Genomic DNA, 57671 nt, shown 5'->3' on the forward strand with positions numbered 1-57671 from the left:
GTCCAGCAGACCCGGGTGGAGCCCGAAGTCACTCGCCGCGGTGCCCTCGGGCAGCGCCACCTCGGCGAACACCTCACCCTCGCGCAGCCAGACCGCGCGCAGGTTGCGGAACACCGGGCCGTAGCCGAAGCCGAGGCCCGCCAGGTCGTCGTACAGCCCGGTGAGGTCGACGGCTTCGGCGCCCTCGGGCGGCCACGCCGTCAGGTCGAACTCCGCCGGCTGGGCACCCGTGGCGAGCGTGCCGGCCGCGTGCTGCGTCCACCCGCTCTCGATACGGGAATGCACCGACAGGTCGCGACGGCCGTCCGCACCGGGAGCGCCGACGACGACGCGGAGGTCGACGCCACCCTCCTCGGGCAGCAGCAGTGGCGCCTGCTGGGTCAGCTCCTCCAGGAGGTCGCAGTCGACCTGGTCCCCGGCGTGCAGGGCCAGCTCGACGTACGCCGTGCCCGGCAGCATCGTCCGGCCCAGCACCACGTGGTCGGCCAGCCAGGTCTGCTTGTCGACCGCGAGCCGGCCGGTGAGGACCGCGCCGCCGTCGGGCAGCTCCACCAGCGCGCCCAGCAACGGGTGCGCGGCCGACTTGGCGCCGAGCGAGCCGACGTCGCCCGCGGGCTTCGTCGCGTTGAGCCAATACTCCTTGTTCTGGAACGCGTAGGTCGGCAGGTCCACAGTGGACGCACCGCGACCGGCGAACAGGGCCCGCCAGTCGATCTTGGCGCCTCGCGAGTAGACCGTGCCCAATGCGGTGAACAGCGTCTGCACCTCGTCGCGGCCCCGGCGCAGGGCGGGCACGCCCACGACGCGGTCGGGCCGGTCGGCGACGGAGGTGTCGCACTCGCGGGCCATGCCGGTCAGGACGGCGTCCGGGCCCAGCTCGACGAACCGGGTGACGCCGGCCGAGAGCAGCGTGCCGACGCCGTCGGCGAAGCGCACGGCCTCCCGGACGTGGTTCACCCAGTACTCCGGCGAGCAGAGCTGCTCGGCGGTGGCGATCCGGCCGGTCACGTTGGAGACGACCGGGATGCCCGGGGCGTGGTAGGTCAGCTTCTCCGCCACCACGGCGAAGTCGGCCAGCATCGGCTCCATCAGCGCGGAGTGGAAGGCGTGCGAGACGACCAGCTGCTTCACGCGCCGGCCGGCCTCCTTGAAGACCGCCATCGCGGCCTTCACCGCGTCCTCGGGACCGGAGATGACCACCGACCGCGGGCCGTTGACCGCCGCGACGTCGACCCCGGCCGGGAGCGCGGCGCGCACCTCGTCCTCGGTGGCCGCGATCGCCGCCATCGCTCCCCCGGCGGGAAGCGCCTGCATCAGCCGGCCGCGAGCCGCGACCAGGGCGCAGGCGTCGGCCAGCGAGAGGACTCCGGCGACATGCGCCGCGGCCAGCTCGCCGATCGAGTGCCCGGCGACGTAGTCGGGCGTGAGGCCCCACGACTCGACCAGGCGGTAGAGCGCGACCTCGATCGCGAACAGCGCGCACTGCGTGTACGCCGTCTGGTTCAGCAGTTCGTTGCCTTCCCAGATGACGTCCTTGAGCGGGACCTCGGTGTCGAAGAGGCCGCAGGCCTCGTCGAACGCGCCGGCGAAGACCGGGAAGGCCTCGTACAGCTCGCGGCCCATGCCCGGCTGCTGGGCGCCCTGGCCGGTGAAGAGGAACGCGGTCAGGTCGGCCGCGCTGGTCGTGCCGGTCACCGTGCCCGCCGGGGTCCCGCCGGTGGCGAGCCCGTCGAGGGCCTTCAACGCGGCGTCGCGGTTGCCCGCCAAGACCACCGAACGGTGGTCGAGCGCGGCCCGGCCGGTCGCCAGTGAGTAGCCGACGTCGGTCAGGTCCAGCTCCGGGTTCGACCGGATCCACGCCGCCAGTCGGGCCGCCTGGTCGGCGAGCGCCGCGGCCGTGGTCCCGGCGATCGGCAGCGGCACCGTCGGCAGCGCCGGCGCGGTCCGCCGCGGACGTTCCACAGTGGACGGCGGAGCCTCTTCGATGATGATGTGCGCGTTCGTCCCGCTGATGCCGAAGGACGAGACACCCGCGCGGCGCGGGCGGCCGTTCGGCAGCCACGGCCGGGCCTCGCTCAGCAGCTCGATGTCGCCGGTGGTCCAGTCGACGACCGGGGACGGCGCGTCGATGTGCAGCGACTTCGGCAGCATGTTGTGCCGCAGGGCCTGGACGACCTTGATCACGCCCGCCGCGCCGCCGGAAGCCTGCGCGTGGCCGATGTTGGACTTCACCGAGCCCAGGTACAGCGGCCGCCCGTCCGGCCGGTCCTGGCCGTAGGTGGCCAGCAGCGCCTGCGCCTCGATCGGGTCACCCAGCTTGGTGCCCGAACCGTGCGCCTCGACGGCGTCCACTTCGGACGGAGTCAGGCCGCCCGCCGCGAGGGCCGCGTGGATGACGCGTTCCTGCGACGGCCCGTTCGGCGCGGTGAGGCCGTTCGACGCGCCGTCCTGGTTGACGGCGCTGGAGCGGACCACCGCGAGGACCTCGTGCCCGTTGCGCTGGGCGTCGGACAGCCGCTCCAGCAGGAGCAGGCCCGCGCCTTCGGCCCAGCCGACGCCGTCGGAGGCCGCGGAGAACGACTTCGACCGGCCGTTGGGCGAGAGCACGCCCTGACGGCTGGAGTCGACGAACAGGTCCGGCTGCGAAAGCAGCGTGACGCCGCCCGCGAGCGCCAGCCCGCACTCCCCCGCCCGCAGCGCCTGCACCGCGAGGTGCAGCGTGACCAGCGAAGACGAGCACGCGGTGTCGACCGTCATGCACGGGCCTTCCAGCCCCAGCAGGTAGGAGATGCGGCCGGAGACGACCGCGCCCGAGCTGCCGTTGGGGATGTAGGCGGCGACGTCGAGCGGTGCGCCGGGGACGCGGCTGCCGTAGTCGTCGTACATGGCGCCGGTGAAGACGCCGGTCATGCTGCCGCGCAGCGCGGTCGGGTCGATGCCGGCCCGCTCGATGGCCTCCCACGCCGTCTCCAGCAGAAGCCGCTGCTGCGGGTCCATGGCCAGCGCCTCGCGCGGGCCGATGCCGAAGAACGCCGGGTCGAACAAGGTGCCTTCGTGGAGGAAGCCGCCTTCGCGGGCGTAGGTCTTGCCCCGCTTGCCGCGCTCGGGGTCGTAGATGCTGTCGATGTCCCAGCCGCGGTTGGCCGGGAACTCCGACACGGCGTCGACCTCGTCGACGAGCAGCTGCCAGAGGTCCTCCGGCGACCGGACGCCACCGGGGTACCGGCAGGCCATGCCGACGATCGCGATCGGTTCCTGCATCGACGCGTTCGTCCGGGTCGTCGTGGCCGGGACCTTCGCGACCGCGCCGAGGAGCTTGCCCTTGACGAAGTCCGCCACCGCCTTGGCGGTCGGGTGGTCGAAGATCAGCGTCGCCGGCAGGGTCAGGCCGGTCGCGGTGCCGAGCAGGTTGCGCAGCTCGACCGCGGCGAGCGAGTCGAAGCCGAGCTCCTTGAACGCCCGTGCGCCGTCCACTTCGGACTTGTCGGCGTAGCCGAGCACGGTGGCCACCTGCGTGCGGACGATGTCCAGCAGCACGCGGTCGCGCTCGTTGTCGGCCAGCGCGGCCAGTTCCGCGGCCAGTGCGTTGTCGGCCGCCTTCGCCGCCTTGGCGGTCCGGCGAGCCTTCGGCGGGACGAACCCGCGCAGCAACGCGGGCAGGTCGTCGGTGCGGGCCCGCAGGGCCGCGACGTCGACCCGCAGCGGGGCGATCACGGCGTCGGCGGTGGCGGTCGCCGCGTCGAACAGCGCGAGCCCCTGCTCCGCGGTGACCGCGGGCAGGCCGAGCCGCGCCATCCGGGCGAGGTCCGCCTCGGCCAGCTCGCCGCCGAGGCCGGTGTTCTCGGCCCACAGCCCCCACGCGAGCGCCGTCGCCGGCTGACCGGCGGCCTGGCGGTGCGCGGCGAGGCCGTCGAGGAACGCGTTGGCGGCGGCGTAGTTCGCCTGGCCCGCGGGCAGCACCTGGCCGCCGGCGGAGGAGAACATCACGAACGCGGCCAGGTCGTGGGTCAGTTCGTGCAGGTGCCAGGCGGCGTCGACCTTGGCCCGCAGGACCGCGTCGAGCCGGTCGGCGGTCAGCGAGTCGAAGACGCCGCTGTCGGCGGTACCGGCCGCGTGCACCACGGCGGTGAGGTCGTCGATCGCGCCGAGGACGTTCTCGACCTGGGCGCGCTCGGTGACGTCGCACGCGGCGACCCGCACCCGGGCCCCGAGGTCGGTGAGGTCCTCGACGAGCTGCTCGGCGCCCGGCGCGCCGAGCCCGCGGCGGCTGGTGAGCACCAGGGAGGTGACGCCGTGCTCGGCCACCAGGTAGCGGGCCAGCAGGCTGCCCAGCCCGCCGGTGCCGCCGGTGATCAGCACGGTGCCAGTACCCCACGGGGAAGCGTCGCCGGCCTCGGTCTTGACGTACCGCGGCACGACGACCACGCCGTCGCGAATCGCGGCCTCCGGCTCCCCGGAGGCGACGACCGCCGCGATGGTCCCCGCTGTCGCATCGGCATCGGCGTCGACCACGAACACCCGGCCCGGGTGCTCCGCCTGCGCCCCGCGCGCCAGGCCCCACAACAGGCCCTGCGTGACGTCCACAGCAGACTCCCCGGCCGGGACCGCGTCCTGCGTCACGACCGCCAGCTTCGTGGCGGCGAACCGCGAGTCGGCCAGCCAGGCCTGGAGTTCGGCGAGCAGCCAGGCGGCGTTCGCCCGGGCCGTCTCCGGGACGTCGCCGGTGCGCTCGGGCACGCTCAGCGTGAGCACGCCCGGCACCGGCTCGCCGCGGTCGACGGCGCCGAGCAGGTCGGCGAAGTCGGCGTAGGTGGCGGCCACCCCGACCCGGCCGCGGCCCACGGCCACGACCTCCGCGTCGGACTGCGGCACGGACACCGGCTGCCAGGCGATCTTCAGCAGCGATCCGTCCACTTCGGACGAGGCGGTCAGCTCTCGGCGGACCGGACGGGAGACCAGCGAGTCGATGGTCGCGACCGGACGCCCTTCGCTGTCGGCCACCTCGATGGCCGACACCTCGTCGCCGTTCAGCCGCTCGATCCGCACCCGCAGCACCGAAGCGCCGGCGGCGTGCAGCGTGACGCCGTTCCAGACGAAGGGCAGCAGCGTCGCGCCGCCCGGGTCGCCCAGGAGGTCGGCGTGCATCGCGATGTCGAGCAACGCCGGGTGCAGGCCGTACCGGCTCGCCGTCGACGCCGCCGGTTCCGGCAGCGCGACCTCGGCGAACACCTCGGTGCCCCGCTTCCAGGCGGCCTTGAGGCCCTGGAACGACGGGCCGTAGCCGTACCCGCGCTCTTCGAGCAGGTCGTAGGCACCCTCGACCACGATGGGGGTCGCCCCGGCGGGCGGCCATTCGGTGAGCCCGGCGGGCTCGGGCCGCGGTGCCGCGGACAGCGTGCCGATCGCGTGCTGCGTCCACTCGTCGCCGTCGACCGGCCGGGAGAAGACCGTGATCGGGCGGCGGTCGCCGTCGGCGGGGCCGACCACGACCTGCAGCGCGACAGCGCCGTCCGGCGGCAGGACGAGCGGCGCCTGCAGCGTCAGCTCTTCGACCGTCGAGTGCGCGACCTGGTCGCCCGCCGCGATGGCGAGCTCGACGAACCCGGTGCCGGGCACCAGGATCGCGCCCTTGACGACGTGGTCGGCCACCCACGGCACCGACCCGGCCGACAGCCGGCCGGTGAGCACCGTGGTGTCCGAACCGGACAGCGGCACGACCGCGCCGAGCATCGGGTGCGGCAGCGGCTGCTGGCCGACGGCCGTCACGTCCCCGGACGGGGTCGCGTCGAGCCAGTAGCGCTTGTGCTGGAAGGCGTACGTCGGCAGGTCGAGCCGGATCGGGCCGTCGCCGAGCACCTTGCCCAGGCCGGCGGCACCACGGGCGTGGAGCCGGCCGAGCGCGGCCAGCGCGGTGCGGACCTCGTCGCGGTCGCGACGGCCGAACGGGACGAACGCGGCGTCCGGGTCGATCTGGCGGCCGAGCGCGGTCAGCACGCTGTCCGGCCCCAGCTCGAGGAACGTCCGCACGCCGTCGGCGGCCAGCGCGGCCACCGCGTCCCCGAAGCGGACGGCTTCGCGGACGTGCGTGACCCAGTACTCGGGCGAGGTCAGGTCCGCGTCCGGCGAGACCGTGGAGAAGATCGGGATCTTCGGCTCGTGGAACGTCAGCCCGGCGGCGATCTCGCGGAACTCGTCGAGCATCGGCGTCATCAGCGGCGAGTGGAACGCGTGGCTGACGCGCAGCCGCCGCGTCCGGACGTCGGTGGCGCGCTCGATGCGGGACACGACGTCGGCGGTGCCGGAGATGACGACCGACGCGGGGCCGTTGACGGCGGCGATGCTGACGTCGTCCTCGTGCCCGCGGATCAGCTCCCGCGCGGCCTCTTCGGTGGTGACCAGGGAGACCATCGCGCCCGGCGGCGTGCTCAGCGCCCCCATCAGGCGGCCGCGGGCCGCGACCAGTTTCGCCGCGTCGGCAAGGGAAAGCACCCCGGCGACGTGCGCCGCGGCCAGCTCGCCGATCGAGTGGCCGGCGAGGGCGTCGGGGACGATCCCCCACGACTCGGCGAGCCGGAAGAGCGCGACCTCGACCGCGAACAACGCGGTCTGCGTGTACTGCGTCTGGTCCAGGAGGCCGCGGTCGGCGAGCGCGGTCGTGCCGAAGACGACGTCGCGCAGCGGGATGTCCAGCAGCGGGTCGATCGCGGCGCAGACGGCGTCGAAGGCGTCGGCGAAGACCGGGTAGGCCGCCGACAGCTCGGCGCCCATCCCCACCCGCTGCGCACCCTGCCCGGAGAACAGGAACGCCAGCTTGCCTTCGGTGACGGCCTCGCTGCCCTGCTCGCCGGCGGCCACTGCGTCGAGGCCGGCGGCCAGCTCGGCCGTGGTCTCGGCGACGACCACCGCGCGGTGCTCCAGCGCGGCGCGGGTCGAAACGAGTGACCGCGCCAGCTCGGCGACGCGCACGTCGTCGTGGTCGGCGAGGTACTCGCGCAGGCGGGCGGCCTGGCCGCGCACGGCGGCCGCGGACCGGCCGGACAGCGCGACCGGCACGACGGCCTCGGGCTGCGGTTCGGCGGGCTGCTCGGTGCCAACCGGGGCCTGCTCGATGATCACGTGGGCGTTGGTGCCGCTGATGCCGAACGACGAGACCGCCGCGCGGCGCGGGTGCCCGTTGGGCGACCAGTCCTGCGCCTCGGTGAGCAGGCGTACCGCACCGGTGTCCCAATCGACCACAGTGGACGGACGGTCGACGTGCAGGGTCCGCGGCAGCTGCTCGTTGCGCAGCGCCATGACCATCTTGATGATGCCGGCGACGCCGGCCGCGGCCTGGGTGTGGCCGATGTTGGACTTGATCGAGCCCAGCCACAGGGGCTGGTCCTCGGCCCGGTCCTGCCCGTAGGTCGCCAGCAGCGCCTGCGCCTCGATCGGGTCGCCCAGCGTGGTGCCGGTGCCGTGGCCCTCGACGGCGTCCACTTCGGACGGCTGGAGACCCGCGTCGGCCAGTGCCTTCGCGATCACGCGCTGCTGCGACGGGCCGTTCGGGGCGGTGAGGCCGTTGGACGCGCCGTCGTGGTTGACCGCGGAACCCTTGAGCAGCGCGAGGACCGGGTGGCCGTTGCGCTGGGCGTCCGAGAGCCGCTCGACGAGCAGCATGCCCGCGCCCTCGCCCCAGCCGGTGCCGTCGGCCGCGTCGGCGAACGAGCGGCAGCGGCCGTCGGCGGACAGGCCGCGCTGGCGGCTGAAGTCGACGAACGTGTCCGGAGTGGACATCACGGTGACACCACCGGCCAGGGCCAGCGTGCACTCGCCGCGGCGCAGCGCCTGGACCGCCCAGTGCAGGGCGACCAGCGAAGACGAGCAAGCCGTGTCGACGGTGACCGTCGGGCCCTCCAGGCCGAGCGCGTAGGACACGCGACCGGAGACGACGCTGGCGAGGCTGCCATTGCCGAGGTAGCCCGCGATGTCGTCGGACACCGTGCCGAGGCGGGTGCCCCAGTCGTGGTACATGACACCGGCGAACACGCCGGTCGCGCTGCCGCGCAGCGAAACCGGGTCGATGCCGGCCCGTTCGAACGCCTCCCAGGACACTTCCAGCAGCAGCCGCTGCTGCGGGTCCATCGCGGCCGCCTCGCGCGGGCTGATCTCGAAGAAGTCGGCGTCGAACTCGGCGGCGTCGTGCAGGAACGCGCCGTGCTTGACGTAGGAGTGGCCGGGCTTGCCGGGCTCGGGGTCGTAGAGCGAGTCGACGTTCCAGCCGCGGTCGGCCGGGAACGGCGTGAGCGCCTCCTGCCCGCCCGCGACGAGCCGCCACAGGTCTTCCGGTGTCGCGACGCCGCCGGGGTAGCGGCAGGCGATGCCGACGATGGCGATCGGCTCCTCCGGGTCGGCCGTGGTCACCGGCGCGACCGGCTTGACCGGGGCCAGGCCGCCGAGCCGCGTGACGAGGTACTCGGCCAGCGCGCGCGGGGTCGGGTGGTCGAAGACGAGCGTGGCGGGCAGCCGCATGCCGGTGACGGAGTCGAGGATGTTGCGCAGCTCGACCGCGGCGAGCGAGTCGAAGCCGATCTCGCCGAACGGGCGGGCCGGGCTGATCGCGCTCGGGCCGTCGTGGCCGAGCACCGCCGCGACGTGCGTGCGGACCAGGTCGAGCATCGCGCGGTCGCGGTCGGCCTCCGACAGCGAGGCGAACCGCTCGGCGAACTGCCGCTCCGGCGTCAGCTCGCCCGCGGCCGCGGCGATGCGGCGCCGGTTCGCCGGGACGAGGCCGCGCAGCAGCGCCGGGACGTCGTCGCGGTTGCCCAGGGCGGCGCGGTCGACGCGGGTCGGCACGACATTGGCCGTCCCCGAAGCGATCGCGGCGTCCAGCGCGGCCAGGCTTTCGGCCGCGGTCAGCGGGGCGAGGCCCAGCCGGCCGATCCGGCTCAGGTCCTTTTCGGACAGTCCGGCGCTCATGCCGAGCGCGGCGCCGTCGTCGGTCCACAGCCCCCAGGCGAGCGACGTCGCCGGCAGGCCCTGCTCACGCCGGTGCTCGGCGAGCGCGTCGAGGAAGGTGTTGCCCGCGGCGTAGTTCGCCTGGCCCGCACCGTCGACCAGGCCGGCCGAGGAGGAGAACAGGACGAACGCGGCCAGGTCCGACGTCAGCTCGTGCAGGGCCCAGGCGGCGTCGACCTTCGGCGCGAGGACGGTGTCGAGCCGCTCTTCGGTGAGCGAGGCGAGCAAGGCGTCGTCGAGGACACCGGCGGTGTGGACGACGGCGGTGAGCGGCCGCTCGATCTTCTTCAGCGCGGCCGACAGCGACCGCTTCTTCGTGACGTCGCAGGCGATGACCTGCACCGTCGCGTTCGCCTCCAGTTCAGCGACCAGCTCGGCCGCGCCCGGGGCGTCGCTTCCGCGGCGGCTGAGCAGCACCAGGTGCCGGACGTCGTGTGTGGTGACGAGGTGGCGCGCGACCTGCGCGCCGAGGCCACCGGTGCCGCCGGTGACCAGCACGGTGCCGCCTGCCTGCCAGGCCGGTGCGTCGGTGTGCAGGCGGACGAGCCGCGACGCCAGCACCCGGTCGCCGTCGACGCGCAGCTCCGGCTCGCCGGACGCGAGCGCGGTGGCCAGCGTCGCGGCGGTGGTCTCGCCTTCGACGAGGACGATCCGGCCCGGCTGCTCGGCCTGCGCCGAGCGCACCAGCCCGCGCACGACGGAGTCGGCGAGCGAGCCGGGCGTCCGGAGCACGAGCTTGGCCGAAGCGAAGCGCTCGTCGGCGACGAACTCCTGGAGGATGGCGAGCACGCGGTGGGCGACCTGCTTGGCCGCCGCCGGAACGCTCCGGCCCTTCGCGGCGACCGGCACGACGATCGTGTCCGGCACCTCGGTCAGCTCGGCCAGGTCGGTGACCTCGGCGATCGAGAGCTTCGCGTCCGAAGCGGCGACCGGCGTCCACTCGACGGTGTGCAGCAGGTCCTGGGCGCGGGGGCCCAGGTCGGCGCCGCTGACCGGGCGACTGCGGAACGACTCCACCGACAGCACCGGCGCACCCGCCGTGTCGGTGACGTCGATGGAGACACCGCCGGTGGCGGGCGAGGTGATCCGCACCCGCGCCTCGGCCGCGCCGGAGGCGTGCAGCCGCACGCCGGTCCACGCGAACGGCAGGCGGATCTCGCCGGGTTCCCGGGCCTCGCCCGGGGCGAAGTCGGTGGCGTGCAGGACGGCGTCGAGCAGCGCCGGGTGGATGCCGAAGGAGTCGTCCCGCTCGGGCAGAGCCACCTCGGCGTACACGACGTCATCGCGCTTCCACGCCGTGCGCAGGCCCCGGAACAGCGGGCCGTAGCCGTAACCCTGCGCGGCCAGCTCGTCGTACAGCTCGCTCGTCGCGACGACCTCGGCGCCGGACGGCGGCCACGCGGTCAGCGAAGCGGGCTCGCCGGCGGCGGCCTCGGCCAGCACGCCGGTGGCGTGCCGGGTCCAGGCGACGTCCTGCTCGGCGCGCGAGTAGAACTCGATGGTGCGGCGGCCGTCCTCGACCGGGCCGACCACGGCCTGCACCTCGACGCCGCGGCCTTCCGGGACGGCCAAGGGAGCCTGCAGGGTCAGCTCGTCGACGACGTCGCAGCCCGCGCGCTCGGCGGCGTGCAGGGCCATCTCGACGAACGCGGTGCCGGGCAGCAGGGCCGTGCCGGCGATCGCGTGGTCCGCGAGCCACGGGTGCGAGCGCAGGCCGACGCGGCCGGTCAGCACCAGGCCGTCATGGTCGGCCAGGCCGATCTCGGCGGCGAGCAGCGGGTGGCCGGAGGCGAGCTGGCCGAAGTCGGCCGCGTCGCCGCGGCCGGGCGCGGTGAGCCAGAAGTGCTTGCGCTGGAAGGCGTACGTCGGCAGGTCGACCACGCGGGCCGGGCCGAAGACGGCCGTCCAGTCGACCGGGACGCCGCGGGTGTGCAGCCGCCCGAGCGCGCCGGCCAGGGCCGGGACCTCGGCGTGGCCGCGGCGCTGCGCGGGCAGGAACGCGATGTCCGAGCCGTGCGGGCCGGTGGCGGCGAGCGCCGCGAGGACGGCGTCCGGGCCGACCTCGACGGCGGTGGTGACGCCGGCCGCGACGAGCGCGGCCACGCCGTCGGCGAACCGGACCGCGCGCCGCACGTGGTAGAGCCAGTAGCCGGGCGAGCACAGCTCTTCGGGCGTCGCCTGACGGCCGGTGACGTTCGAGATCACCGGGACCGACGGCGGCGAGAACTCGACGACCTCCAGGACCTCCCGGAACTCGGCGAGCATCGGCTCCATCAGCGGCGAGTGGAACGCGTGCGACACGCGCAGCTCGCTCGTCTTGCGGCCCTGCAGGCGGAACACATCGGCGACGGCGTCGACCTCGGCGCGCTCACCGGACACGACGACCGCTGCGGGACCGTTGATCGCGGCGATGCTGACGCCGTCGGTGAGCAGCGGGCCGACTTCGTCCTCGGTCGCGGCGATCGCGACCATGGCTCCGCCCTCGGGCAGCGCCTGCATGAGCCGGCCGCGCGCGGCGACGACCAGGCAAGCGTCCTCAAGGGACCAGACGCCGGCGATGTGCGCGGCGGCCAGCTCGCCGATCGAGTGGCCGAGCAGGACGTCCGGCTTGACGCCCCACGACTCCAGCAGCCGCGCGAGCGCGACCTCGATCGCGAACAGCGCGCACTGCGCGTACTGGGTGCCGTTCAGGTCCTCGGCGTCGTCGCCGAAGAGGACGTCCCGCAGCGGGCGGTCCAGCTGGACGTCGAGGTGGTCGACGGCCTCGTCGAAGACCTCGGCGAACACCGGGTACGCGAGGTACAGCTCCTTGCCCATGGCGAGCCGCTGCGAACCCTGGCCGGTGAACAGCATCGCGAGCCTGCCCGGCGTGCGGGTGCCGGTCACGACGGCGGCGTCCGGCTCACCCGCGGCGAGCGCGCGCAGGCCGCGGACGGCGTCTTCGGTGCTCTCGGCGACGACGACCGCGCGGTGGTCGTGCGCGGCGCGCGTGCCGGCCAGGGAGAAACCGACCTCGGTCAGGTCGGCCGACTCCACAGTGGACACGAGCTTCTCCGCCTGCGCCCGCAGGGCTTCCGCACTGCGCGCGGAGACGACGAGCGGGACGACCGGCAGCGGCTCGGTGGTGCCGTCCTCGCCGGCGGTCGCGGGCGCCTGCTCGATGATGACGTGGGCGTTGGTGCCGCTGACCCCGAACGACGAGACACCGGCGCGGCGCGGACGCCCGACCTCCGGCCACTCGCGGGCCTCGGTGAGCAGCTCGACCGCACCCGCGGTCCAGTCGACGTGCGGGGTCGGCGCGTCGACGTGCAGGGTCTTGGGCAGCCGGCCGTGGCGGATCGCCTCGACCATCTTGATCACGCCGGCCACGCCGGCCGCGGCCTGGGTGTGGCCGATGTTGGACTTGATCGACCCGAGCAGCAGCGGCGTCTCGCGCTCCTGGCCGTAGGCGGCGAGCAGAGCCTGCGCCTCGATCGGGTCGCCGAGCCGGGTGCCGGTGCCGTGCGCCTCGACGGCGTCCACTTCGGACGCCGTGAGCCCGGCGTCGGCGAGCGCGCGGTGGATCACGCGCTGCTGCGACGGGCCGTTGGGCGCGGTGAGGCCGTTGGACGCGCCATCGGAGTTGATCGCGGTGCCGCGGACGACGGCGAGCACGGCGTGGCCGTTCGCGACCGCGTCGGACAGCCGCTCCAGGACCAGGACGCCGACACCTTCGGCGAAGCCGGTGCCGTCCGCGCCCGCGGCGAACGCCTTGCAGCGGCCGTCTTCGGCGAGGCCGCGCTGGCGGCTGAACGCGGTGAACGTGCCCGGGCCGCCCATGACGGCGACACCGCCGGCGAGCGCGAGCTGCGTCTCGCCGCGGCGCAGGGCCTGCACGGCGAGGTGCAGGGCGACGAGCGAGCCGGAGCACGCGGTGTCGACGGTCAGCGTCGGGCCTTCGAGGCCGAGCGCGTAGGCGACGCGGCCGGAGACGACGCTGGGCGCGTTGCCGGTGAGCAGGTAACCGTCGAGGCCGTCCGGGGCCTCGTGCAGGCGCGGGCCGTACTCCTGGGCCTCGGCGCCGATGAAGACGCCGGCGGGCGTGCCGCGCAGCGTCGTCGGGTCGATCTTGGCGCGCTCCAAGGCTTCCCACGCCGTCTCGAGGACCAGGCGCTGCTGCGGGTCCATCGCGGACGCCTCGCGCGGGGCGATGCCGAAGAAGTCCGCGTCGAACTCGCCGGCGTCGGGCAGGAAGCCGCCGGAGGTGACGTAGCTGCTGCCCGGGCGGTCGGGGTCCGGGTCGTAGAGACCGTCGAGGTCCCAGCCGCGGTCGGTCGGGAACCCGGTGATGGTGTGCACCTCTTGCTCGACCAGCCGCCAGAGGTCCTCGGGCGACGCGGTCCCGCCGGGGTACCGGCAGCCGATGCCGACGATCACGACCGGCTCGTCGGCTTCGGCCTTCGTGTATCCACTGTGGACGATTTCGGCCCCGAACACCGCGGCGTGCAGGAAGCGCGCGACGGCGGCCGGGGTCGGGTGGTCGAAGGCCAGGGTGACCGGCAGGTCGAGCCCGGTGGCCTCGGTGAGCCGCGCGTGCAGCTCCACCGCCGCCAGCGAGTCGAACCCGTGGTCGGAGAACGCCTTTTCCGGGTCGAGCACCGCCGGGACGTCCGGGCGCGCCGCCAGCAGCGCGGCCCGGGTGGCGTCGTGGACGACGTCGGCCAGGAATGCCGCGCGGTCACCGGCGGGCAGTTCGGTCAGCCGCTCCGCGAACCCGGACGCCCGATTCGATTCGGTCTCAAACTCACGCATTCCGCACTCCACCGCTGTAGCAAGCCAGCACTCATGGTCGTCTTGATCGATCGTAGGTCGGCGCGCACCGCGGCCGGATCCCCTGAAAAGCCTTCTAGGGGCGGCAAACGCAGCGGTCCATTCGCCGCGCCCGCCCGCCTGGTCTCACCAGGCGATGCGCAGGAGCGAAGGCCCGCGCACGATCACGCCGTACTCCCACTTCACGCCCTCGCGGCCGTCCGCGAACCGCAGGTCCGGGAACCGCTCCAGGATCGCCTTCAACGCTTCCTGCAACTCCAACCGCGCCAGCTGCGCGCCGATGCAGTGGTGCGGGCCGTGCCCGAAGGCCACGTGCGGGTTCGGCTTGCGCGTCAGGTCGATGCGGTCCGGGTCGGCGAAGACCTCCGGGTCGCGGTTGGCCGCGTGCAGCGCCGGCAGCACCGGGTCGCCCGCGCGCACCACGACGTCGCCGAAGCGGATGTCCTCGGTCGCGTAGCGGGCGAACATCGCCGCGGTGTTGATCGGGACGTACCGCAGCAGTTCCTCGATCGCCGTCGGCATCAGGTCCGGGTCCGCGCGCAGCTGCGCCAGGAGTTCCGGCTGCGTCAGCAAAGTGAAGACGAAGCTCGGCAACGCCGTCGACACCGTCTCGACGCCGCCGGTGAGCAGACCCGCGCCGGCGATCGAGATCAGCTCGTTCTCGGTCAGCTTGTCTCCCGCGTCACGCGCGTAGACGAGCGCGCCGAGCAGGTCGTCGGTCGGCTCCTCGCGGCGCTGGGCCACCAGCCCAGCGACGTAGTTGTCGAGCTGGTCGCCGTAGACGTCCAGCACGTCACCCTTGGCCGTTGCGTCGCTGACCAGCGCCTGGGTCCACTCGCGGAAGATCTTGTGGTCCTCCTGCGGCACGCCGAGCAGGTCGCAGATGACGGTGACCGGCAGCGGCCGCGCCAGCTCCTCGACGAGGTCCGCGCTGTCGCCGTGCGCCTGCATGTCGTCGAGCAGGCGGTTGACCAGGTCCTTGACGCCGTCGCGCATCTGCTCCAGCCGACGCGCGGTGAACGCCTTCGAAACCAGGCGGCGCAGGCGGGAGTGGTCCGGCGGGTCCATCCCCATGATGCCGTCGCCCATCTGCTGGCGGCGCATCCGCGGCTGGTCGAGGCCCTGCGCGAGCTCCCGGCTGAACCGCGGGTCGGTCGTCACCAGCTTGACGTCGGCGTACTTCGTCGCCAGCCAGGCCGGTTCGCCGAAGGGCATCTGCACCCGGCTCATCGGCTCCTCGCGCTGCAGGATGTGGTACTGCTCGGAAACGGAGATCTCGTGCATGTCGAACGGATACGCACGGACTGTCCGGCGTGAACTCGTCACGACTCGCCCCCAATCGCTCTCATCGGTTGTTCCAGCGCCTCGGCGTCGAAGGCGTTCTGGACGTGGGAAAGCGCCGACATCAGCGTCGACGACGTGATCCGGTCGGCGTGGCGGCGTTCCACCACGCGGTGCAGCGGCAGCGACCCGAGCTCCGACCAGCCGAGCCTGCCCGCCGGGTCGAGGAAGCTGCGCGCCTGCCCGGCGTTGTCCGGGTGCAGGCAGTACGGGACGTCGAGCAGGCCGCGCTTGAACGCGACCACGATCGCGCGGCCGAGGTCGGCGTGGCTGTTCAGCACGGCGTCGACGAGCGCGTACGCCTCGCGGTAGACCTGGTTGTCAGCATCCACTGTGGACTTCTCGGTGACGGCCCGCGCCGCCGCGCCCGCGTGCTCCAGCGCCGCGACGTTCTCCGCGACGGTCGGGATCCGGTGCGCCTCCGCGGTCGTCTTGACGATCAGCCGTTCCGACCCGGTCGTCACGGCCAGCTCGGCCGCCCGGCCCAGCAGGCTCCGCGCGCCGTCGGAGGTCCGCGGGAACAGGCCCATGTAGGCGTAGATCACGACGTGCCAGGTGGCGTCGGGCAGCAGCTCGGCGCACAGCCGGCGCAGCGCGGACACCGCTTCCTGGTCCTGCGCCATGTTCGTCTGCTGCGCGTAGCTCACCGAAATGCTGCGCACGCCCTTGCGGTAGAAGAACAACGCCTCCAGCACCGACAGCGCCACCAGCTCGCTCGGCGGGCACAGCTGGCCCATCATGCAGCCGCCGAACGTCTCCAGGTGCGGCCGGCCGGCCGGGTGCTCGGCGTCCAGGAGCAGGTCGCAGCAGTGCGCCCAGTTGCGCACGGACTCGTCGAGCGGTGTGCGGCTGTAGGGCAGGCAGTAGGACACCGGGCCACCCTCGGTGGCGTGCAGGCCGGCGGCGATCATGGCGCGGAAGATGTCCGCGGGCCGCGCCGAGCCGTGGCGCACCTGCACCGGGAAGCCCGGACCCTCGAGGCCGTCGAGCATGCCGCGCGTGACTTCGGGCGGGTGGTTGACGATCGGGTAACCGTTGAGCGCGATCCCGTTGCTCAGCGCGTGCGCCACCGAAGCGGTGTCGCAGACGCGGGTGTAGCTGTCGAGCGTGACGGTACCGACGGTCGCGGCGGCCGCGTTCTTGGTCGCGGCCAGCCCGGCGCGCATGACGGCCGGGTCCGCGAACCCCATCCGGGGCTGGACCACCAGTTCGCCCGCGGCGTGCCGTCGCGCGACGAACTCTTCGAAGCTCACGCCTCCACCTGGGTCACACCGGCCGACAGGGTGGCGGCGAACCGGCGGAAGGAACCCGCGCCCTGCTGGTCGTCGAACACCGCGTCGAACCCGGCGAGCAGCAGCTGCGCGGTTTCTTCCGCGGTGAGCGCCCCGCCGACGCCGAGCTTGCCGCCGATCACCACCGGCAGCCTGCGCAGCTCCGGGAGAGCGCGGATCCGCTGGATCACGCGCAGGCCGTCCTGGTGGCCGTGGCCGTTGACGCTGCTCAGCACGAGCATCGCCGGGCGGCGGCTCAGGCACTCCGACTCCAGCAGCTCGTCGGGCACGCACGCGCCGAGGTTGACGACGTCGAAGCCGAGCTCGCCGACGAGCAGCTCCAGGTAGACCAGGTTCCAGGTGTGGGAGTCCGACGCCATGCTGCTGACGATCACCGTCCGCCGCGGCGGCTCGGTGACGATCCCGGTTCCGTAGGCCCGCAGTTCTTCGGTCATGGCGAAACCTCGTACACACGCTGGTAGTCCAACCGCGACACCGACAGGACCTTGTCGCCGCGAACCACGACTTCCGCCGGCGTCGGCCGGCCGAGGAAGCTGATCAGGCTGGCGGTGACGCCGTAGGCGCCGACGTTCGGCACGGTGACGACGTCGCCGGAAGCCAGCTCGGGCAGCTTCGCCGCTTTGGCCAGCGAGTCGCCGGGAGTACACAGTGGACCGACGAGGCTGCCGACGACGTCGCCGGTCTCCTCGACGCCGACGGCCGCGGGCAGCAGCCGGCCGATCCCGGACAGGCCGCCGACGACGTTGATCCCGGCGTCCAGCACGACGAACCGGCTGCCGCGGCTGTCCTTGACGTTGACCACGCCGGCCAGCAGCGAACCGCAGCTGCCGGACAGGTAGCGGCCGGACTCGCAGGCCAGCTCGATCCCGCCGTCCCGCCACTCGGGCAGGTGCAGGTTGAGCAGCGTTTCCAGGCCGGCGCGCAGCTTCGGGTAGTCGGTGCGCGGGCCGGGCACCGCGTACGGCGAGGAGAAGCCGCCGCCGATGTCCAGGACCTCCAGCGGCAGGCCGACTTCGTCGCGCAGCCGCGCGGCCGAGGTGAGCACGAACTCGTACTCGCCGAGCAGGGCGTCCTCGTCCTGGGCGTTGCTCATGGTGAAGAAGTGCGCGCCGACGACCCGCGTGCCCGGCACCTTTTTGAGGACGGGCATGAGGTCGGGCAGTGTCTCGGCGTCGATGCCGAACTGCGACGGGCGGCCCATCATCCGGATGCCGGTGCCGCCGCTGCTCGCGGTGGTGTTGATGCGCAGCAGCGCGGACGCGGTGACGCCCTGGTTTTCGGCCGCCACGCCGACGTGCTGCAGGTCGGTCAGCGACTCGACGGAGAACAGCCGGACCCCGGCCGCGAGCGCGTGTTCCAGCTCCTCGTTCGTCTTGCCCGGTCCGGTGTAGAGGATGCCGGCCGGGTCGAACCCGGCTTCGAGGGCGTTCACCAGCTCACCGGTCGAGCTGATCTCCGCGCGGCAGCCGCCGCGGCGCAGCTCACGCCCGATTTCGGGGTGGGGATTGGACTTCAGCGCGTAGAACAGCTGGAATCCTTCGGGCAGCAGGCCGAAGAGCTGGTCCCGCGACTCAGCGACGACGTCGAGGTCGTACACGTAGGCGGGCGTGCCGTACTTCGCGGCGATGCCGTCGTACTTGCTCATGCGCGGGCCCCCTCAACCAGCTGCGCGAGTTCCTTGGTGGCGTTCTTGCCGTGCGCCGTGAGCGGGAACTCCTCGACGACGTGGCACAGCGACGGGACCTTCTGCGGTTCGAGGCGCTTGGCCAGCTCGCGCAGCACGGTCGTGGGCGGCAGGTCGGTCTCGACGCAGATGGCGAGGTCCCGCGTCCCGCTCGGCGGGATCGCGCCCGCCGCGCGGACACCGGGGATGTCCATCGCCGCGGCTTCGATCTCCAAAGTGGACATCCGGATGCCCTTGCGCTTGAACATGTCGTCGCGGCGGCCCTCGAAGTAGAGGTAGCCGTCGGCGTCGAGGCGGCCGTAGTCGCCGGTGTGCAGGCGCAGCTCGCCGGTGGTCTCGTCGCGGCGGAAGGCGCGCGCGGAGATCTCCGGGGCCCGCCAGTAGCCGGGCATGACGTGCGGGCCGGCGGCGACGATCTCGCCGATGTCCCCGGCGGGCAGCTCGGTCCCGTCGGCGGCGAGGATCAGCACGGACGTGCCGGGCAGAGGCAGCCCGGACGAACCGGGGCGCTCAGCGTCCTCGTCCGGGGGCATGATCGTGATCCGCTTGCACTCGGTCTGGCCGAACTGGCGGACGACCTTGACGCCGGGGAACGCTTCGCGTAGCTGCGCGATGGTGGCGTCGGGCAGGGCCGCGCCGGTGTTGGTGAACAGCCGCACGGGCGCCGGCGGTTCGGTGTCGCGTGCGGCGAGCGTGGCGATCATGGTGGCCAGCGACGGGACGATCGGCACGACGGTGGCGCCGACCTCGCGCATCCGCCGCAGCAGCCGCAGGTCCGACTCGGCGTCGGCGAGCACGATCTCGCTGCGGCCGAGCGTGCTCAGCAGCACCTTGTAGAGGCCGTAGTCCCAGGACATCGGGAACCGGCAGAAGACGACGTCGTCCCGGCGGTAGCCGAGGACCGCCTGGATGGCGCGGGAGGCGAAGGTGACCTGGCGGTGCGGGCCGATCACGCCCTTCGGCGCGGCGGTGCTGCCGGAGGTGTAGACGAGGACGGCGATGTCGTCTTCTTCTGTTGCCACGTCGTCGACGCGGTGCCCGTGTGCCGCCTCGACTTCCGTCCAAAAGGGACCGAAGTTCTCCGGCGTGAGCACGAGTACGGGTTCGGCGTTGGCCACGACGGAGTCGAAGTGGAACTTCTTCATGGCCGGGTTGATCGGCACGAAGACCGCCCCACGGCGCGAAGTCCCGTAGAAGAGCGCGACGAGTGCCCGATCGGTGGGCAGCTGCACGACGACGCGGTCGCCGTGCCCGACACCGCGCCGGGCGAGCACCACGGCGACGGCGTGGCTCCACGCCTCGAGCTCGCCGTAGGTCCAGGCACCGGCACGGTCCCGGACGGCCGACGCCCCGGCCGCATCGGCCGCCGCGGCGTCGAGCAGAGAATGGACCAGAGAATCGTTCACGACTGCCACTCCGTAGGACTCGAAGGATGACCGGGCCGGCGTGGAAGACACACCTGGAGACCTACGGAAAACTAGCCGCGCCGACCTGCGGATCCACACCCCTAACGGCCCCTAAGCCCCGGTCGGCCGGGGTCCGGGCGCGCCAAAGCGGGTGGTGCGGTCCTGGTTCGAGCGAACCCCGCACTCACCCCACCGGAGCCGGGGACAGGATCTCCGCCGCCCGGGCCGCCAAAGTCTTGCGGTCGATCTTGCGGTTCGAGTTCAGCGGGAACTCCGCCACGTGCCGGTAGTGCCGCGGAATGACCCCCTCCGGCAACACCGCCCGCAGCGCCCGCACCAGCTCCAGCACCGGCCGCTCCCCACCCGTGTAGAACACGAACAGCTCGGTCCCCACGTCCCCGGCCACGCCCAGCGCCACCGCGTCCTGGATGCCGCAGTCGCGCAGGGCGTGCTCGACCTCCGTCAGCTCGACGCGCCACCCCAGCACCTGCACCTGGGAATCCAGCCGGCCCAGGTACGCGAGACCGTCGGACAGCAGGCGCACCCGATCGCCCGTGCGGTAGAAGCGCTTTCCATCACGCTCCAGGAACCGGCCCTGCTCGTCGGCCGGGTCCAGGTAGCCCGGCGTCATCTGCGGGCCCGCGATGCACAGCTCGCCCTCGACGTCGTCCCCGTCCAGCAGGACGTAATCGTGCCCCGCGTGCACCGCACCGATCGGCACCACACCGTTGACCGCCACCCGCGGTGTCGTGACGTCGTCCCAGCGGTAGCCCGACACCGTGATCGTCAGCTCGGTGGGCCCGTACAGGTTCTCCACCAGAGACGACGACGCCGCGGCCCGCCAGTCCGCCGTGTCGCGGACCGTCAGCGCCTCGCCCGCGAAGAAGCTCCACCGCAGGCCCGGCAGCGCGCCCGGGGTCAGGCCGCCGGTGCGGCGGACCAGGTCGATCGCGCTCGGCGTGGAGAACCACACCGTCAGCCCGCGCTCGGCCGCGAACCGCGGCAGGTTGCGGTACGCCCCGCCCGGCAGCACCACCGCCGGCGCCCCCGCGCCCCACGCGCAGAACAGGTCGAACATCGCGCAGTCGAAGTTCAGGTCGAACGTCTGCGAGAACACGTCGTCCGGCGTGAAGTCGTACCGCTCGTCCAGCAGGCCGAAGTAGTGGTCGACCGCCGCGTGCCCGATCCGCACGCCCTTGGGGCGCCCGGTCGAGCCTGACGTGAACAGCACGTACGCGGTGTCCGACGTCGGCGCCAGCGGCGCCGACAAGGCCTGCGACGCCGGCGGCGAGCCGAGCACCGGAACCCCGGCCGGTGCCACCGCGCGCCCCCGCTCGTCGGCGATGAGCACGTCGACCCCGGCGGCCTCGACCATCGCGGCGGTCCGCGCGACCGGGAAGTCCGGACGCAGCGGGACGACCGTCGCGCCGGCGTACAGCCCGGCCAGAATCCCCGCGTACGCCGTGACTCCCTTGCCCGCCAGCACCCCTACGGTGCGGGCGCCGGCCTCGGCCAGCGCGCCGCCCCAAAGGAGGGCGAGGTCGTTCAGCCGCTCGTAGCTCAGGGCCTGGTCGCCCACGTGGACGGCCACGCCGCCACCGGAGCGTTCCAGGCCGCGCAGGAACCGCGTGTGCAGCCCGCTGGTGAGTCCGGTGTCCATCGTGTTCCTCCGCAATGAATAGGGGTGCCGATGCGTCGATCCGGGACGGCGACGCGCGGTAGAGTCCAAAACCGAACCGGGCGGTCGGTTTCCTCTCGGTAGATCCCAACCTAGCGATCCGGAGTAGCCATGTGGGACAGCACTTTCGACGAGACCCTTCGCACGTTCCTCCCCTTCCTGCCCGCCGAGGAGGCGCTGACCGAAGAGACCCCGCTCCGCGAGTACGGGCTGGACTCGCTCGCCACCGTGGAGCTGCTCTCCGTGCTGGAGCAGAGCTACAACGTGCGGTTCGAGGACGACGCCCTGAACCTGGAGACGTTCGAGAACCCCGGCCGGCTCTGGACCACGCTGTCCGCGCTGCAGCCCGCTAGCTGACCCGCGACGGTCCTGCGCCCCGGCGGCGGGGTTGCAGGGCCATGCGCGGGTTGACCGTGACGACCTCGAAGCGGCTAGTGGTCACGCGGACGCGCCCGAACAGCGTGTCCGGCCCCGCGACCCAGAGCTTGCGCACGCCGTTGTCCGCGAGCGTGTGCACGACGTCCGGCCAGCGCATCGGCTTGACGATGCTGTCGAGCAGCATCGTGCGCACCTGGTCACCGGTGCGCAGGATCTCTCCGTCCTGGTCCGCGACGATCGGCAGCAGCGGGTCGTGGAACTCCAGATCGCCGAGCACCTCGTCCTCCGCCTTGCGGCGCAGTGCCCCGAAGGCACGCGAATGCAGCGGCGGCCGCATCGTGTAGAGGGAGAGCCCGCCCATGCTCCGGACCGTCTGCTTGAGCCAGTCGAGGTTCTTCTCGCGCACGGAAACCATGTAGAAGTCGTGGTCGATGTAGCACGAGATGTCGAACCACTCGCCCTTGGCGTCCAATTGGGACAGGGCGTCCTTCAGCTTCTCTTCCGGGGTGCGGACGAACGAGTGCGTCACGACGTCGGTGTACTCGGTGTCGAAGAACTCGGTCAGGCAGCGCGCGAGCTCCGCCGTCATCCACACCGCGTCCGGGAAGGTCAGCGACCCGGCGTACACGCTGGCCGGCTTCTCGCCGAAGCTCGGGCCGGCGCAGAAGTCGGGGCTCATCCCCTGCTCCTGCTCGGCCCATTCGGCCAGCGCGACGCAGGTGAGCATGAACCCGACCTGCGCGTACGGCGAGTAGTCGCCCTCGGTTTCGCGGAAGCGGTCGACCAGCGAGTAGCCGAGCCGCTCGTTCGCCTCCCCGATCAACCGGCGGGCGAAGGGGTTGATCAGCAGGAACTTGCCGAAGTCGGCGAAGCGACACGGGCTCATCCCCGGGAAGACGACCGCCGATCCCGGCCGGGTGGCCTCATCCATGACTGGCGACCTCTCGTTCGACCCGGCTCGCGGGTGCGGTGGGGTGGACGTCCCGCAGGAACTCCAGCAGGACTTCGCGGAACCGCTCGGGCTCCTCGAGGTGCGGGACGTGGCTGGAGTCTTCGAAGATCTCCCAGCGCACGTCGTGGATCCGGTCGAAGTACGGCTGGATCGTGACGGGGGTGGCCTCGTCGTGGCGTCCCGAGACGAGCAGCGTCGGCACTTCGATGTCGTCGAGCAGGTCGATCACCGAGTAGTCCTTGAGCGTGCCGGTGACGGTGAACTCGCTCGGGCCGTTCATCGTGGCGTAGACGGTGTTGTCGTCGGCCATCTCCATGAACGACGCCAGGTAGTCGGCCGGCCACGGCAGCACGCGGCAGACGTGCCGGTCGTAGAACGCGCGCATCAGCTCGAAGTACTCCGGCGCGCCGGTGGTGCCGGCGGCTTCGTGCGCTCGCAGCTGGTCGTCGACGCCCGGCGGGAGCTGGGCGCGCAGCACGTCCATCTCCCGGCGCCACAGCGGGTAGGACGCCGGCGAGTCCGCGATCACCAGCCCGCGCAGGCCGTCCGGGCGCTGCGCGGCGTGCCGCGCGACGACCAGGCCGCCCCACGACTGTCCGAACAGGACGTAGTTGTCCTCGATGCCCAGGTGCTGCACCAGGTTGTCCAGCTCGTCGGCGAACAGCTCCGGCGTCCAGAAGTCCGCGCCCTTGCCCGGCAGCCGGGTCGAGCCGCCGCTGCCCAGCTGGTCGTAGTGCACCACCGGGAACCCGTGCCCGGCGAGCGAGCAGAGGTTCAGCAGGTAGTCGTGCGTGCTCCCCGGCCCGCCGTGCACCACGACGACGGCGGGCGCTTCGCCCCCGGTCTCCCCGGTGACGCGGTACCAGGTGCGGTACCCGCCGAAGGGCACCCAGCCCTTCGTGATCGGTGCCACGGCCATGCTCATCACCTCTGTTCGTATCCCTCGCCCCGGCACACGCGGCCGGACCCACGTTCATGTCTAGCCGTCGCGGGCCCGCCGGAACCAGCCCCTAAGGGGCGTCTAAAGCCGTTCCAAACCCACTCGAGATCCCTAGCGCACGGCGGCGTCCGGGCGGAAGGATTCCGTGTGAGAACAGGGGTTGCCGACCCCTACCGGCGCGTTGCCGGGTCGGCCTGGCGGTGCCTGCGCACTACTTTCTAGACAGCAGCAGCCGACTTCCGGGGAGTGCGTCCATGCGCGTCATGATGATGGTGTTCCCGACGAGGACGCACGTCTACAGCATGGCCCCGGTCGGCTGGGCGCTGGCCGCGGCCGGCCACGAGGTCCGGTTCGCGGGCCAGCGCAACCCGCGCGAGGTGGCGTCGTTCGCCGAGACGGGCCTCGACGCGATGTGGTTCGGCGACGAGCTCGACATCGCGCGCCACCGCCAGCTCCAGATGGACGGCGACAACGCCATGCAGGGCGGCTTCCGCATCTCCGAAAGCCGGCCGGAGCGCTACACCGAGGAGTACGTCCGGACCGTCTACGAGCACTGGGTCGAGGTCTTCCGCTGGACCACCCCGGACGCGCTGCTCGACGAGCTGGTGCGGTTCGCGAAGGGCTGGAAACCGGACCTGGTCGTCTGGGACCCGATGATCTACGCGGCCCCGATCGTCGCGCACGTCCTCGGCGTCCCGCACCTGCGGATGATGTACGCCGCCGACCAGACCGCGCGGATCGCCGCGCAGTACCGCGACCTGCGCGCGAACCACCCCGAAGACACCTCGCCGGACCCGTTCGTCGAGTGGATGTCCGCCGCCGTGGGACGATTCGGCGCGGAGTACGACGAGGCGCTGCGCCACGGCGTCAAGACGCTGGACTGCCACCCGTCCTACCTGCGTTACGAAGGCGTCGGCGTCGACTACGTGCCGGCGCGGTTCATCCCGCAGAACAAGCCGATGGCGATCCCCCGGTGGGTCCTCGAGACGCCGGAGCGGCCGCGCGTGATGCTGACGCTGGGCATCTCGAACCGGCAGGTGCTCGGCGTCGAGGAGACGTCGGTGGCCGACCTGCTCGACGGGCTCGCCGACCTCGACGTCGAGGTCATCGCGACGCTCAACGAATCCCAGCTCGCGTCGGTGAAGAAGATCCCGGACAACGTGCGCGCGGTCGACTTCGTGCCGATGTACGAGCTGCTCGCGAGCTGCTCGGCCATCGTGCACCAGGGCGGCGGCGCGACGATCGGCAACGCCGTCGTCAACGGCGTGCCGCAGCTGATCATCCCCGGTACCACGTGGAGCGAGCGGGTTTCCGCCGTCGCCCAGGAGAAGCGCGGCAACGGCCTGGTGCTCGACCTCGAGGACGTCACGCCGCAGTCCGTCCGAAGTGGACTGGAAAGACTGCTGACGGAACCGTCGTTCCGGGCCTGCGCGCTCGAGGTCCGGGACGAGATGCTGGCGACGCCGACGCTCGACGACCTCGTGCCGGAGCTGGAACGGATCGCGCGATGCCGGTGACCGGGCGGCCGAAGGTGGTGCGCACCATCGGCTTCCTGATCGCGAGCCTGCCGCTGCGAATCTTCGCCTTCGTGCTGGTGCTCGTCACGATGGTGCTCGGCATCGCCACCACCATGCTGTGGATCGGCATCCCGATCCTGATCGCCGCCACCTCGCTCGTCCGCGGGTTCGCGGACCTGGAACGGCGCTGGACCGGCGCCATGCTCGGCGTCGACATCCCGGCGCCGCGCCGTCGCCCGCACGGGCCCGGGCTGCTGCAGACGTGGCAGGCGCGGCTGGTCGACCCGGTCACCTGGCACGAGGTGAACTACGTGCTGCTCGCGTTCCCGCTGGGCATCGTGGAGTTCGTCGCCGGGATCGTCTCGGTCGCCGTGCCGCCGTTCGGGATCTTCGTCGCCCCGCGGATCGGCGCGACGCACGCCGCGCTGACGGCGTCGATGCTGGGGCCGAACCGGACGCAGCAGCTCGAAGCCCGCACACGGCAGCTGAGCGACTCCCGGGCCCGCGGTGTCGACGCGGTCGAGGCCGAACGCCGGCGCATCGAACGCGACCTGCACGACGGCGCGCAGCAGCGGCTGGTGGCCGTCGCCATGAGCCTGGGCCGGGCCCAGCTGAAGCTCGACAACGACGACTCGTCGGCCGTGCGCGAGCTGATCGGCGCGGCGCACGCGGACGCCAAGCTCGCGGTGTCCGAGCTGCGCGACCTCGCCCGCGGGATCTACCCGCCGGTGCTGCAGGACCGCGGCCTGGACGCGGCGCTGTCCTCGCTGACCGCGCGGCTGCCGATCCCGGTCGACGTCGAGGTGACCGTCGAGCCGCGCCCGCCGGCGCCGGTGGAGACGACGACGTACTTCATCGTCAGCGAGACGCTGACCAACATCACCAAGCACTCGGGCGCCGACCGCGCGACGGTGCGGGTGACCCGCGACGACGAGACCGTCGTCGTCGAGATCGTCGACAACGGCCACGGCGGCGCGTCCGTGCGTCCGGGTGGCGGGCTGGCCGGGCTCGCCGACCGGGCCGCCACCATCGACGGCGTGCTCACCGTGGTCAGCCCGGTGGGCGGGCCGACCGTGGTCCGCGCCGACCTGCCCGTCCGCTGGTGAACCCCTGGGAGTGGGAACAATGCGTGTCGTCATCGCCGAAGACTCCGTCCTGTTGCGGGCCGGCGTGCAGAGCCTGCTCGCCGACGTCGGCATCGAAACCGCGGCCGCGGTGTCCAACGGCGACGACCTGCTGGTCGCCGTCCGCGAGCACCGCCCGGACCTGGTCATCGCCGACGTCCGGATGCCCCCGACGTTCACCGACGAGGGCCTGCGCGCGGCGCTCGCGGCCCGCAAGGAGGTGCCGGGCCTGCCGGTGCTGGTGGTGTCGCAGTACGTGGAGGGCAGCTACGCGGTCGATCTGATCGCCGAGGGCACGTCCGGCGTCGGGTACCTGCTGAAGGAGCGCGTCGCCGACGTGCGCGAGTTCCTGGAGGCGGTCCGCCGGGTGGCGGGCGGCGGCTCGGCGATCGACCCGGACGTCGTCGCGCAGATGCTGTCCCGCAACCGCGACCCTCTGCACGCGCTGACGGCGCGCGAGACGGAGGTTTTGGGACTGATGGCCCAGGGGTTGTCGAACGCGGCGATCGCGAAGCAGCTGGTGGTCACGCAGGGCGCGGTGGAGAACCACATCAGCAACATCTTCGCGAAGCTGGGCCTGGAGGCGAGCCGCGACGAGAACCGCCGCATCCGCGCGGTGCTGACCTACCTGGACAGTACGAACGTCCGCGCCTGAGCGGGCTCAGCGGCGGGTGCGCCAGCTGGTCGCCGTCCGGAACGGCGGCCGGCGGCGCACCCGCGGGGCCGGCACCGCGGGTTCGGCCGGACGGGGGGGGGCGGCGGGCCCCAACACGCGGATGGGGGGGCGCTGGGGGCGGTCGGGCCCGCCGCCAGCGCCCGTCCGGCCGAACCCGCGGGGCCGGCCCCGCGGGTTCGGCCGGCCGGGGGGGGGGGGGGGCCCCCCCCCGCGGGGCCGGCACCGCGGGTTCGGCCGGACGGGCGCTGACGGCGGCCAAGACCGCCATCAGCGCCGCCAGTTCCGTTTCGTCGGGCGCGCCGCGCAGGACGCGGACCACCGGGTCGCCCATCAGACCGGCGGGTTCCCGTGCTTGCGCGCCGGGAGGTCGGCGTGCTTGGTGCGCAGCATCGCCAGCGACCGGATCAGCAGCGACCGCGTCTCCCCCGGCTCGATGACGTCGTCCACGAGGCCGCGCTCGGCCGCGTAGTACGGGTGCATCAGCTCCGCACGGTATTCCTTGATCTTCAACGCCCGCACGGTTTCCGGGTCGTCGGCCGCCTTGATCTCGCGGCGGAAGATCACGTTCGCCGCGCCCTCGGCGCCCATCACGGCGATCTCGTTCGTCGGCCACGCCAGCGAGACGTCGGTGCCGATCGAGCGCGAGTCCATCACGATGTACGCGCCGCCGTAGGCTTTGCGCAGGATCACCTGCACCCGCGGCACGGTGGCGTTGCAGTACGCGTAGAGCAGCTTCGCGCCGTGCCGGATGATGCCGCCGTGCTCCTGGTCGACGCCGGGCAGGAAGCCGGGGACGTCCACCAGCGTCACGAGCGGGATGTTGAACGCGTCGCACGTCTGCACGAACCGCGCGGCCTTCTCGCTCGCCTCGATGTCGAGCACTCCCGCCAGGACCGCGGGCTGGTTCGCGACGATGCCGACGACGTGCCCGTCCAGCCGGGCGAGCGCGCACACGACGTTGGTCGCCCAGCCGGCGTGCACCTGGAGGAACTCGCCGTCGTCGACGATCTCCGCGATGACGTCGCAGATGTCGTACGCGCGGGCCGGGTCGACCGGCACGACGTCGAGCAGCCGGTCGGTGCGTCGGTCGGCCGGGTCGGCGGCCGGCACGTGCGGCGGCGCCTCGTTGTTGTTGGCCGGCAGCAGGGACAGCAGGTACCGGACGTCGGCCAGGCAGGTCGCCTCGTCGTCGTAGGCGAACGCGGCGACGCCGGAGGTCTCGGCGTGGACGTCGGCGCCGCCGAGGCCGTTCTGCGTGATCTCCTCACCCGTCACCGCCTGCACGACGTCGGGGCCGGTGATGAACATCTGCGAGGTCTCGCGCACCATGAACACGAAGTCGGTCAACGCGGGCGAGTACGCCGCGCCGCCCGCGCACGGGCCGAGCATCACCGAGATCTGCGGGATGACCCCGGAGCAGCGGGTGTTGCGCCGGAAGATGCCACCGTACCCCGCGAGCGCCGTGACGCCCTCCTGGATCCGGGCGCCGGCGCCGTCGTTGAGCGACACCAGCGGCGCGCCCGCGGCCTCGGCGAGGTCCATCACCTTGTGGATCTTCTCCGCGTGCGCCTCGCCGAGCGCGCCGCCGAAGACCCGGAAGTCGTGGGCGTAGACGAAGACCGTCCGGCCGTCGACCGTGCCCCAGCCGCACACGACGCCGTCGGAGTGCGGCCGGCGCTGCTCCAGGCCGAACCCGGTCGCCCGGTGCCGGCGCAGGGCCTCGAGCTCGGTGAACGAGCCGGGGTCGAGGAGCAGTTCGATCCGCTCGTGCACGGTCAGCTTGCCGCGCTCGTGCTGCCGGCGCGTCGCGGCTTCGTCCGGCCCGCGGCGCGCCGCGTCCTTGGTCTCCCGCAGTTCGACGAGCCGGTTGGCGAACGCGACCGGTGCCTCAGACACGGACGCCGCCCAGCTCGTCGGCCAGCCGCCCGAGGATCACGTCCTGGTGGCGGGTGAGGAAGAAGTGGCCGCCGGACAGCTCCACCAGCTCGAACCCGCCGGAGGTGTGGTCCGCCCACGACTCGACCTCGTCGATGGTGGCCATCGGGTCGGCGTCGCCGGTGAAGGCGACGATCGGGGTCGCGAGGGGCTCGCCGGGGGTGTCCCGGTACGTCTCGACGGCGCGGTAGTCGTTGCGCACCACGGGCAGGATCATCCGGACGACGTCGTCGTCGCCGAGCAGGTCCATCTCGGTGCCGCTCAGCTTGCGCAGCTCGTCGATCACGCCGGCGTCGGTCCGCGTGTGCACGCTCTCGTCGCGCGCCCGCGAAGGCGCGCGCCGCCCGGAGACGAACAGCCCCGCGACGGGCACGCCGTCCCGTTCGAGGCGCCGCGCCGTCTCGTAGGCGACCATCGCGCCCATGCTGTGCCCGAAGAGGGCGAGCGGGCGGTCGGTCTTGTCCCGCAGCAGGTCCGCGACGCGGTCGGCCATGGCACCGATGCTGGTCAGGAACGGTTCGTGGCGCCGGTCCTGCCGGCCCGGGTACTGGACGGCGAGCACCTCGACGTCCGGGGCCAGTGCCTTCGCCACGGGGAAGTAGAAGGTGGCCGAGCCGCCGGCGTGCGGCAGGCAGACCAGCCGCGCCTTCGCCTCGGGTGACGCGGCGAACCGGCGGAACCAGTTCTCCTCGGCGTTGCCGTCGTGGGCGACCATGTCGTCCCACCGCCTTTCCGGGTCGGAGCCTCCGTCCGGTCAAGCTAGCCAGCGCGGAGGCGGCCCAACGACCCCTAACGGCCCCTAAGGTCTCCGCCGAGGGCAGGAGTAAACGCCGCCGGACCGGGTACGCCTTCCTGCGAACGTGCCGCGCTCGTGGGGAAGCGTGGCGTCAGGAGGAGTCGCACTGTGCGCGTGAGCTGGAACGGAGCCGATCAGCCGGGGTGGCACGTGCTGGACGTCGCCGGTGTCGACCGGCCCGGGCTGACGGCCGCCCGGCGGTGGGCCGAGGCCAGGCTGGGCACGCTGCGGGAAACGGACCTGATCGACGCGCTGATCGTCGTCGGGGAGCTGCTGGAGAACGCGTACGTCCACGGCGGCGGGCCGCGGCAGCTGCGGATCCACCACGCGCACGACCCGTGCGAGGTGACGGTGGCCGTGGCCGACGTCGGGACCGGCGAACCGAAGATGCGCGTCCCCGACCACGGCGGCGGCCGCGGCCTGCTGCTGGTGGACCAGCTCAGCCTCGACTGGGGCGTGAGCCACCACGACGACGGCAAGCTCGTCTGGGCCCGCGTCCAGTGCGAGGAGGGTTGACCTCCCAACCGGCACAGCGCTTCTTCGGTGCTCGAGTGCACCGGCAGCAGGTCCTCCAGGCCCAACGCGGCGATCGGCCGCAGCAGGGCCCGGCACCGCCCCGCGACAGCGAAGGGAACTCCGCTCAGGGCGGCTTCCGCGGCGGCGTCGATCAGGATCGTCAGGACGCGGGCGCCGCAGAAGGTCACGGCCGAGGCGTCGAAGACGAGAGCCGGCGGGGCAAGCCGGAGTTCCCGTCGCAGCAGCGTTTCGAGGTGTTCGGTAACGGCGAGGTCGAGCTCACCGGCGGCGGTGACCACGGCGGCGTGCGCGGTGGTGGTGACATCGAAGACGGCGGGCGGGGAGAGCTGGGGAGCGAGCATGCGCGGAAGGCCTCCTTGGCACAACGCCGTGAGGGTCGAGGCACGACGGCTGCAGGCTGAACCGCTGAGCACCACCTTACAATCGATGCGCAACCGATGCACACTGGTTCCCAAAGTCGCCGCCGAGCGACGTCCCGCGCGCAGCGCGACCACAAGACGAGCTGGGTGGTCATCCCGTCGCCTGAGGCCGTGAAATCACTTTGAGCCGGGCCCGCAACGGACTGCCCAAGGCGAGGGAGCATGCCAGGCTTGCGGGCCCGGCTCAAAGTGATAGGCCTCGTCCAGGCGACGGGATGACCACCCCGCGGCCCACGTCCCAAACGAGAGACCGCAGCGAAACGGGTGGCCATCCCAGAGCCTGCCCGTCCGGCGAGGACAGTCTTTTGCTTTTGAGCCGCGGCAGAAAACCCGGCTGTTCGGGTCCGACCTCCCCCGCCCTCCGTTCGGATTGTTCGTCGCGGACCGGGGACTAAAACGCGGCTGGGGAGGAGGGCGGGGGAGGTCTGGTGACGCCGTGCTCTCTTCGCGCTGCCGGCTTCCCGTTTGCAGCTTGCAGTCTAGGTAGCGCTCACAGCCGCCCGCCGGACGCCGTGTCGCCGCCAGCCTTTGGGCCAGGCGCACCGGGACCGTGCTCCCGCCGGAACCGGGCGGGCGTCGTGCCGAGCTCGGCTCGGAACGCGCGGGTGAACGCCGACTCCGATCGGTACCCCACCCGGTCGGCGATCGTCGCCACCGGTGCGTCCGAAGTGGTCAGCAGCTCGGCCGCGGCCATCATGCGGGCGCGGGCCAGGAACGCTCCCACCGTCATCCCCGTCTCGCGGACAAACCGTCGCAGGAACGTTGCGCGGGACATGGACACCTGACGGCTGAGCCGCTCGATCGGCCAGTCCTGCCCCGGGGCCGCCAGGATGCTCCCGACCGCGTCCGCGATGCCCGGGTCGGTCACCGCCGTCCACACGGCGTTCGCCGCGCCGCGGGCCGAGCGGAGCACCATCGCCAGCAGCACCGTGCACAACGCGGCGAGGATCGCCGCCGTTCCGGTGCCCTCGCGGCTCGCCTCCGCGCGCATCAGGGCGCTCAGCCCACGCAGGACCTCGTCGGTTTCGGCGGACTGCCCGAACGCCACGTGGATCGCGCCCGGCAGGCTGCGGAACAGCAGCGCGCCGGCGCCCGCGTTGACCGTGTAGTGCCCGCAGAACAGGTCGATCACCGGGTCGCCGCCGCGCTCGCTGCGCGTCGTGGTGAACGCGTCCCCGCCCGTCTCGACGATCCCCCGCGGCCGGCCCGGGCCCGGCGTGACCACCCGGTGCGGCGCGCCGCTCGGGATCAGGACGACGTCGCCCGCCCGCAGCTCGAACACCTCGTGCCCGACGTACAGCAGGCACTCGCCCTCCAGGAGCACGTGGAACGGCACTTCGAGCTCGCCGTACCGGGCGACGTCCATCCGCGTGCCCGCCCCGAGCAGGCAGTGCTTCTCGAGCGTCGCCCCGAGCTGGGCCATGCGCAGCAACCGGCTGATGGTGTCCACGGTGATACTTTGGAGCAGTTATCTGATACTGGCAAGCCTGGTCGGATCACCGCACTCGAAGCAGACTCGGGCGCATGGTAACCACCCAGCTCACCGCGGACGTCCTGGTCATCGGCTTCGGCAAGGGCGGGAAGACCGCCGCGCACGCGCTCGGCGACGCCGGCAAGCGCGTCGTCCTCGTCGAACGCTCCGAAAACATGTACGGCGGCACCTGCCCGAACGTCGGCTGCGTGCCGACCAAGATGCTCGTCCACTACTCGAACGGCCGCCGCCTCGAAGACGACGCGCAGGAGTTCTTCGCCCACTCGATCGCCGGCGTCCGCACCTTGACCAGTGCCTTCCGCGCGGGCAACTTCGCCTCGCTCGACGGGAAGGACACCGTCACCGTCATCACCGGCACCGCCCGGTTCGTCGACCCGCACACGGTCGCCGTCGGCGAAGGGGACGACCGGATCACCGTCACCGCGCCGACGATCATCCTCAGCACCGGCTCCGCGCCGGTCGTCCCGCCGATCCCAGGCCTCGCCACGAGCAAGCACCTGGTCAGCAGCACCGAGCTGACGCAGGCGTCGACGCTGCCCGAGCGGCTGGTGGTCGTCGGCGGCGGCTACCTCGGGCTCGAGTTCGCGTCGATCTACCAGCACTTCGGTACGCACGTCACCGTCCTCGAAGGAGCGGAGCGGCTGCTGCCGCGTGAGGACGAAGACATCGCCGAGGTCGCCCGCGAGATCCTCGAAGGCGACGGTATCCGGATCATCACCGGCGCGAAGATCACGAAAGTCGAGGACAGCGGCGCCGTCGCGAAGGTGATCTACGAAAAGGACGGCGAGACGCACGAGGTCGAGGCCAGCGCGCTGCTGCCGGCCACGGGCCGCCGTCCGGTCACCGACGGCCTGCGGCTCGACGCGGCCGGCGTCCGGACCACGCCGGCCGGCGCCGTCGAGGTCGACGAGCACCTGCGCACCAGCCGGCCGCACATCTTCGCCGTCGGCGACGTCAACGGCGGCCCGCAGTTCACCTACGTGGCCCTCGACGACGCCCGGATCGTGCTGGACCAGCTGCTCGGCGAGGGCAAGCGCACCACGGCCGACCGGCTCGCCGTGCCGCACACGCTCTTCACCACCCCGCCGCTGGCGACCGTCGGCCTGACCGAGCGCGAAGCCCGCGCGCAGGGCCGGAACATCAGGGTCGGCAAGAAGCGGGTCGCCGACATCGTCGCCATGCCCCGGGCCTACACCGTCGAAGAGACGCGCGGGATCATGAAGTTCATCGTGGACGCCGACACCGACCTCGTCCTCGGCGCGGCGCTGCTGAGCATCGACGCGCAGGAGGTCGTCAACACCGTCGCGCTGGCCATCCGCCACGACGTGACCGCGACCGAGCTGCGCAACGCCATCTACACGCATCCGAGCTCGACCGAGGCGTTCAACGAGGTGATACCTGTGCGGTGAGCACACTCGCGGATGCATCCGGTGGGTACTTTCCCCATGGCCAGACCGGCGCCGCCGCCCTAGCGTGGGAACCCGGTGACGAGGAGGTTTCCGCGGATGCTGATCGACGACCTGGCCGCCGTGCTGCCGGCGGACCGGCTGGTCCGTGACCCGGACGTCGTGGCGGGCTTCGCCCACGACGAGGCCGAGTGGGCGCCCTGCGGGCGGCCCGCGGTGGTCGTCCGGCCGCACACCGCCGAAGAGGTCCAGGCCGTGGTGAAGGTCTGCCTGCGGCACCGGACCCCGCTCGTCGCGCGCGGCGCCGGCACCGGGCTCTCCGGCGGGGCGAACGCCGTCGACGGCTGCGTCGTGCTGGTCACCGACCGGCTCACCGCGATCAAGGCGATCGACGAGCGGGAGCGGTACGCCGTCGTCGAGCCCGGCGTCGTCAACGACGACCTGCGGGCCGCCTGCGCCGAACGCGGGCTCTGGTACCCGCCGGATCCGGCCAGCTCGCCGTGGTCGACCATCGGCGGCAACGTCGCCACCAACGCCGGCGGCGTCTGCTGCGTCAAGTACGGCGTCACCCGCGACTACGTCCTGGGCCTGCAGGTCGTCACCGGCACCGGCGAGCTCGTCCGGCTCGGCCGCCGGACCGCCAAGGGCGTCGCCGGCTACGACCTGACCGGGCTCATGGTCGGGTCGGAAGGCACGCTCGGCGTGATCACCGAGGTCACCGTGCGGCTGCGGCCGGCCCGCGCCGCCGAGCGGACGGTCGCCGGGTACTTCGACACCACCGTCGCCGCCGGGCAGGCCGCCGCCGCGGTCGCCGCCCGGGGCGTGCTGCCCTCGGCGCTCGAGCTCGTCGACCGGCACTGCCTGGCCGCCGTCGACAAGTGGAAGAACATGGGCCTGAGCGCCGACGCGAACGTCGTGCTCCTCGCCCGCACCGACGCGCCCGGCGCTCTGGGCGAGCACGAAGCCGCGGAGATCCTCGACTGCTTCGAGCAGGCCGGCGCGACCTGGGCCGCGCAGTCGACCGACCAGGCCGAGGCCGACGCGCTGTTCTCCGCCCGCCGCCTCGCCTACCCCGCACTCGAACGGCTCGGCCCGGTGCTCACCGAGGACGTCTGCGTCCCGACGCAGGCCGTGCCCGAGATGCTCGCCCGCATCGACGCGGCGGGGCAACGCCACGGCGTCCACATCGCGAACGTCGCGCACATCGGCGACGGCAACCTGCACCCGCTGCTGGTCACCCCGGCCGGCGACGACACCGCGCGCGAGAACGCCCAAGCCGCGTTCGACGACATCATCGCCGACGCGCTCGACCTCGGCGGCACCGTCACCGGCGAGCACGGCGTCGGCCTGCTCAAGCAACCCGGCCTCGCGCGCGAACTCGGTCCCGCGGTGGTCGAAATGCACCGCGCGGTCAAGAAAGCCCTGGACCCGCGGAACATCCTCAACCCCGGCAAGGTCTTCCCCGAAGGGACACCCGCATGATCGTCCGCACCACCTCCGGCGACGTCCGCGGCGAGCCGATCGCCACCGGCGTCCGGTTCCGCGGCATCCCCTACGCCGCCGCGCCCGAAGGTGAGCTGCGGTTCGCCGCGCCGGTCCCGGCGCGAGCGTGGGACGGCGTGCGCGACACGCGCGAGGCCGGACCCACCGCGCCGCAACGGCAGCGGACGATCCCCGGCCTCGACCTGTCCGCCGTGGTCGGCGACGGCTGGCGAACCGGCGCGGAGTACCTGACGGTCGACGTCTGGACGCCGGACCCGGGCGCCTCGGGGCTTCCGGTGCTGGTGTTCGTGCACGGCGGCGCCTTCATCGGCGGCACCGGCTCGGCCCCGGTCTACGACGGCACCGCGTTCACCCGCGGCGGCGCGGTGCTGGTGACCGTGCAGTACCGGCTCGGCGTCGACGGCTTCGTCCCCTTGGCCGGCGGGGAGACCAACCTCGGCCTGCGCGACCAGCTCGCCGCGCTGCGCTGGGTGCGGGAGAACATCGCCGCGTTCGGCGGCGACCCCGGCACCGTGACGTTGTTCGGCGAATCGGCGGGCGCGATCAGCGTCGCGTGCCTGCTCGGTTCGCCGTTGTCGACCGGCCTCTTCCGCCGCGCGGTCGTCCAAAGTGGACATGCGAACATGGTGCGCGGACGCGCGGAGCTGGAGCGGCTCGCCGACGTGATCGCCGACGGGCTCGGCGTCGAGCCCACCGCCGCCGCGTTCCGGAAGCTGCCGACCGAGCGGCTGCTCGACGCGCAGGACGCCGTCCTCAAGCCCGGCGGCGGCCCCGACCTGCGCGGCGAAGACGGGCTGGACCGCAGCTACGGCCTCAGCCCGTTCCTCCCGCTGGTCGGCGACGACGTCCTGCCGCGGCACCCCGGCGAGGCGATCCGCGCCGGTGCGGGCGCCGACGTCGACCTGATCGCCGGCACCTGCCGTGAGGAGATGCTGCTGTACTTCGGCCCGACCGGGCTGCTCGACGTGCTCACCGACGAGCAAGCGGTGGCCATGCTGTCGGCGTCGCACCCGGACGCGGCGAAGGTTCTCCGCGGGTACGGCTTGGGCGACGGCCGGAAGGCGGGCGAGGTGTTCGTCGAGGCCATGACCGACCTCGTCTTCCGCGACGGCGTCAAGGAACTCGTCGAGAGCCATCAAGGCCGCTCGTTCCGGTACGAGTTCGAGTGGCGGGCCCCGAAGCTCGGCGCGTGCCACGGCATGGAGCTGCCGTTCGTGTTCGATTCGCTCGACGCGTCCGCCGCCATCGTCGGCGCCGAGCCGCCGGCCGAGCTGGCCCGCGAGGTCAACGGCGCGTGGACGCGGTTCGCCGCCACCGGCGACCCGGGCTGGGCGCCGGCAGAGACGACACACCTGGGTTGATGGACGCCCACGGCCTGCGCGAGCTGTACGACCTCGTCCTGCGCCTGTCGGCGGTCCACGACCTCGACGCGCTGGTGCAGGAGGTGGTCGACCACGCCCGGCGGCTGCTCGGCGTCGACGTCGCCTACCTCGCGCTGGCCGAACCGGACGGTTCGCTCGTCATCCGCGTCACCGACGGCTCGCTCGGCCCGCGGCTGCGCGGCGTCGTGCTGCCACCGCACAGCGGGCTGGCCGGGCAGGTGGCCGACACGGGCGAACCGGTGCAGAGCACCGACTACCTCGGCGACGCCGCCCTGACGCACCTGGGCGAGGTCGACCGCGTCGCCGAAGCCGAAGGCCTGCGCACGATCCTCGGCGTGCCGCTGCGGTTGCGCGGCAAGGTGGCCGGCGTGCTGATGGTGTCGCAGCGCGCGGTGCGCCGGTTCACCGCGGCGGAGTCGTCGCTGCTGACGTCGCTCGGTTCGTTCGCCGCGATCGCCATCGAGAACGCGAAGCTGGTCACCGCGCTGGCGGAGGCGAACGACCGGCTGGAGCGGGCCGTCCGGCTGCACGACCGGCTCGGCGCGGTGGCGCTGCACGGCGGCGCGGCCGAAGACGTCGTCGTGCCGCTGTCGGAACTGGTCGGCGGCCTGGTGCTGGTCGCCGACGAGCACGACGAGGTCCGCGCGGCCGCCCGCGCCGGCTCGCTCGTCAACGCGCGGCTTTCCGGCAGGCCCTCCAAGTTGTTCGCTTCGGCGAGTGCGCGGCGCACCCGCGTGGACGAGCGGGTGGTCACCGTGCCGGTCGCGTCGGCGAACGCGTATTTCGGGGCGCTGCAAGTGGTTCCCGACGCCCCGCTCGCCGAGGCGGACGTCCGGTTGCTGGAGCGTTCGGCGACGACCGTCGCGCTGGTGGCGTCGGTCGAGCGCGCCGAGCGCCGGTCGGCCGAGGAATTGGTGGAGCACCTGGTGACCCGCCGGGTCCGCGAGATCCCGGCGTACGCCCGTGATCTGCGGCGGCCGCACCTGGTCGTGGTGAGCGAGGACCCTCGACTGCGTAGTCTCGCTGCCTTTTCGTCCACTGTGGATGGTCGCTTGGTCGCCCTCGTCCGCGCCGACGAGGCGACGGTCCGCTCGTGGTCACTGGGCACGACCGGCCTGGCGGGTCCGGCGACCGGGCCGGCCGCGTTGGCCGACGCGTACGACGACGCGGTCGCGTGTGTGCGGGTCTTGAACGCGTTGGGTCGCACGGGTTCCACGGCCTCCCCGGCCGACCTGGGCCCGTATCGCTACCTGTTGAGCCAAGCCGGCCGCGAGGAAGCGGACACGTTCGTCACCCGCACGTTGGCGCCGCTGCTGGCCCACGACGAGGAGCGCGGCACGGACCTGGTCCGCACGGCGGAGGTGTTCCTGCGGTGCGGCCGCCGCAAGACACCGGCGGCCGAGGAGCTGACGATCCACCCGAACACGCTTTACCAGCGCCTGGACCGCATCACGGCGTTGCTGGGCGCGGACTGGCAGGAGGGCGACCGGGCACTGGACGTCCACTTGGCACTGCGCATCCACCGCCTGGCCGCCGAACTCGCGTAAAACCCCTACCGTCAACCCCTGTACGGGCCGATTGACACGGCGAGCGCACGTCAGGGATCGTCGAGAGACGAACACCACATTTTTCCTCCGCGCAGACGAACCCACGGAGATGACTCATGACGAACATCAAGGTAACGCTTTCCGGCGGTCCGGCAGAACTGGTCGAACGGCACCGGGAATGGACGGTCGGTGGCCTCGGCGAAATCGCGAAGGTCAGCTTCGGCGCCGGCTACGAGCACTTCTCCCACGCGGGCGAGTTCACGACGACCAGCGGCGGCGACCAGGTCCCGGTGTTCGCCTGGTGCGGCCGCACCAGAGTCGCCGAATAACCCTTACGTGAGGCCCCTACCGCGGTTTGTCGTGAGTGAGAAACAGGGTTAGAACCCTGTTTCTCACTCACGACATCTTTCAGCCGTCCGACTCCGGCGAGGGCAGGTACGCCCCCGGCACCTGGTCTGGCGCCACGACCTGGTCCTCACCCGGGTAAGGCACCTGCCAGCCGTGCGTCTGGTACCACGTGAAGTGGTTCATCTGCGCGGGGTTGGCGTAGTCGGCGACGGCGTTCGGACCGGTCAGCCGCTGGTGCGTCGTCCACTCCTGCCACTGCGCCGCGACCTGCTGCTTGTCGGCGGGCACCGCCGACGACGGCACCGGCGCCGCGGCCGGGTTCGCCGCGGCCGGGGTGTCCGGCCCGCACGACGGCTGGGTCGCCAGCCCGCCCGTCAGCGACGTGCGGTTCGGCAGCGCGGTGAACGGCGTGAAGTCCGGCTTCTTGGTGAAGGCCGCGCTCATCGGCGTCGCCGCGCTGTCCTTCTGGTTCATCGGCTTGACCCCGAGGATCTGCTCGATCGTCCGGATCATCGTGATCTGCGAGTAGAAGTGGCTGTCGACGACGCCGTGCTGGGCGTACGGGCTGATGATCTGCACCGGCGCCCGGTGCCCGTCGACGTGGTCGAGACCCGCCTGCGAGTCGTCCTCGACGACGAAGATCGCCGAGTCCTTCCAGTACAGGCTGTGCGAGATCTCGTCGACGATCTTGCCGACGGCGAGGTCGTTGTCGGCGACCTGGGCGGCCGCGTTGGGCGGGCCGCCGGTGTGGTCGCTGGACAGCCAGAACATGTTCAGGTTCGCCGGCCCGTTCTTTTCGAAGTCGTCCTTCCAGATCTGGTACCGGTACTGGTCCGGCACGGCGGTGTCGAACTTCGGGAAGCCCGGCACCGACACGTCGTTCAGCGACGGGATCGGCGACGACGACACCAGCGGGTAGGCCGTCGGCTCACCCGTCGCCGCCATGTTCTTGGCGTCGCAGTACAGGTTCTGCCAGCTCGCCCCGGCGGGCTTGGTCAGGAACTGCTGGAACTCGCCGAAGTCCCGCACCGACTTCCCGGCCGCCTGCGCGCCGGTCCAGAGAAACCCGGTGCTCTGGTGGCCGAGGGCGTCGTCCTCGGTGTCGTAGCTGCGCAGGTACTCCCCCGCCGACGACTCGGTGTACTCGGGGTTGTCGGCCTGCATCAGCCAGTTGTGGCCCTCGGCGGAGTTCGTGCCGATGTCGTAGGTGTTGTCGTACAACCCGAACTGCTTGGCCAGCGCGTGCTGGTTCGGCGTCACGTTCTCGCCGAACTGCGCCACCGAAGGGTCGCCGTTGCCGCGCGGGTCGTCGCCCAGGACCTGGTCGTACGTCCGGTTTTCCTTCACCAGCAGGAAGACGTGCTTGATGGTCGACGGGTCGCCGAGCCGCGCGGGCACCGGCACCGGGCTGCGGTGGCCGTTGTCGGTGGCCAGTTGGACGGAGTTGTCCGTCCAGCCGTTCTGCTTGAACACCTGCGCGGTGTACCCGCGGATCGCGCGGTCGTCCGGCAGCCGGAACTTCTGCACGCTCGACGTCGTGTCGTGCGTGCCGTGCCCGGCCGCCGTGGTCGGGCGGAGGGCGTCGATGCCGCGGGTGTTGGAGACGACGACGTCCGGGCCGACCGTGGTGATCGCGGTCGGGAAGTAGTCGGTCGGCAGCAGGCCGACGTAGCTCACCGGCTCCTGCGCCCGCTGGAATCGGTAGACGGCGACCGCGTTCGCGCGGCCGAGCGTCACCAGCAGGTGCCCGTCGTCGGTCAGCGTCACGCCGTCCGGCTCGTACCCGACCGAGGCCTGCGGCCACGGCTGGGTCGCGACGGTCTGGACGACCTGGTCGCGGCCGGTGTCGATGACCGAAACCGTGTTGCTCGCGGTGTTCGTGACGAACAGCGCGCCGTTCTTGACGTAGACGGCGGTCGGGTGCAGGCCGACGTCGATGCTCTTCGGCGCGGCGGCCGCGTTGGCCAGGTCGATGACGCTGACCGTGCCGCTGGTGGTGGCGCCGGTGAACTGGCTGGCCGGCACCTGCGTGTTGTACGAGTTCAGCGTCGGCTCGCCGGGCTTGGCCGGGTGGCCGCCTTCGTTGCTGACGTACAGCTTGTTCCCGACCCGCACCAGGTCGCGCGGCGCGTTGCCGACGGCCCAGCTCTGCTTGATCGCGCCGGTCGCCGCGTCGAGGGCGACGACGCGGTTCTGGCCGTTGACCGCCGAGTACACAGTGGACCCGTCGGGCGAGAAGACCGCCTGCGCCACCAAGGCGTGCTTGGCGCCGTCCGCGGGGATCTTGACCGACACCGGGGACGCGACCGTGCCGTCCGGGTTGACGGAAAAGCGGGTGTAGCCGTCGGTCTGCGCCAGCCACAACGACTTGCCGTCCGGCGAGTACGTCGGGCCTTCCTGGCCGACGTCGTTGCCGGCGATGCGCAGGTTCGCCGTCGCGGAGTTGCCGACGAGCTGCTGCACCTTCCAGTTCTTCAGGTCGACGACGGTGAGCGCGATCCCGCCGTCGGTGGTCAGCGCGGCGAGGTGACTGCCGTCCGGACTGACCGCCGAGGCCATGATCTTGCCGTTGTTCACGACCAGCCGGTCGCCGATCGGCTTGATGTACTGGTCCGCGGAGACGACCTGGCCGTTTTCGGTGACCTGGCCGACGTGCTCCTCGCCGAACTGCGCCGTCGACGCGACACCGACGCCGGTGCCGGTGGCGACGAGCACGAGCGTGGCGGAACCGGCCGTCGCGTAGCGCAGCCGATGGCCGCCGCGCCGGCTCTTCCCGGCACGCCGTCTGCGGCGTGTTACCTGCATCGGGGTTATCCCTTCGTGGTGGTGAGCAGCTCGACGTTCCCGTCGAACTGCCAGAGCGGGTTGGGTTGGTCCCCCGCGGGGGTCCGCACCTGGAAGTAGCCGTTCACTTCCTTCGGTCCGTCGCCGTCGGCGACGTACCGCCCGTCCGAGGTGATGTCCAGCTGGTAGATCGCCGAGCCCGTCGCCGCGACGTCCGGCAGGTGCCAGGAGACGACGCACCGCCAGTCGTTGCCGGGCCCCTCCGGCTCGACCAGGCCGTCGCCCTTGGTGCACGCGGCCGTGGCGGCCAGCTGCTCCTCGGTGACGTCGGGCCGGTTGAGCTGCCCGGCCTGCAGCCGGTAGAGGTGGGCGAAGGCGGTGGCGACCGACCGCTGGACCTTGTCCAGGTCGATCCCGGACCCGGTGGCCGGCGTGGCGAGGGCGACGATCCCCGCCGTCACGGCGAGCAGCGCGACCAGCGGCAGGACACCGAGGGTGAGCGCGCGGCGGCCCCCGCCGTCGTGCGCGGGGTTGGTGAAGTCGCGGCGCACGAAGAGCAGGTAGGCGAGCGCGGTCGCGACGACGGCCCACGCCAGGCTGACGCCGACCGCGATCAGCAGCGGGCCGAGCTGGGCGGGATCGGTGAACAGGCCGTTCCACGCGATGAAGGCGTAGCTGGGCAGGGCGAGCCGGACGGCGACCGGCAGCGGCAGCAGCTGAGCCAGCGCCAGCACCAGCGCGACGACCGCGGGCAGCAGCAGCCCCATCGGCGACCGGCCCCAGAGGACCGACCCGAGCAGCCCGATCGCGCCGAGGGCGAGCGTCGGGGCGAGCACGCAGACCCACGCGAGCGGGACCTGCACCGCGGCGTCGCCCGGGGCCAGCGAGTGGCCGTCGAGCCCGACCAGCGGCCGGCTCCCGGCGGCGAGCACCCCGCCCACCGCGCCGGAAACGGCCAGCCCGGCCACGAGCACGAGGATGACGGTCAGGCTGGCAAGCGCTTTCGCGACGAAGATCCGCCGGGGCGACCGGACCGCGACCAGCAGGTGGCGCCAGGTGCCGAGCCGGTCTTCGGCGGCGAAGACGTCCCCGGCGACGACCGACGTCAGCAGCGGGAGCGCGTACGTACCCGCGAACCCGAGCATCACCAGCGGTCCCGCCCAGCCGGTGGCGTTCATCCACCGGCCGAACAGCGTGTCGACGGGCAGCGAACTCTGCTCGCTCACCACGGCGACGAACAGCGCCGGCGCGAGCCAGCAAGCCAGCACCAGCAGGCGGATGCGCCAAGCAGCGAACAACTTGACGAGTTCGAAGCGGTAGCCGCGGGCGACCGGGACGGTCTCCGTGACGGTCGCGGTCATCGGCCGGCCTCCGGCTGTTCGGTGAGGGCGAGGAAAGCGGCTTCGAGCGGAGACACGACCGGCGCGAGCTCGCGCACCGCGATGCCGTCCTTCGCCAGCCGCAGCACCAGTTCGTCGAGCGCGGAAGTCAGCGCGCGCACCACGAAGACGTCGGCGTCGGGGTCGGCGAGCCGGATCCCGGGCGCGCTTGCGACCAGGGCGCGGGCTTTGCCGGGGTCGGAAGTGCGCAGCCGGTAGTCCAGTTCGCCGTTCTCGGCGGAGAGCTTGCCGAGCGGGCCGGTGAAGACGACGCGGCCGGTGGCGAGGATGGTGACTTCGGAGCAGAGCGCCTCGAGGTCGTCCATCCGGTGGCTGGAAAGCACGACGGTGGTGCCCTCGGCGGCGAGCCGGTCGAGAACGCCGTGGACGTGCTTCTTGCCGGCCGGGTCGAGCCCGTTCGCCGGCTCGTCGAGCACCAGCAGGCGAGGTTCGGTGAGCAGGGCCGCGGCGAGGCCGAGCCGCTGGCGCATGCCGAGGGAGAAGCCGCGCACGCGGTCGTGGGCGACGTCGGTGAGCCCGACCTCGCCGAGGACGTCGTCGATCTTCGGCGTCTTGCGGTCACGGCCGTGCAGGCCCGCCAGCGCGGCGAGGTTCTGCCGGGCGGTGAGCGACGGGTAGAGCCCGGGGCCGTCGACGAACCCGGCCACCCCGCCGAGGTTCTTCCCGACCGGCGCGCCGAGGATCTCCAGGGTGCCCTCGTCGGCGACGGCCAGGCTGAGCAGCAGGCCGAGCAACGTCGTCTTGCCGGCGCCGTTCGGGCCGACGAGGCCGTGGATGTGGCCGGGTGCCACGTCGAAGTCGATGCCGTCGAGCGCGACGACGTCACCGAAGCACTTGGTGATCCCGCGCGCTCTCACTGCCAGGGGTGCGTCCATGAGTTCCTTGCTTTCACTCTGCGGCTCGAGCAGGAAACTTAGGCACCGCAAATTACGGCGGTGGGCGAGCAGGGTGAACGCAGCCCGAACGGCAGCCGACCGGCGACCGCCAGTGCGGTGAAATGTCCGGGTTAAGCCGGGTTCTTACGGCGAGTTAACCGAGCGCTTGTCTGTCCACTGTGGAGCGCGGTGGATCTCCACCCCGATCTCCACCCCGCGGAGGTCCCGCTCCACCCGGGTGCCGCCCTAGCGTTCCCCTCGTCGGAACACGGGAAGGGAAACGGACATGGGTGAGGTCGTCCAGTTCATGCTGCTGCGGTTCGCGATCATCGGCGGCGGGATCCTGCTGCTGCTGATCGTGCTCGGGGTGATCGCCGTCGTGGTGAAGAAGGCCGGGCGGTGATCACCGCTTCGGGTGCAGGCCGTGCTGCTCGGCGTAGCGCAGGGCCTCGACGCGGTTGCGCACGCCGATCTTGGCGAAGGCGTTGTTGATGTGCGTCTTGACGGTGGCCTCGCCGATGAACAGCTCGGCGGCGATCTTGCCGTTGGTCAGGCCGGCGGCGATCAGGCCGAGGACTTCGGCTTCCCGGGCGGTGAGGCCGTCCGGAAGGCCGTCCTTGCGCGGTTTCACCCCGGTCAGCGCACCGGCGACCTGGCGCGAGACATCGGCCCCGAAGGTGAGCTGCCCGGCGACGACGGCCCGCAGCGCGGCCCCGATCTCGTGCCGTCCGGCGTCCTTCGTCAGGTAGCCCTTCGCCCCGGCGGCGAGCGCCCCGGCGATCGACTCGTCATCCGAGTAGGTGGTGAGCACGAGGACGGCGACGTCCGGGTGTTCCCGCGTGAGCCGTTCGGTCGCTTCGACCCCGCTCAGGACGGGCATGTTGAGGTCCATCAGGACGACGTCGAGACGGTCGAGTTCGCCGGCGAGACCGAGTGCCTGCTCGCCGTTCGCGGCCGAGCCGACGACGTCGACGTCGTCGAGCAGGCCCAGCAGCGCGACCAGGCCCTCGCGCACCACCTGCTGGTCGTCCACCACCAGCACCGTGATCGTCATGGTCGGCAGTCTGCCGTATCCGGAAGACTGGCCGGGTGAAGATCCCCGAAAGAGTCAGGACGCACTGGTGGCGCGTCGCGCTCGTGGTGGCGGCCGTGGTCGTGGCCTGCTTCTCGGCGAGCCCGTTCGCCGGGTTGTTCGGCCTGGTCCCCATGCTGGTCTGGTGCTGGCTGGCACCATCGCGGCGGTCCGGGCTGATCGTCGGGGCGGTGCTGCTGGCGCTGCTGGTGTGGTTCGTCCTGCCGGGTGCGCTGGGCTTCGCCGGGCACTGGGTGCCGGCGCCGATCGAGGTCTACTGGCTGCACACGACCATCGCGGCGGTGGTCTGCGCGATCGGTGCCCGGCGCGGGTTCGTCCGGCTGTTCGTGCTGGTCATCGCGGGGTTCGTCGTCACCGGCGGCGCGCTGTTCGCCGCGTACGAGTCCCCGCCGGGCGACGAAGGGGTGGCGCCCGGTCCCGCCGGGCTGGCGATCACCCGGGACTTCAACTGCGGCTCCCACAACTGCTGGGGCGTCCTGGAGACCACCGGCGACCGCGCCCCCGAGGTGCTTCGCGACTACGTCACGGCCCGGAACTTCACCCCGGCGCCGACGGTCTTCCGGGCCCCGCGCTTTTGCCGGCACACCGGGCTCCTCGTGGACCACGAGGTCTGCGTGGACGTCTGGCCGCTCGGGCCGGCGGCGGCGCGGCTGGAGTGGCACGTGAACTGAGGGAGGTGGCGCGGCGGGCCGCCGCGCCACCGGACCCCTCAGCCCGGCGCGACGGCCCGGCCGGTCTGCGGCGAGATCATGCCCGCGCACAGTCCCCGGCTCGCCAGGGTCTGCGCGATCCGCGGGATGGCGGACAGCGTGTTGGCGGGCCATTCGTGCATGAGGATGATCTGGCCGTTGCCGAGGCGGGCGTTGGCCTGCACGATGGCGTCGACGCTCGCGTTGTTCCAGTCCTGCGAGTCGACGTCCCAGATGATCTGCCGCAGGCCGTACTTGGCCTCGACCGCTTGCAGAGTTCCGTTGGTCTCCCCGTACGGCGGCCGGAACAGCTTCGGCGTCCCACCACCGGCCGCCGAGATCGCCTGCTGGGTACGGGAAATCTCGGAGTCCATTTGGGACTGGCTCTGCTGCGTCAGGTGCGGGTGGGTGTAGCTGTGGTTCCCGACCCACATCCCGGCGCTCACTTCGGCCCGCACCTGCGCGGGATAGGCGGCGGCGTACTGGCCTTCGTTGAACATCGTGGCGCGCAAGCCGTTCTGCCGCAGGGCGTTGAGCAGGGCGGGGGTGTGCGCGTTCGAGGGTCCGTCATCGAAGGTGAGGCCGACATAGCCGTTGCAGGCGGCGGCGTGCGCGGGGGCGGTGCTCACGACGCTGCTGACGGCCAGCAGCGCCGCCGCGAGAATTGCTCTGCGCATCGCCTCAGCCCACCGAGATGTTGGAGTTGCCACTGCTCTGGTACCCCTCGGTGGCGAGGATCATGTAGTAGTTGAAGCTGCCCATGCGCATGCCGTAGCGGCCCCAGGCGTCGAAGTGGTTCCCGGTGGTGATGGTGCCGCCGGTCTTCTTCTGCTGCCGCACGGACCAGTACTGGTTGAAGGTCTTGGTCCCTTCGACGGAAGGGGCGTTGTAGCGGGTGGTCTGGTAGATGTCGTAGGTGCCGCCGTCGCTGGTGACGGTGCCCTTGTAGGTGCCGGTGGGCCGGTAGGTGCCCCAGTTGTCGACGATGTAGTACTCGACGAGCGGGTTCGAGGTCCAGCCGTAGAGGGCGAGGTAGCCGTTGCCGGAGGGGTTGAAGCTGCCGGAGTAGTTCACGGTCCGCCGGCTGCCGTTGCTCCACCCCTTGCCACCGACGAAGTTCCCGACGTTGCTCCAGTTCATCCGGTAGTTCCCGCCGGAGCCGAGGGTCATCTGCACGGACCCGCCACCATCGGTCCAGAAGGAGTAGTAGTAGCCACCGTTGTTCCCGGTCTGGCTGGTGGTGATGACGGTATCGGCCCGGGCCACCCCGGGCAGGAAGGTGGCGACCAGCGCAAGGGCGGCCCCACCGGCGAAAACCCTGAAGCGGTTCTTGGTGAGCATGCTTCCTCCTCATCGAGGCCTGGCGATGGGAAAAGCATGTGATCGACGTCTTCGGTGGGGCAATAACTTTCGGGAAGTTTCGGGAGTACGGGAGAGGTTCTCCGTCAGCCGACGCGGCGTCGCCTACGAAGATCACGTCGCCGCGAAACGAGGCGAATCCACGCGACGCCACATCTCGCGATGCCGACCGGTTGGTAGGCGTCGGCGCAGCTGCGCTCACTGTGCCGGATCACTTCGTCGAAGAGCCAATCGGAGGCGATCACGGCGAGCGGGGCGGTGGTCCCCCCGAGCGCGCGCTTCAGTTCGGGAGCGTCGAGCAACTTCTGGGCGTGGAGGATCGAGGAGCCCGTGACGCCGTGGTCGTCGTAGGAAACTTCCCCGGCGTGCAGAGCGAGCCGCAGCCGGATCCGTTCGGGTGACGGGTGCGCGCCGTTGTGCGCCGCCAGTTCGTCGGCTAGCGGGCCGAGGAGCAGGTCGGCGAAGAGGGCCTTGGAGATGCGAGCGGGGGCGAGCACGAGCACACCATCTCCGAGATCGGCGTGACGGCAGGCAGCCCACGGGATCGCGGCAGCGACGAAGGCGCGTTCGAGGGCCCGGTACATGCCCCGCCGGACGCGGACCTTGTTCGGGTTGGTCCGGCTCCGCAGGCCGAAGCCTTCGACATCGACAACGACGATGGTGCAGTGGGCGGTGTTCAGACCGATGCCGCCCCGCCGGCCGGCGTCGTCCGGCCCGCTTTCCGCAAAGGGGGCGACACTGGCGATGCCGGAGTCGTTACCAGGCCTGGGCGGGTCCCATCCGCGCGTCCACCCGCCAAGCCGGGCCACTGAGGGCCTCGTCGAATCGGGCTCCGGCATGTCGATCCCCTTTGACCCGCGATCCCATCGTCGCCCGATCGAGAGCGCGTCGGCAGGCTCGCCGCGGTGTTGCGATGGTTATCCTCAAGGTTAGGCAGACTGAATACTTCACCACTACTGTTCCGGTGAGACTGTTCGGTTACCGTAACCAAGAGCGTCTTCTCGCAACTGCGTCAGCACGTGCAAAGGAGCCCCGACGTTGTCAGCGCCTTCGTCGCCGGTCGTCGCTTCCTGGGAGCTCGCCCTGCGCCTGAAGCGGCGGCGCGAGCAACTGGGCATCGAGGTCAGGACGATCACCGAGGTGCTCGGCTTCAGCCGCAACTACTGGTCGGCCGTGGAGAACGAGCGAAAGATCCTCTCGCTGGAAAGCCTGACGCGGCTCCTCGAACTGTTCGAATTCGACGACGAAGAGCAGCAGGAGCTGCTGACGCTGCGCGCCGCGGCCAAGGAGCGCGGCTGGTGGACCCGCTATTCCGCGCTGTTCGACAACGAGATCCAGCGGCTCTACGGCCTGGAACAGGGTGCACGGGGCTTGCGGGACTACGAGAACCTGCTCATTCCCGGCTTGCTGCAGACCGCCGACTACACGCGGGCGCTCATCCTGCCCGACGTGACCATGCGGGCGGTCGAAGTCAACCAGCGCGTCGAGGCCAGGCAGCGGCGGCAGCAGCGGCTCACCGACCCCGACGATCCGTTCCGGTTCACCGCTGTCATCAGCGAAGCCGCGCTGCGGCAGCAGATCGGCGGCCCGAAGGTGCTTCGCGACCAGCTCGCGCACCTCGCCACCATGATCGAACAGTACCCGGAAAAGCTCGACCTTCGCGTGATCCCCTTCACGGCGACCGCCTGCGGGCTCTTCGGCGGAGCGACCGTCGTCGTCATCGACTTCGACAACTCGCAGCTGCCGACGCTGGCCTGGCAGGAAACCGTGTCCTCCTGGGGAATCATCGAAGATCCCACAGAGGTGCGAAACATCACCATGACGTTCGAGGATGCTTACCGGCGAGCACTCGATCGAGAAGAAACATTCGCGATGGTTCGCCATCACACCAAGGACGTGGAGTGAATTGAACACAAATCCCTCTGCCACCCCCGATCGCAACGGGTGGTTCAAGAGCAGCTATTCCAGCGCCGGTGGAAGCTGTGTCGAAACCCGGTTCACGCGCGGAAGCGCCCAGGTGCGCGACAGCAAGGACCGGAGGCGTGATTCGCCGGCCATCGAGATCTCACCGTCCGCGTGGACGTTTTTTCTACGCCTGATCACGCCGGAGGACGCCTGAGGTCGGACAGTTGAGGATGGGGGCACAGCCGGAGCCCCCATCCGGGTACACAACACACCACCTGTTCGATAGACGAAGTCTTCGGTCATCATCAAGCCAAGGAGAACAAACCGATGACAGAAGAGCCGCCGGCCGACCACGTCGAATGGTTCCGGAGCTCATATTCCAGCGCTTGGGGGAGTGGCCCGGAGGTTCGGTTCGAGCCGGGGAGCGCACTGGTGCGCGACAGCACGGACCCGCGACCTGATTCACCGGTCCTCAAAGTCTTAGCTCCCGCTTGGAATGCCCTTCTCGGCCATCTCAACCACGAGCATGAACATCAGTGAGGTTTGAGGCCGATCGTTGAGCGGGCTCCGCTCGCGATCAAGAGGTGGAGCCAGCCACGGCCGGCCCCACCTCATCAGCCCAGCGCGAGATCGTCCGAGCGGTCGTAGCGCTCGCCCGGCAGTCGCACCCATCCCCACGCCGCGGTTTCCTTCTCCTGCACGAACACCGGCCGATACCACTCAGGCCGGCTCACGGGGCTGTGCCGGATGATCTCCTCGTAGAACCACCCCGAGGCGATCACCGCGAGATCCCCCACCGCGCTCGCCAGGGCGTCCCGCACCACGCCCGAGTGCAGCAGCCGGAACGTGTGCACGATCGCGGCTCCCGTCCGGCCGTGGGCGTCGTAGCTGACCTCTCCCGCGTGCAACGCCACCCGCAGGCGAATCCTTTCCGGTAACCGGTGCACCCGGTTGTGCTCCGCCAGCAGAGCCGTCAGCGCAGCCGGGACCAGCTCGCTGAACACCGCCTTCGGGTAGTCCGCGGGCACCAGCACGAGAACCCCGTCACCGAGGTCGGAGTGGTAGCAGTCGGGCCAGGACACACCGCTGCCCGCCAACGCCCCTTGCACCACGTCGTAAAGCCCCGCCCGCAGCGTCAACCGGTGCAGGTTCGTCCGCCCCGCAGCCGCGAACCCCTCGATCTCGACCACGAAGATCGTGTGGTGCACCGGATCGGCCACCGGCTCCGCGAGCACAGGCGGCGCAGCACCCCACAGCCACCGCCACACTTCCGTCCACGACATGACGTGATCGTGAACCGCGCCGGTTGACACTTCGGTTACCAATCGCTGGACAAATTCTTGACAGCCCCTTGACCTGCACTGAAACCCGCCCGCCGCCGGGTTACCGTGCTGGGCAGGAAGTCCCTGCCGACCAACCACAAGGTGCGATGCAGTTCCGGATCCTGGGGCACGTCGAACTCCTGCTCGGCGACCGGGAGGTCGCGCTCGGGCGGGCCAAGGAACGGTCGTTGCTGGGCGTGCTGATGCTCAACCACGGCAAGGTCGTCGCCGTCCGGACCGTCACCGAAGCCCTCTGGGACGATCCTCCCGACCACGCCCGGAAAGATCTCCACGCCTACGTCAGCCGGCTGCGTGCCTCCCTGCGCGACGCCGGGGTCTCCGCGAAGATCGTCACCCAGCGGGCCGGCTACCAGTTCCTGCCCGAAGGCGACGATCTCGACTACGCGCGCTTCAAGAAACTCGTCAAGCACGGCGAACAAGCACGGGAGGCCGGCCGGTTCGACGTTGCCGCCGCTTCACTCAAGGAGGCCATGGGACTTTGGCGCGGCCCCGTCGTCGAAGACCTCGGCACCGTCTGGATGGAGCAGAAACGGGAAGACATCGACCGCTACGAGCGCGTCGCCGGTTACCAGGCCTTGTGCGCCGTCGAGCTCGAACGCCGGAACTACCGCGGGGTGCTGCGGATCCTCGACGAGGCCATGGTCGACCACGAGCTGGACACCCAGTACATCGCGCAGCGGATCACCGCGTTGAACGGGCTCGGGCACTACGAAGCCTTCGACACGTACTGGAAACAGGTCTACGACCGGTTCGCCCGCTCGTTCGGCACCGGCCCCGGGCAGGACCTGCAGGAACTGCACCAGCAGCTGCTGCAGTCCCGGGACTCGCCCGCGCCCGCCGATCGGCACCGGACCCAGGCCGCTCTGCGCGCCGTGCCGCCCGCGCAGCTGCCCTCCACCGTCAGCCAGTTCGTCGACCGCTCCGAAGACGTCGGCCGGCTCGACGACCTGTTCGTGCGCTCGCGGGTCGGCGGTCCGCCCGCGACCCTCATCGTCGCGATCACCGGGCCCGCCGGCGTCGGCAAGACGGAGCTGGGACTGCACTGGGCGCACGCCGTCCGCGAACGGTTCCCGCACGGCCAGCTGCACGCGGACCTCGGCGGCTACGGCACCGGCCCGCCCCGGGACGCCGCCGACGTGCTCGCCGAGTTCCTCGACGCGCTCGGCGTCGCCGCGCCGGCGATCCCCGCGAGCCCGAGCGCGCGGGTCCGGATGCTGCGGACCCTGCTCGACGACCACCGTGTGCTCGTCTTCCTCGACAACGCCCGGGATTCCGCGCAGGTCGTCCCGTTGCTGCCGGGCAGCGCGCACTCGGTGGTCGTCGTGACGAGCCGGCACCGGCTCAGCGATCTCGTCACCCACCACGGCGCCTTCCGGCTGGAGGTGCGGCCGTTCTCCGAAACCGAGATCGCCCGGCTGCTCGGCAACCTGCTGCGCGACACCTCGGTCGAACCGCCCGATCCGGCGGCGGTGCTGGCGCTGACCGGCGGCGCCCCGCAGGCCGTCCGCACCCTCGCCGAACTCCTGCCCGGCGCCGGCGGCCTGCCGAGCCCGGCCGAGCTCCTCTTGGCCGGCGAACTGGCGTCCGGCACGATCCTGACGTCGATTCTGTGGTCCTACCATGCCCTCGACGCGCCGGCCGCGCGGCTCTTCCGTTCGCTCGCGCTGCACGTCTCGCCCAGCCTCGCGCTGGAAGCGATCTTCGCCCTGGACGGGACCGACGAGGAAGCGACGCGCGGTGCGTTGACCGCCATCGGGTCGCGGTACCTGATCAGCCGGGACGACGGCCGCTACCGGATGGACGCCCTGACCCGCGAGGCCGGGGAACGGCTCGCGCGCGCCCACGATCCGCCCGACGACCGCCGCCAGGCCGAGGCGCGGCTCCTGGACTGGTACATCGCCCGCGTCACCGACGCCGCCGAGGTCCTGGCGCCGGCCTTGCGGCGCACCGCGGAACTGCCGGCCGGGCGGCTGCCGGATTTCGCCGCCGCGGAAGCGTTCCTGGCCGGCGAAGAGGCGAGCCTGTGCGCCGCGATCCGCCGCGCGGCGAGCGACAACCTGGCGCGGGCGGTGACGCTGCTGCGGCTGGCGCGGCCCCACCTCGCCTTCGACGGCGCCGGATCCGACTGGCACGAAGCCGTCGAGACGGTCCTGCTCGCCGCGCGAAGTGCCGGCGACCGCGACGCCGAAGGCCAGGCGCTGGCCACCCTGGCGCGGATCCACGACGACCCGGACAAGATCGCCGAGTCCCTGGAAGTCGCGAACCAGCTCTTCAACAACACGCAGAACAGCCGGGATCGGTCCGAGGTCCTCCTCCTGCTCGCCCAGCACGCGGAAGCCGCCGGGGAACGGGACCGCGCCCTGTCCTGCCTGCGGGAGGCGCTCGCCATCCAGCACAGCCTCAACGAACCCGGCCCGTGCGCCGCGGCGCACGGCGACCTCGGCGCGCACCTGCGTCGTCGGGGCGAGCTGGAAGAGGCGGAAATCCATCTGTCCCAGGCGAAAGCGCTGTACGCCGAACTGCGCGACCACCGCCGCCACGCCGCGATGGCCCTGGAGCTCGGCCTGCTGAGCCGCCGCGCCGGCCGGATCACGGAGGCCATCCGGCAGTTCACCGAAGCCGTCGAGCTGCACGAGCGCTACCCGGCGGGTCACGAGCAGACGCTGGCCGCACTGGTCGAACTGAGCGAAACCGCCTGCGACGCCGAAGAACACGGCGATGTGCTGCTGTACGCACGGAAGGCTCTCGGCGTCGCCCGCGCGGACCACGTCCAGGTGGTCCGCGCGCTGGTCGCGCTGGTGCGCTCCCTGGCGGCGACCGGCCGGCAGGTCGAGGCGTGGAACGAGTCCCGCCAGACGATCGCCCTCGTCGCCGACGTCGACGACCCGGTGCGCGGTCATGTGCGTGCGCAGTTCACCAAGCTGGGACTGTGGCCGCCGGACCGGTGAAGCCGACTTCCGCCGCCACGGGAAATATCGGGCGCCGGCGGTGCGACTACCAAGCCGTGACGGGCAAATACGAACCCCTGCGGCTGCACCTCGCGGCCACCGAGCGGGCGGTTCCGGTCCTGTCCGACGAGTTCGACCCGGTCGAGCTGGATGTCCGGGTCCGTCTGCGGACTACCGCCGGCCAGGCCCGACGCAGCAGACGAGCCAGCGCGTCCACGACCTGCTGATGAAGCAGCTCCGCGCGGGCGGCTTGGCCGAAATGGCCGTTGCGACGTCCGCGATGATCGTGACCGGCGAGGTCGCGCGGGAGCTGTCGCTCCGGAGGAAGACCGCGCGCGTGTGATCCGGTGATCGGGATTAGGGAATTCCCGGCTCGTTCCCGGTTACCTTGGCCGGCGCAAAGATAACCGGGAACGAGGGGGGCAATTCCATGAAACGCATTTCCCTGGCGATCGCGATCGGCCTCGCCGCGGCGGCGGTGCCCGTCATCGCGAGCCCGGCGTCGGCGGTCACCTGCGGCACCCAGTGGACGCAGGGGACGGCCGGCCCGAACGCCCGCGACTACCAGTGGGGCAACTGCGGCACCACCGCCACGAAGATCAAGGCCTACTCCCTGACCTACGGCGGCGCCTTCAAGACCCTGCTCGGCGAGAAGTGCGTCCCGGCCGGCGGGACCGTGCCGCTCGGCGGGACGACCGACTGGCGCGTGCTGTCCTACACCGGCGAGGACACCGGCACCGCCTGCTGACGCCCGGTGGCGGGTGGTGCCCCCTCGGCACCACCCGCCACCAACCACCTACCTACTCCCGCAGCCCGATCGCGTCGATCGGCCGGGCCCGCAGCGCCACGAACGTCGACAGTCCCATCGCCAAGAACCCCAGCGCCGCCGCGCCGCCGATGATTCCGAAGTAGACGGTCCACGACCCCGACGGCACCGGGCTCCCCCGCAGCCCGACATTCAGCAACCCCAACGGCACCAACGCGACCAACGTCCCGGCGACCACCGCGATCCCCACCGTCACCAAAGCCTCCAGCCGCATCATGTGCGTCACCTGGCGGCGGGTCGTCCCCACCAGCCGGAGCAACGCGAACTCCCGCGACCGCTGGGCCGTCGTCAACACCAGCGTGTTGGCCACCGAAATCGCCAGGTACCCGACGATCACCCCGGCCGCCACCAGGTTCAGGTAGAACTGCGCCTGCCCTTCGCCGCCCTCGGGGGCCGACAAAGCCGTGGCCACCGTCAAGCCCGGGTACGGCAGCGAACGCAACGCCGCGGCCACCGCCGCGGGGTCCGCGTCCGGGGCACGCCGGACCAGCACCGAGTCGTCCAGCCGGCCGCCGTTGTGCTGGCGCGCCAACGAAACCGGCAGCACGAAGTCGCCGAATGCCTTGTCGTGCGTGTACGTCGCCACCAGCCGCAGCTTTGCCGGGACGCCGTCGCCGAAGTAGAACGTCACCTCGTCGCCGAGCTTCTTGTCCTGCCAGTCGGCTTCCGATCGGCTCAGTGCCACCGTGTCGCCCGTCAGGTCCGCGAGCCGCCCGGAGTCGACGCCCAGTTCCAGTACCCCTTGAGAAGGACCAAGCCCCTGGGCCGACGTCCGCTGGACCTCCGTGCTGTCGCCGACCGTCGACACCGTGAGCACCGACGTGCGCACCACCGGCGTCGCCGTGGCCACGCCCGGCAGCCGGGCGGCCGCCGCGGCCACCTCGGGCGAAACCCCCGCCGGGCCGCTCAGCACGTAGTCGGCGGTGGTCGAAGCCGCGGTCTCCTCGGCCGCGGCCGCCGTGGCGGACGTCGGGCCGTAGAACATCGCCAGTGCGAACGCGATCGCCAGCATCAACGGCGTCGCCGCCGCGGCCAGGCGCCGGGTGCCGGCCTGGGCGTTCGCGCCGGCCAGGTAGCCGCTGATCCGCCACACCCGCGCCAGCAGCGGGCCCAGGAACCGCACCGCCACCCCGGTCACCTGCGGCCCCACCACGGCAAGCCCGATCACGATCACCAGCGTCGACATCGACGACACCGCCGTCGCGACGTCGCCGCGCAGGAACAGCGGCACCAGCGCGCCGCCAAACCCCGCCAGCACCAGGCCCCAGCCGGTGAGCACGCGGGCGCGGCCGAGCTCACGGCGTTCGACCGCCGCCTCGCCGAGCGCCTCGACCGGCTTGATCGACGACGGCCGCCGCGACGCCGCCCACGCCGCCAGCCGGGCGGCACCCAGCCCCAGCAGCACCGCCGCCAGCGCCGGCAGCGGGCTGATCGCCAGCCCGAAGTCGGCCGGGATCACGCCGATCGCGGCGAACGCGTCACGCAGCCCGGACGCCACCGCCAGGCCCAGCGCGCCGCCGAGGACGCCGGCGACGAGCGCGACGATCGTCGTCTCGGTGCCGATGAGCTTGCGGATCTGGCGCGGGGTCGCGGCGACCGCGCGCAGCAGCGCGAACTCCCGGCGCCGCTGGTTGATCGTCAACGCGAGCGTGCTGGCCACCACGAACACCGCCACGAGCAGGGCGAACCCGCCGAACGAGCCGGCGATGGCGAGCAGCAGCGTCCGCGTCTGGCTGACGTCGAGGAACTCGATCGTGCTGCGCTCGACGCCGGTGGTGACCTCGGCGTCCCCGGCGACCGCGCCGATCCGCTCGGCCAGCGTCTCCGGCGTCACGCCGGGTTCGGCGAGCACGCCGATCGCGTGCGCCTGGCCGGGGCGAGCGGCCAGCTCCACGGCCTGCGAAGGCGTGAAGAACAGCGCCGACTGCCGCGACAACGCGTCCACGATCCCGCTGACGCGGAACTCGGCCGGCACCGACCGGGTCATGATCCGCACTTTCCCGTCGACGCCGACCCCGGCTCGCTGCGCCAGCTCCGCGTCGAGCACGACCTCGTCCGGCGCCCCGGGCGCCCGGCCCGCGCTCAGCCGGAACGGCGCCAGCGCGGCCGCGTCCCAGTTGTGGCCCAGCGACTGCGGGCCGCCGATGACCTCCCCGGAGGCCGTGACGACCTGCGCCGGGAAGCTCTGCTCCGCCACCGCCGTGCGCACGCCGGGCACCGAAGCGATCCGCCCGGCCAGCTCCGAAGGCACCGACGGCTGCTCGCCGACCTGGTCGAACGTCAGCGCGTCGGCGCCCGGCGGGTGCACCGTCTGGGCGCCGCCGACGACGACGGCCGCGGCGGCGTAGCGCTGGGTGGGGACGCCGGCGCGCAGGCCGGACTCCATGAGGACCCCGCAGCCCGCGACCAGCGCGGTGCCGCAGAGGATCGCGACGAAGGCGCCGGTGAACCCGCCGAGCCTGGTGCGGATGGTCTGCCACGCGAGGGTCAGCACGCTCACCACTCCCCGAGGTGCGTCATGCGCTCCGCCACCCGCTCGGGGGTGGGGTGCGGGAGGTGGCCGGCCAGCTTGCCGTCGGCCAGGAAGAGCACGCCGTGCGCGGCCGAGGCGGCGACCGGGTCGTGGGTCACCATCAGGACGGTCTGCCCCATCCCGTCGACGACCGCGCGGAGCAGGTCGAGGACCTGCCGCGCGGTGCGGGTGTCGAGCGCGCCGGTCGGCTCGTCGGCCAGCACGACGTCGGGCCGGGCGATGAGCGCCCGGGCGATCGCGACGCGCTGCTGCTGCCCGCCGGACAGCTCCGCCGGGCGGTGCTCCAGCCGCTTGGCCATCCCGACGCCTTCGACGATCTCCCGCAGCCACTGCGGGTCGGGCTTGGCGCCGGCCAGCCGCATCGGCAGCGTGATGTTCTGCAGCACGTTCAGCGACGGCAGCAGGTTGTAGGCCTGGAAGACGAACCCGACGCGGGTGCGCCGCAGCCGCGTCAGCTCGTTCTCCTTGAGCCGCCCGATCTCGGTGCCGCCGAGCACCACCTTCCCCGACGTCGGCCGGTCCAGGCCGGCCGCGCAGTGCAGGAAGGTGCTCTTGCCCGAGCCCGACGGGCCCATCACCGCGGTGAACGTCCCCCGCGGCACGTCCGCCGTCACGCCGTCGAGCGCGGTGACGGCGCCGTCGCCGGAGCCGTACACCTTCCGCACCCCGGCCAGTTCCAGCGCGTTCCCTGTGGTCATTTTCCGGTCCCCTTCGTGGTCTACCGGGAAAACTAGGTCCGCGACCAGCGGCGATCGATCCCGTGGAGAGGTGGATCGGGGGTAGCGCCAGCACCACCACGGCGGTGGGGTGGGACACTGTCGCCCGTGACGACCCGCCTGCGCGAGTGCTGGTCGGCGGCTCGTTACCTCGTCGTCGGCGCCGGCACCTCGCTGCTGTCGATCCTGGCCCTCGCCGGGCTCTTCGCCGTCCTCCTGCTGTGCCCGTTCGGCGTCGGCATCCCGTCGCTGGCCCCGGCGATCAAGCTGGCGCGGTGGCCGGTCGGGGTCGACCGGCGCCGGGCCGCGCGCCGGCTCGGCGAGGCCATCCCCGAGCCCTACCGCGACGGCTCGCCGGTGAAGGACCCCGCGACCCGCCGCGACCTCGCGTGGCTCGCGATCCACGCGGCGACCGGGCTGGTCCTCGGCAGCCTGGCGTTCGGCCTGCCGCTCGGCGCGGTCCAGCAGGTCGTCACGGTCCTGATCTGGCCGGTGGTGCCCGGCGGGATCGAGGGCTCGCTCGGCATCATGGTGAACTCGTGGCCGAGCGCGGGACTGGACTTCCTGGTCGCCGCGGGAATGGCCGCGGCGACGCTCCTGCTGCCGCGAGCCGCGCGCTGGCAGGCCCGCACCGCGCGGAACCTCTTGCGGCCGGCCCCCGGCGTCGTGCTGGCCGACCGGGTCGCCGAACTGACCGCGACGCGGGCGGCCGCGCTGGAGGCGCACGGCGCCGAGCTGCGCCGCATCGAGCGCGACCTGCACGACGGCACCCAGGCCCGGATCGCCGCGGTCGTCCTGCAGCTCGGCATCGCCGGCCAGCTCTACGACCGCGACCCGGCCACGGCCCGCGACCTGCTGGTCAAGGCCCAGGACACCGCGACCGACGCGCTGGCCGAGCTGCGGACCGTCGTGCGCAGCATCTACCCGCCGCTGCTGAGCGAGCGCGGCCTCGCCGGGGCGGTGCGCGCGCTCGCCGAGCACTGCCCGGTGCCGACGGCGGTCCACGTCGAGTACGAGACCCACCGCCCGGCCGCGGTCGAGGCC

40 protein-coding genes and 1 pseudogene (2 of these 41 only partly in view) are annotated in these 57671 nt (G+C 72.1%); 18 read left to right on the plus strand and 23 right to left on the minus strand.

Features of this window, described 5'->3' with window-relative positions; all coding sequences use genetic code 11:
* The 7 genes from ABFJ78_RS31955 to ABFJ78_RS31985 form a co-directional block, all read right to left on the minus strand.
* Nucleotides 1-13785, minus strand: the 5' portion of a protein-coding gene (locus ABFJ78_RS31955) for an SDR family NAD(P)-dependent oxidoreductase (RefSeq protein WP_436390320.1). Its footprint begins 1968 nt before the window's first position; only the first 13785 of its 15753 coding nucleotides appear in the window; its start codon is at nt 13783-13785; its stop codon lies beyond the left edge, outside the window.
* A gap of 144 nt (nt 13786-13929) precedes the next feature.
* On the minus strand, nt 13930-15087 hold the full coding sequence (locus ABFJ78_RS31960; protein ID WP_436390322.1) for a cytochrome P450: 1158 nt from the start codon (nt 15085-15087) through the stop codon (nt 13930-13932).
* 38 nt (nt 15088-15125) lie between these two features.
* The gene (locus ABFJ78_RS31965; protein ID WP_436390324.1) at nt 15126-16397 is read right to left on the minus strand and encodes a methylaspartate mutase; all 1272 of its coding nucleotides are present in this window, start codon (nt 16395-16397) and stop codon (nt 15126-15128) included.
* The gene (locus ABFJ78_RS31970; RefSeq protein WP_436390325.1) at nt 16394-16870 is read right to left on the minus strand and encodes a cobalamin B12-binding domain-containing protein; all 477 of its coding nucleotides are present in this window, start codon (nt 16868-16870) and stop codon (nt 16394-16396) included. The genes ABFJ78_RS31965 and ABFJ78_RS31970 overlap by 4 nt, the downstream gene beginning before the upstream one ends.
* On the minus strand, nt 16867-18081 hold the full coding sequence (locus ABFJ78_RS31975; protein WP_436390327.1) for a type III PLP-dependent enzyme: 1215 nt from the start codon (nt 18079-18081) through the stop codon (nt 16867-16869). Before ABFJ78_RS31975 ends, ABFJ78_RS31970 begins: the two co-directional genes overlap by 4 nt.
* Nucleotides 18078-19526 carry an AMP-binding protein gene (locus ABFJ78_RS31980; protein ID WP_436390329.1) on the minus strand — a complete coding sequence of 483 codons (1449 nt, stop codon included), beginning with the start codon at nt 19524-19526 and terminating at the stop codon, nt 18078-18080. The genes ABFJ78_RS31975 and ABFJ78_RS31980 overlap by 4 nt, the downstream gene beginning before the upstream one ends.
* A gap of 184 nt (nt 19527-19710) precedes the next feature.
* Nucleotides 19711-21186: an AMP-binding protein gene (locus ABFJ78_RS31985; RefSeq protein ID WP_436390331.1), complete on the minus strand. Its 1476-nt coding sequence runs from the start codon at nt 21184-21186 to the stop codon at nt 19711-19713.
* A 129-nt stretch (nt 21187-21315) separates the two neighbouring features.
* On the opposite strand from ABFJ78_RS31985, the gene ABFJ78_RS31990 reads away from it, so the two are divergent.
* Entirely contained in the window at nt 21316-21561 is a 246-nt protein-coding gene (locus ABFJ78_RS31990; RefSeq protein ID WP_086674110.1) for a phosphopantetheine-binding protein, read from the plus strand.
* Here ABFJ78_RS31990 and ABFJ78_RS31995 read toward each other — a convergent pair.
* Both ABFJ78_RS31995 and ABFJ78_RS32000 read right to left on the minus strand, forming a co-directional pair.
* Nucleotides 21554-22513, minus strand: a complete 960-nt coding sequence (locus ABFJ78_RS31995; RefSeq protein WP_436390333.1) for an ACP S-malonyltransferase — start codon at nt 22511-22513, stop codon at nt 21554-21556. The genes ABFJ78_RS31990 and ABFJ78_RS31995 overlap by 8 nt on opposite strands.
* The gene (locus tag ABFJ78_RS32000; protein ID WP_436390335.1) at nt 22506-23453 is read right to left on the minus strand and encodes a proline iminopeptidase-family hydrolase; all 948 of its coding nucleotides are present in this window, start codon (nt 23451-23453) and stop codon (nt 22506-22508) included. The genes ABFJ78_RS31995 and ABFJ78_RS32000 overlap by 8 nt, the downstream gene beginning before the upstream one ends.
* A gap of 275 nt (nt 23454-23728) precedes the next feature.
* On the opposite strand from ABFJ78_RS32000, the gene ABFJ78_RS32005 reads away from it, so the two are divergent.
* The 3 genes from ABFJ78_RS32005 to ABFJ78_RS32015 are packed head-to-tail and all read left to right on the plus strand — an operon-like array spanning nt 23729 to nt 26770.
* Nucleotides 23729-24991 (plus strand): nucleotide disphospho-sugar-binding domain-containing protein, encoded by a 1263-nt coding sequence (locus tag ABFJ78_RS32005; RefSeq protein ID WP_436390337.1) that lies wholly within the window; start codon nt 23729-23731, stop codon nt 24989-24991.
* On the plus strand, nt 24982-26097 hold the full coding sequence (locus tag ABFJ78_RS32010; RefSeq protein ID WP_436390339.1) for a sensor histidine kinase: 1116 nt from the start codon (nt 24982-24984) through the stop codon (nt 26095-26097). Before ABFJ78_RS32005 ends, ABFJ78_RS32010 begins: the two co-directional genes overlap by 10 nt.
* Before the next feature lie 19 nt (nt 26098-26116).
* Nucleotides 26117-26770 carry a response regulator transcription factor gene (locus ABFJ78_RS32015; RefSeq protein WP_364459292.1) on the plus strand — a complete coding sequence of 218 codons (654 nt, stop codon included), beginning with the start codon at nt 26117-26119 and terminating at the stop codon, nt 26768-26770.
* 351 nt (nt 26771-27121) lie between these two features.
* Here the strand turns inward: ABFJ78_RS32015 and ABFJ78_RS32020 are convergent, their stop codons facing one another.
* Both ABFJ78_RS32020 and ABFJ78_RS32025 read right to left on the minus strand, forming a co-directional pair.
* Nucleotides 27122-28645 carry an acyl-CoA carboxylase subunit beta gene (locus tag ABFJ78_RS32020; protein WP_436390727.1) on the minus strand — a complete coding sequence of 508 codons (1524 nt, stop codon included), beginning with the start codon at nt 28643-28645 and terminating at the stop codon, nt 27122-27124.
* Nucleotides 28646-28679: 34 nt separating this feature from the next.
* Entirely contained in the window at nt 28680-29441 is a 762-nt protein-coding gene (locus tag ABFJ78_RS32025) for a thioesterase II family protein (protein WP_436390341.1), read from the minus strand.
* Nucleotides 29442-29636: 195 nt separating this feature from the next.
* Between ABFJ78_RS32025 and ABFJ78_RS32030 the strand changes: the two genes are divergently transcribed.
* Entirely contained in the window at nt 29637-30038 is a 402-nt protein-coding gene (locus tag ABFJ78_RS32030; protein WP_436390343.1) for an ATP-binding protein, read from the plus strand.
* 77 nt (nt 30039-30115) lie between these two features.
* On the opposite strand, the pseudogene ABFJ78_RS32035 reads toward ABFJ78_RS32030, so the two are convergent.
* Both ABFJ78_RS32035 and ABFJ78_RS32040 read right to left on the minus strand, forming a co-directional pair.
* Nucleotides 30116-30400, minus strand: a pseudogene (locus tag ABFJ78_RS32035) (STAS domain-containing protein); the annotation flags it as partial.
* A 568-nt stretch (nt 30401-30968) separates the two neighbouring features.
* Nucleotides 30969-31928 (minus strand): cupin domain-containing protein, encoded by a 960-nt coding sequence (locus ABFJ78_RS32040; RefSeq protein WP_436390345.1) that lies wholly within the window; start codon nt 31926-31928, stop codon nt 30969-30971.
* Between the two features lie 74 nt (nt 31929-32002).
* Between ABFJ78_RS32040 and ABFJ78_RS32045 the strand changes: the two genes are divergently transcribed.
* The 5 genes from ABFJ78_RS32045 to ABFJ78_RS32065 all read left to right on the plus strand — a co-directional run bounded on the left by ABFJ78_RS32045 (nt 32003) and on the right by ABFJ78_RS32065 (nt 38137).
* On the plus strand, nt 32003-33379 hold the full coding sequence (locus ABFJ78_RS32045; RefSeq protein WP_436390346.1) for a dihydrolipoyl dehydrogenase family protein: 1377 nt from the start codon (nt 32003-32005) through the stop codon (nt 33377-33379).
* Nucleotides 33380-33475: 96 nt separating this feature from the next.
* Nucleotides 33476-34858 (plus strand): FAD-binding oxidoreductase, encoded by a 1383-nt coding sequence (locus ABFJ78_RS32050; protein WP_436390348.1) that lies wholly within the window; start codon nt 33476-33478, stop codon nt 34856-34858.
* The gene (locus ABFJ78_RS32055) at nt 34855-36240 is read left to right on the plus strand and encodes a carboxylesterase/lipase family protein (protein ID WP_436390350.1); all 1386 of its coding nucleotides are present in this window, start codon (nt 34855-34857) and stop codon (nt 36238-36240) included. The genes ABFJ78_RS32050 and ABFJ78_RS32055 overlap by 4 nt, the downstream gene beginning before the upstream one ends.
* On the plus strand, nt 36240-37808 hold the full coding sequence (locus ABFJ78_RS32060) for a helix-turn-helix domain-containing protein (RefSeq protein ID WP_436390352.1): 1569 nt from the start codon (nt 36240-36242) through the stop codon (nt 37806-37808). Before ABFJ78_RS32055 ends, ABFJ78_RS32060 begins: the two co-directional genes overlap by 1 nt.
* A 116-nt stretch (nt 37809-37924) precedes the next feature.
* Nucleotides 37925-38137 carry a DUF5988 family protein gene (locus ABFJ78_RS32065; protein WP_436390354.1) on the plus strand — a complete coding sequence of 71 codons (213 nt, stop codon included), beginning with the start codon at nt 37925-37927 and terminating at the stop codon, nt 38135-38137.
* A 79-nt stretch (nt 38138-38216) separates the two neighbouring features.
* Here ABFJ78_RS32065 and ABFJ78_RS32070 read toward each other — a convergent pair whose 3' ends face one another.
* The 4 genes from ABFJ78_RS32070 to ABFJ78_RS32085 all read right to left on the minus strand — a co-directional run bounded on the left by ABFJ78_RS32070 (nt 38217) and on the right by ABFJ78_RS32085 (nt 44269).
* Nucleotides 38217-40961: a phosphoesterase gene (locus ABFJ78_RS32070; RefSeq protein ID WP_436390356.1), complete on the minus strand. Its 2745-nt coding sequence runs from the start codon at nt 40959-40961 to the stop codon at nt 38217-38219.
* A gap of 5 nt (nt 40962-40966) precedes the next feature.
* Nucleotides 40967-42301, minus strand: a complete 1335-nt coding sequence (locus ABFJ78_RS32075; RefSeq protein WP_436390358.1) for an ABC transporter permease — start codon at nt 42299-42301, stop codon at nt 40967-40969.
* A complete protein-coding gene (locus ABFJ78_RS32080; RefSeq protein ID WP_436390360.1) occupies nt 42298-43215 on the minus strand; it encodes an ABC transporter ATP-binding protein in 918 nt (305 codons plus the stop codon). Before ABFJ78_RS32080 ends, ABFJ78_RS32075 begins: the two co-directional genes overlap by 4 nt.
* A 403-nt stretch (nt 43216-43618) precedes the next feature.
* Nucleotides 43619-44269 (minus strand): response regulator, encoded by a 651-nt coding sequence (locus ABFJ78_RS32085; RefSeq protein ID WP_436390362.1) that lies wholly within the window; start codon nt 44267-44269, stop codon nt 43619-43621.
* A 35-nt stretch (nt 44270-44304) separates the two neighbouring features.
* Between ABFJ78_RS32085 and ABFJ78_RS32090 the strand changes: the two genes are divergently transcribed.
* Nucleotides 44305-44979, plus strand: a complete 675-nt coding sequence (locus tag ABFJ78_RS32090) for a hypothetical protein (RefSeq protein ID WP_436390363.1) — start codon at nt 44305-44307, stop codon at nt 44977-44979.
* Between the two features lie 38 nt (nt 44980-45017).
* Here ABFJ78_RS32090 and ABFJ78_RS32095 read toward each other — a convergent pair whose 3' ends face one another.
* The 3 genes from ABFJ78_RS32095 to ABFJ78_RS32105 all read right to left on the minus strand — a co-directional run bounded on the left by ABFJ78_RS32095 (nt 45018) and on the right by ABFJ78_RS32105 (nt 47195).
* Nucleotides 45018-45674 carry a polysaccharide deacetylase family protein gene (locus ABFJ78_RS32095; RefSeq protein ID WP_436390365.1) on the minus strand — a complete coding sequence of 219 codons (657 nt, stop codon included), beginning with the start codon at nt 45672-45674 and terminating at the stop codon, nt 45018-45020.
* Between the two features lie 4 nt (nt 45675-45678).
* On the minus strand, nt 45679-46338 hold the full coding sequence (locus ABFJ78_RS32100) for a glycoside hydrolase family 11 protein (protein WP_372669353.1): 660 nt from the start codon (nt 46336-46338) through the stop codon (nt 45679-45681).
* Between the two features lie 104 nt (nt 46339-46442).
* Nucleotides 46443-47195 carry a hypothetical protein gene (locus ABFJ78_RS32105; RefSeq protein WP_436390367.1) on the minus strand — a complete coding sequence of 251 codons (753 nt, stop codon included), beginning with the start codon at nt 47193-47195 and terminating at the stop codon, nt 46443-46445.
* Nucleotides 47196-47394: 199 nt separating this feature from the next.
* On the opposite strand from ABFJ78_RS32105, the gene ABFJ78_RS32110 reads away from it, so the two are divergent.
* The 3 genes from ABFJ78_RS32110 to ABFJ78_RS32120 all read left to right on the plus strand — a co-directional run bounded on the left by ABFJ78_RS32110 (nt 47395) and on the right by ABFJ78_RS32120 (nt 48801).
* Entirely contained in the window at nt 47395-48261 is an 867-nt protein-coding gene (locus ABFJ78_RS32110) for a helix-turn-helix domain-containing protein (RefSeq protein ID WP_436390369.1), read from the plus strand.
* Nucleotides 48188-48475 (plus strand): DUF397 domain-containing protein, encoded by a 288-nt coding sequence (locus ABFJ78_RS32115; protein ID WP_436390370.1) that lies wholly within the window; start codon nt 48188-48190, stop codon nt 48473-48475. The genes ABFJ78_RS32110 and ABFJ78_RS32115 overlap by 74 nt, the downstream gene beginning before the upstream one ends.
* A 113-nt stretch (nt 48476-48588) precedes the next feature.
* A complete protein-coding gene (locus ABFJ78_RS32120; protein ID WP_436390372.1) occupies nt 48589-48801 on the plus strand; it encodes a DUF397 domain-containing protein in 213 nt (70 codons plus the stop codon).
* Between the two features lie 74 nt (nt 48802-48875).
* On the opposite strand, the gene ABFJ78_RS32125 is transcribed toward ABFJ78_RS32120, so the two are convergent.
* A complete protein-coding gene (locus tag ABFJ78_RS32125) occupies nt 48876-49544 on the minus strand; it encodes a hypothetical protein (RefSeq protein WP_436390374.1) in 669 nt (222 codons plus the stop codon).
* 146 nt (nt 49545-49690) lie between these two features.
* On the opposite strand from ABFJ78_RS32125, the gene ABFJ78_RS32130 reads away from it, so the two are divergent.
* From ABFJ78_RS32130 to ABFJ78_RS32140, 3 genes are all read left to right on the plus strand, one after another.
* Nucleotides 49691-52552 (plus strand): BTAD domain-containing putative transcriptional regulator, encoded by a 2862-nt coding sequence (locus ABFJ78_RS32130; protein WP_436390376.1) that lies wholly within the window; start codon nt 49691-49693, stop codon nt 52550-52552.
* Between the two features lie 56 nt (nt 52553-52608).
* Nucleotides 52609-52779, plus strand: a complete 171-nt coding sequence (locus tag ABFJ78_RS32135) for a hypothetical protein (protein WP_436390378.1) — start codon at nt 52609-52611, stop codon at nt 52777-52779.
* Between the two features lie 203 nt (nt 52780-52982).
* Nucleotides 52983-53300: a hypothetical protein gene (locus ABFJ78_RS32140; protein ID WP_436390379.1), complete on the plus strand. Its 318-nt coding sequence runs from the start codon at nt 52983-52985 to the stop codon at nt 53298-53300.
* 52 nt (nt 53301-53352) lie between these two features.
* Here ABFJ78_RS32140 and ABFJ78_RS32145 read toward each other — a convergent pair whose 3' ends face one another.
* Both ABFJ78_RS32145 and ABFJ78_RS32150 read right to left on the minus strand, forming a co-directional pair.
* A complete protein-coding gene (locus ABFJ78_RS32145; protein ID WP_436390381.1) occupies nt 53353-55881 on the minus strand; it encodes an ABC transporter permease in 2529 nt (842 codons plus the stop codon).
* Complete coding sequence (locus ABFJ78_RS32150) at nt 55875-56609, minus strand: ABC transporter ATP-binding protein (RefSeq protein WP_436390383.1); 735 nt, start codon at nt 56607-56609, stop codon at nt 55875-55877. The genes ABFJ78_RS32145 and ABFJ78_RS32150 overlap by 7 nt, the downstream gene beginning before the upstream one ends.
* Before the next feature lie 126 nt (nt 56610-56735).
* Between ABFJ78_RS32150 and ABFJ78_RS32155 the strand changes: the two genes are divergently transcribed.
* Nucleotides 56736-57671, plus strand: partial view of a sensor histidine kinase gene (locus ABFJ78_RS32155; RefSeq protein WP_436390385.1) — the 5' portion only. Its footprint extends 264 nt past the window's final position; the window shows 936 of its 1200 coding nt (coding positions 1-936); its start codon is at nt 56736-56738; its stop codon lies beyond the right edge, outside the window.

The sequence above is a fragment of the Amycolatopsis sp. MEPSY49 genome (assembly GCF_051337345.1).
Taxonomy (GTDB): domain Bacteria; phylum Actinomycetota; class Actinomycetes; order Mycobacteriales; family Pseudonocardiaceae; genus Amycolatopsis.

Excerpts from the sequence above, each read along its gene's own strand:
- ABFJ78_RS32105 (WP_436390367.1), bottom strand. The coding sequence starts at position 47,195 with ATGCCGGAGCCCGATTCGACGAGGCCCTCAGTGGCCCGGCTTGGCGGG.
- ABFJ78_RS32140 (WP_436390379.1), top strand. The coding sequence starts at position 52,983 with ATGAAACGCATTTCCCTGGCGATCGCGATCGGCCTCGCCGCGGCGGCG.
- ABFJ78_RS31990 (WP_086674110.1), top strand. The coding sequence starts at position 21,316 with ATGTGGGACAGCACTTTCGACGAGACCCTTCGCACGTTCCTCCCCTTC.
- ABFJ78_RS32065 (WP_436390354.1), top strand. The coding sequence starts at position 37,925 with ATGACGAACATCAAGGTAACGCTTTCCGGCGGTCCGGCAGAACTGGTC.
- ABFJ78_RS32115 (WP_436390370.1), top strand. The coding sequence starts at position 48,188 with ATGCTTACCGGCGAGCACTCGATCGAGAAGAAACATTCGCGATGGTTC.
- ABFJ78_RS32080 (WP_436390360.1), bottom strand. The coding sequence starts at position 43,215 with ATGGACGCACCCCTGGCAGTGAGAGCGCGCGGGATCACCAAGTGCTTC.
- ABFJ78_RS32120 (WP_436390372.1), top strand. The coding sequence starts at position 48,589 with ATGACAGAAGAGCCGCCGGCCGACCACGTCGAATGGTTCCGGAGCTCA.
- ABFJ78_RS32055 (WP_436390350.1), top strand. The coding sequence starts at position 34,855 with ATGATCGTCCGCACCACCTCCGGCGACGTCCGCGGCGAGCCGATCGCC.
- ABFJ78_RS32095 (WP_436390365.1), bottom strand. The coding sequence starts at position 45,674 with ATGCGCAGAGCAATTCTCGCGGCGGCGCTGCTGGCCGTCAGCAGCGTC.
- ABFJ78_RS32130 (WP_436390376.1), top strand. The coding sequence starts at position 49,691 with ATGCAGTTCCGGATCCTGGGGCACGTCGAACTCCTGCTCGGCGACCGG.
- ABFJ78_RS31985 (WP_436390331.1), bottom strand. The coding sequence starts at position 21,186 with ATGGACACCGGACTCACCAGCGGGCTGCACACGCGGTTCCTGCGCGGC.
- ABFJ78_RS31970 (WP_436390325.1), bottom strand. The coding sequence starts at position 16,870 with ATGACCGAAGAACTGCGGGCCTACGGAACCGGGATCGTCACCGAGCCG.
- ABFJ78_RS31960 (WP_436390322.1), bottom strand. The coding sequence starts at position 15,087 with ATGCACGAGATCTCCGTTTCCGAGCAGTACCACATCCTGCAGCGCGAG.
- ABFJ78_RS32060 (WP_436390352.1), top strand. The coding sequence starts at position 36,240 with ATGGACGCCCACGGCCTGCGCGAGCTGTACGACCTCGTCCTGCGCCTG.
- ABFJ78_RS32100 (WP_372669353.1), bottom strand. The coding sequence starts at position 46,338 with ATGCTCACCAAGAACCGCTTCAGGGTTTTCGCCGGTGGGGCCGCCCTT.
- ABFJ78_RS32025 (WP_436390341.1), bottom strand. The coding sequence starts at position 29,441 with ATGGTCGCCCACGACGGCAACGCCGAGGAGAACTGGTTCCGCCGGTTC.
- ABFJ78_RS32075 (WP_436390358.1), bottom strand. The coding sequence starts at position 42,301 with ATGACCGCGACCGTCACGGAGACCGTCCCGGTCGCCCGCGGCTACCGC.
- ABFJ78_RS32045 (WP_436390346.1), top strand. The coding sequence starts at position 32,003 with ATGGTAACCACCCAGCTCACCGCGGACGTCCTGGTCATCGGCTTCGGC.
- ABFJ78_RS32125 (WP_436390374.1), bottom strand. The coding sequence starts at position 49,544 with ATGTCGTGGACGGAAGTGTGGCGGTGGCTGTGGGGTGCTGCGCCGCCT.
- ABFJ78_RS31995 (WP_436390333.1), bottom strand. The coding sequence starts at position 22,513 with ATGGATGAGGCCACCCGGCCGGGATCGGCGGTCGTCTTCCCGGGGATG.
- ABFJ78_RS32010 (WP_436390339.1), top strand. The coding sequence starts at position 24,982 with ATGCCGGTGACCGGGCGGCCGAAGGTGGTGCGCACCATCGGCTTCCTG.
- ABFJ78_RS32050 (WP_436390348.1), top strand. The coding sequence starts at position 33,476 with ATGCTGATCGACGACCTGGCCGCCGTGCTGCCGGCGGACCGGCTGGTC.
- ABFJ78_RS32000 (WP_436390335.1), bottom strand. The coding sequence starts at position 23,453 with ATGGCCGTGGCACCGATCACGAAGGGCTGGGTGCCCTTCGGCGGGTAC.
- ABFJ78_RS32150 (WP_436390383.1), bottom strand. The coding sequence starts at position 56,609 with ATGACCACAGGGAACGCGCTGGAACTGGCCGGGGTGCGGAAGGTGTAC.
- ABFJ78_RS32070 (WP_436390356.1), bottom strand. The coding sequence starts at position 40,961 with ATGCAGGTAACACGCCGCAGACGGCGTGCCGGGAAGAGCCGGCGCGGC.
- ABFJ78_RS32085 (WP_436390362.1), bottom strand. The coding sequence starts at position 44,269 with ATGACGATCACGGTGCTGGTGGTGGACGACCAGCAGGTGGTGCGCGAG.
- ABFJ78_RS32005 (WP_436390337.1), top strand. The coding sequence starts at position 23,729 with ATGCGCGTCATGATGATGGTGTTCCCGACGAGGACGCACGTCTACAGC.
- ABFJ78_RS31975 (WP_436390327.1), bottom strand. The coding sequence starts at position 18,081 with ATGAGCAAGTACGACGGCATCGCCGCGAAGTACGGCACGCCCGCCTAC.
- ABFJ78_RS32015 (WP_364459292.1), top strand. The coding sequence starts at position 26,117 with ATGCGTGTCGTCATCGCCGAAGACTCCGTCCTGTTGCGGGCCGGCGTG.